Source organism: Arenimonas fontis, from assembly GCF_008386465.1.
In the GTDB taxonomy this organism is placed as follows: domain Bacteria; phylum Pseudomonadota; class Gammaproteobacteria; order Xanthomonadales; family Xanthomonadaceae; genus Arenimonas; species Arenimonas fontis.
Genome location: NZ_VUOD01000003.1, coordinates 57065 through 113168 on the forward strand (window position 1 = coordinate 57065; position 56104 = coordinate 113168).

Here is a 56104-nt window from a genome sequence, read left to right on the forward strand (position 1 = left end):
CGGCCGCGGCCGGCAGGGCGGCCTGCACCGCGGCGCGGAAACCGGCGGCGTCGGCGATCACGTGGTCCGAGGGCAGCACCAGCAGCAGCGGATCCCCGCCTCCGGCCCGCGCCTGCAGGGCGGCGGCGGCGATGGCCGGGGCGGTGTTGCGACCGACCGGCTCCAGCAGCAGGGCCGAGGGCGTCACGCCAACCTGGCGCAACTGTTCGGCCACCATGAAACGATGCTCCTCGTTGGCGACCACGATCGGCGCGCTCAGGCCAGGCAGCCCCTCCAGGCGCTGCCAGGTGGCCTGCAGCAGGCTGCGTTCGCCTACCAGGGGCTGGAACTGCTTGGGATGGGTCTCGCGCGACAGCGGCCAGAGCCGCGTGCCCGAGCCTCCGGAAAGTATGACGGGGGTAAGGGTGTCCATGGCCGGCATTCTAGCCATTGCGCCTTGCCCTGCCCTCTCCCCCGCGCGGGGGAGAACCGGCGGCGCGCGGGCAGCGTCCGGGCGATACCCCTGCCCCTCCGCGCGCGGGTGGGTTCAAGGGAGGGCAAGCCGGGCATACTTGCGCGATGAACCTCCCCACCCGCGAAACCCTGCGCCTGGCCTGGGTCAGGGAAAAACTGCAGGACCCCGAGGCAGCCCTGGAGCGGGCCTCTTCCGATGCCAGCTTCCGCAGCTACTGGCGCGCCCGCAGCGGCGGCCGCAGCTGGGTGCTGATGGACGCGCCACCGGACCGCGAGGACATCCGGCCCTGGCTGGACATCGCCGACCGCCTGATCCGGGCCGGCCTGCACGCCCCGGACATCCAGGCCGCCGACGCCGAGCGCGGCTTCGTGCTGATGGAGGACCTCGGCGATCGCGTCCTGCTGCAGGAGCTCAGACAGACCACGGTGGACCGCCTGTACGGCCAGGCGATGGACGCGCTGCTGCGCATGCAGCTGCGCGCCGACGCCGACGGCCTGCCCGACTACGACGAAGCGCGCCTGGTGGCCGAGATGGAACTCATGCCGGAATGGCTGCTCGGGCGCCATCTCGGCTTCACGCCCGAATGCGGGCAGTGGGACGTGATCGAATCGGCCTTCCGCGCCCTGGTGGAAAATACCCGGCGCCAACGGCAGGTGTTCGTGCACCGCGACTACCACTCGCGCAACCTGCTGGTGACCGAGGTGGACAGTCCCGGCATCGTCGATTTCCAGGACGCGGTACGCGGGCCGATCACCTACGACCTGGTCTCGCTGCTGCGCGACTGCTACATCGTCTGGCCGGAAGACCGCGTGTACGGCTGGGCCGAGGACTACCGCCTGCGCCTGCAGGGGGCCGGCATCGCGGTGCCGGAGGCAGACGGCTTCCGGCGCGCCTTCGACCTGATGGGCCTGCAGCGGCACGTCAAGGTGCTGGGCATTTTCTGCCGGCTCTGGTACCGCGACGGCAAGGCCGGCTACCTGCAGGACCTGCCGCGGGTATGGAAGTACACCCGCGAGGTCGGCCTGCGCTATCCGGAAACCGAGGGCCTGGTGCGGCTGATCGAATCCGCCATCGGCGACCGCGACCTCAGCCTGCCAATCTGACCCTTTGTTCTGACCCTTTGTTCTGACCCCGGTGGGAGAGTTGTCGTGAAGGCCTTGATCTTTGCCGCCGGCAAGGGCGAGAGGATGCGGCCGCTGACGGAGCGGACGCCCAAGCCCCTGCTCGAGGTCGGCGGCAAGCCGCTGATCGTCTGGCACCTGGAGAGGCTGGCGGCCATTGGCGTGCGCGAGGCGGTGGTCAACACCGCCTGGCTGGCCGATCGCTTCGAACCGGCCCTGGGCGACGGCGCGCGCTGGGGCCTGCGCCTGCGCTACAGCCACGAGGGCGCCGAACCGCTGGAGACCGGCGGTGGCATGCTGCACGCCCTGCCCCTGCTCGGCGACGCGCCCTTCATCGCCGTCAACGGCGACATCTGGTGCGATTTCGATTTCGCCGCCCTGCCGCGCGAGCCGCGCGGCCTGGCGCATCTGGTGCTGGTGGACAACCCGCAGCACCATCCCGTGGGCGACTTCGCCCTGGACCACGAGGGCCGCGTACACCCGGCCGGCGAACGACGTCTCACCTTCGCCGGCATCGGCGTGTACCGGCCGGCCCTGCTGGACCATTGGCAACAGGTGATAGGTCCGGCACCCGGCACCGAACGGCAGCCGCCCAGCTTCAGGCTGGCGCCCCTGCTGCGCGCGGCCATGCGCGCGGACGAGGTGGATGGCCAGCACCACCGCGGCGCCTGGACCGACGTCGGTACGCCGGAGCGGCTGGCGGAGCTGCGGGCCTTCCTGGGCCAGGATGCAGTCGGCGCATAGAGAGCGCACAATCGGCCGGATGACCGCCGGTGCCAGAATCCCGACGACCCTGTGGCGCCTGCTCGAAGGCGCCGTGGCCGACTTGCCGCCGCACGAGCGGCGCGACCTCTATCGCCGACAGATCCTGGCCCTGCACGGCCCCCTGTCGAACCTGCTGCTGGTGCTGGCCGTGGTGCAGTTCCTGCACGGCCTGATCTGGCTGCTGTGGGCCGACGAGGCCATGTACAGCGTGGCCTGGCGGCTGGCCGCCGGCCTCTTGCTGGTGGCGCTCGCGCTGCGGTTCCGGGCTCTGGAATCGGTGCGGCGCCGGCGCCAGGTCGGGCTGCTGTTCCTTGCCGTGGTGCTGGCCTGCCTGGTCACCCCGGGCAGCGGCTGGCAGCAGTTGCCGCTGGCCTACCTTGCCGGCGTGCTGCTGCTACCCCTGGCCGGCCTGCCCCTGCTGGTGCGGCCGGGCGTGGCCTGGTCGGGGCTGGGCCTGTGCACCCTGGCCGTGGCCGCGATCCTGTGGCAGGTGCAGGCGACGCCCGGCGAGCGGCTGGCCTTCGCCTTCTATTTCGCCATGAGCGCCTGCGCCGGCCTGGTGCTGCGCCGGGCCCGGGCCAACCTGGCGGTGCGGCTGGACCGCGAGGTGGAATCGCTGTGGCAGCGCGCCACCCGCGACTTGCTGACCGGCCTGCTGAACCGGCACGGCTGGCTGGGCCTGGCCAATGCCAGCCTGTCGGACGCGGTGGCCGCCGGGCGCCAAGCGGCGGTGCTGTTCCTGGACGTGGATCACTTCAAGCGCACCAACGACACTCACGGCCACCTGGTGGGCGACGAGTTGCTGCGCCGGCTGGGCCAGCTGGTGCAGTCGCGCCTGGGCCCGCGGGACCTGGCCGCTCGTCTGGGCGGCGAGGAATTCGCCTGCCTGCTGCCTGACGGCGACCGCGCCCGCGCCGGCGCACTGGCGCAGCGGCTTGCCCGGGATTACAGGGAACTGGCCAGTGAATATGGCTCCACCCTGAGCATCGGCATCGCTCTGTACCAGCAGGGCGACCTGCTCAACGACCTGCTGGCCCGGGCCGACGCGGCGCTCTACCAGGCCAAGCGCGAGGGTCGCGACCGGGTGGTGTTCGCCGACGACTAACCGCCGCGCAGCTGCTCGCGCAGGAAGGGGATGGTGAGGCGGCGCTGGGCGGCCAGGCTGGCACGGTCGAGCCGGTCCAGCAGCGCCGTCAGGCTGGCCAGGTCGCGATCCACCCGGCGCAGCAGGTAGTCCAGGGCGGCTTCGTCCAGTTCCAGGCCGCGGCGGGCGGCGCGGGCGCGCAGCACGGCGCGCCGGCCGGCCTCGTCCAGCAGCGCGAGCGGCAGACGCGTGCACTGGCCCAGCCGGGTCGCCAGGTCCGGAAGGCCAAGGCCCAGGGCCGCCGGCGCCGATCGCGCCGCGTAGAGGGCGATGCCACCGGCGGCGCGCAGGCGGTTGTGGAAATGGAACAGCGCCTCTTCGTCCTCACGCCGGCCGGCGACCGCCTCCAGGCCGTCCAGACAGGCCAGGGCCGCCGATTCCTGCCCTGCCAGGGCGCCGGCAAGCTGTCCGGCCATGGCCGGCAAGGGCAGGTACAGGGCCCGCCGGCCCGTGTGGGCGGCGTCCGCGCATGCCGCCAGCAGCAGATGGGTCTTGCCGGCGCCGGCCGGCCCCTGCAGGTACAGCCAGTCCGGCCGCTCCCCCCGCGCCGCCGCCTGCACGGCCGCCACCACCGCCGGCGCATCGTGGAAGGCGTCCAGGCGCTGGTCGGAAGCGGCGCGCAGGTCGAGCGGAAGCTGCGATCCGGTCATTCGTGCCTGTCGGAACGGTCGGCCTCGCGGCCGGTCGCGGCATCTGCCCGGCCGTCATGGCCGGCAGCCATCGCCACCGGACCGGCGGCGGCCGCGCCCGCGGCTCCGCCGCCCGGCGAAGCGTCTTCCCCGGCGCCGTAAAGGCGGCTCTGCGTATAGCGCTGGTGGGCGTAGCGCAGCACCACCATCACCACCGCCGCCACCGGCAGCGCCAGCAGCAGGCCGAGGAAGCCGAACAGCTGGCCACCGGCCATCAGGGCGAAGATCACCGCCACCGGGTGCATGCCGATCCGGTCGCCGACCAGCCAGGGGGTCAGCACGAAACTCTCCAGTGTCTGGCCGACGCCGAACACCAGCAGCACCAGGGCCAGGTGCCACCAGTCCACGCCGAACTGCACCAGGCAGGCGACCAGGGCCGCGGCGATACCGACGGCGGCGCCGAGATAGGGCACGAAGCTGACCAGGCCGGCGACCAGGCCGATCAGGATGCCCAGGTCCAGGCCGACCAGCCACAGGCCGGTGCCGTAGATGATGCCCAGGGCGATCATCACGCTGAGCTGGCCGCGCAGGAAACCGCCCAGCACCGAATCCGACTCGGCCGCCAGCCGGCTGACCAGGGGCTCGACCGGCCTCGGCAGCAGTTCGCGCACGCGCTCGAGCATGCCGCGCCAGTCGCGCATGAAATAAAACGTCACCACCGGCACCAGGGCCAGGTTCGCCACCCAGCCCAGGATCGCCAGGCCCGACTTGGACACGCCGCCGAACACCGTGGCGGCGATGCCGCCGGCTTCCTGCCAGTGCTGCTTGAGCAGGCCGATGACCTGGCTCGGATCCACATAGGGCGCCAGTTCGAGGTCCAGCTTCTGCTCGATCCACGGTACCGCGGTGCCGGTCAGCCAGGCGCCGAACCGCGGCAGCCATTCGATGAATTTGCTCACCTGGTTCTCGATCAGCGGGATCAGCAGCAGCACCGCCAGCACCAGCACCAGACTCATCAGGCTGAACACCAGGATGACCGCGGTGGTGCGGCTGCGGCCGCTGCGCTCGATGCGCGCCACCAGCGGGTCGCCCAGCCAGGCCAGCAGGGCCGACAGCACGAAGGGGGTGAGGATCGGCGCCAGCAGCCACAGCAATAGGCCGAGTCCGGCGGCCAGGGCCAGCCACTGCCAGCGGCGCCGGTCGCTGAAGGGATCCGGGACGGCGGTGTTCATGCGGCGGGTTTCCTCGAATGTCGCCAGGCCATCACACCATAGCGGATGACGTAGTCCAGGCCGCTGGCGAACGTCAGCATGGCCACCACCAGCACGGCCTGGCCGGCATACGGCGCCCAGGGCAACCAGCCGACCAGTCCCAACAGGCAAGCCAGCACCAGCAGCACCTGGGCGAAGGTGGTCAGCTTGCCCAGCCAGGTCGGACGGCCGTCGTAGGGCCCGGCCAGGCGCCACCAGGCGACGGCTCCGGCCACGATCACCAGGTCGCGCAGGGCCACCAGCAACAGCAACCAGCCCGGCAGCGCCGCCACCAGCCACAGGCCCAGCATGGCTAGGCCCAGCATCAGCTTGTCGGCGATGGGGTCGAGCAGGCTGCCCAGCCGGCTGCCCCAGCCGAAGCGTTTGGCCAGCCAGCCGTCCAGCGCGTCGCTGAGGCCGGCCAGGGCCGCCACTGCCAGGGCCGCGCCCGCCCGCCCCGACACCAGCAGCCAGGGCAGCAGCGGCGCCAGCAGCAGACGCAGCCCGGTCAGCAGGTTGGGCAGGTGCCGCGCCTGGATGAGCCCGCGCCTGGGCCCGCTCATGGCTGCAGCAGGAAGCGCGGCACGTCCTCGCTGGCGAAAGGATCGGCGGCCAGCGTGCCGCCGGTGGCGACGAAGCGGCGGAAGGATTCCGCGCCGACCGCCAGGTCCAGGCGCAGGCGCAATGCCTCCGGCCGGGCTTCCAGCACCTCCAGGCCACGCACCACCGGCAGGGTCTGCAGGTAGCCCAGGGCCCGGCCCAGGTCGCCGCTGCCGCGCAGCCCGGCCAGCTCGATCTCCAGGCTCTCCGGCTCGCCGGTGTCCAGGGCGACCGCATCGCGGCGGGCGATGGCGTCGGCGGCGCCGTCGGCGCCCGAGGCAATGGCCAGCATGGCGCTGGCGTCGCTGAAGCTCCAGCGCGACAGCTCGCGTTCGCCGCCGGCCAGCAGCCAGTCGGCGGTCCAGCCGTTGCCGCCACGGTAGAGCCTGCCCAGCAGCAGGGTGCGGTTGCCGTAGCGCGCCGCCAGCGGTTGCAGGCGCTCGGCCGACAGCGACCAGACCGCGTCCACCGCCGCCAGCTCGACCGCACTGCCGGCCGGCAGGGCGAAACGAAGGCCGCGCTCCAGGCCGCGATTGGCCAGCGGCTTGACCACGTTGATCTGTTGCGCGCTCACCAGGCGCGGCCCGCGGCCGTCGTCGATGGCCAGCCACAGCAAGGGCTGCGGCCGGTCGGGGCCCCAGTACGGCAGGCCGGCGCCGGCCAGCAGCGCCTCCACGCGGCCCGGGTCGAAGTCGAAACTCATCCTGGCGCGGTACACGGGGACGCCGCCGATCGCGGTATTGCCCTGCGAGTCGCTGCTCTCGGCCTCACCCGCACCGATCACGAAAGATTCCGCCTGGGCCAGGGCCCTGCGCACCACCGGATGGGCCGGCGCCTGCGGATCGCCGCTGAGCTTCACCACCACCTGGGCCAGGGCCCGGGCGGCCGCAGCGCGGCGCTCGCCGGCGCCCTGCGACAGCAGCTCGACCTCGCCACGGTACAGGGCCGGGTCGCGCACCTGGCCCAAGAGGCCGGCGCCCTCGTCGGGCAGGGCCGGCTCGGCCGGCGGGCCGGGCTCGGCCGGTTCGATGCGGACGGCCGGTTCCTCCAGCCCCGGCCAGGCACCGGCCGGCGGGACCAGAACCAGCAGCAGCAGGGTGCCGGACAGGGCGGAACGGAGCGGGAGGCTTCGCGATCGCATGGCGGACGGGCGGGCGGAACAGCGCGCATGGTGCCGCAGCCGCGCCCTCCCCGTCCAACCCGCGGCCGGGAAGGAGCGGGCGGACACGGACGCCATGCCGCCGCCCCGGGGAAGGCCGGACCCCACCGACTGCTAGAATGCGCGCCCTTCCCGCGTGCCGGACCCCGCCGTGACCCAGCCCACTCCCCTCACCTACCGCGATGCCGGCGTAGACATCGACGCCGGCAACGAAGTCGTCGAGCGCATCAAGCCGCTGGTCAAGCGCACCTTCCGCCCGGAAGTGATGGGCGGCCTGGGTGGCTTCGGCGCCCTGTTCGACCTGGCCGGCAGGTACCGCGAGCCGGTGCTGGTGAGCGGCACCGACGGCGTCGGCACCAAGCTCAAGCTGGCCCAGCAGCTCGATCGCCACGACAGCATCGGCATCGACCTGGTGGCCATGTGCGTGAACGACGTGCTGGTGCAGGGCGCCGAGCCGCTGTTTTTCCTCGACTACTTCGCCACCGGCAAGCTGGACGTGGACACCACGGTGGCCGTGGTCGGCGGCATCGCCAGGGGCTGCGAGCTGGCCGGCTGCGCCCTGATCGGCGGCGAAACCGCCGAAATGCCCGACATGTACCCGCCGGGCGAATACGACCTGGCCGGCTTCACCGTCGGTGCGGTGGAGAAATCGAAGCTGCTGGACGGCAGCGCGGTCAGGGCCGGCGACGTGCTGCTGGGCATCGCCTCCAGCGGCCCGCATTCCAATGGCTATTCGCTGATCCGGCGCATCTGGGACCGGGCCGGCCGCCCCGCCGACCTGGACCTGGGCGGAGTACGCCTGGTGGAAGCGCTGATGCAGCCGACCCGCATCTACGTCAAACCGGTGCTGGCGCTGATGGCCGCGCACGAGATCCACGCCATGGCCCACATCACCGGCGGCGGCCTGAGCGAAAACATCATCCGGGTGATCCCGGAAGGCCTGGGCCTGGACATCCGTGCCTCCGCCTGGCCGCTGCCGCCGGTGTTCGACTGGCTGCAGCGCGAGGGCGCGGTGCCGCGCGAGGAAATGTGGCGCACCTTCAACTGCGGCATCGGTTTCGTGCTGGTGGTTCCGCCGACCGCCCTCGCCGCCGTCGAGTCCGCCCTCGACGGCCATGCGCTGCCGAACTGGCGCATCGGCGAGGTCATCCCGGTGACCGATGGCCCGCGCGTGAGGATCGGGTGACCTTCCGGCCGCGGATTTGCGCGGCTACAACTTCTCCTTCAGGAACAGGTCGAGGTAGGCATAGGCGCGGCGGGAGGCGGTCTCGTCGTAGAGGCAGTTGGGCGGGCGGTTGGCGCTGGGTTCGGCGAAGCAGTGCACGGCCTTGCCGAAGTTGACGAAGACCCAATCGGCCCCCGCGGCGCGCATCTCGTCCTGGAACCCGGCGACCTGTTCGGCCGGCACGTTGGCGTCCTCGGCGCCGTTGAGCACCAGCAGGCTGGCCTCGATGTCGCCGGCCTGCGCCGGCTTCGGCGTGGCCAGGCCGCCGTGGAAGCTCACCGCCGCGGCGATGTCGGCGCCGGCGCGGGCCAGCTCCAGCACCACGCCGCCGCCGAAGCAGAAACCGAAAGCGGCCAGGCGCTGCGGATCCACCGGCGCCCGGTCGGCGGCGGCGCGCAAGGCCTCCAGCGCGGCACCGGCGCGGCCGCGCAGGGTGTCGATGTCGGCGTACACGGCGCCCACCGCCGCCCGCGCCTCGCTGGTGTTCGCCGGGCGCACGTCCTTGCCGTACATGTCGGCCACCAGCACCACATAATCCTTGCCGGCCACCCTGCGGGCGCGTTCCAGCGCCTCCTCGCCGACGCCCATCCAGTTGGGGACCATCAGCAGGCCCGGCCGCCTGGCTTCGCCTTCATCGTCGTAGACCAGGTAGCCGGCGAACTCGGTGCCGCCGTGATTCCAGGTCACCGGCTCGGTCACGGGCCGGGCGAAAGCCGGCAGGGTGATGGCCGCCAGGGCCAGGGCAAGAAGCGTGCGCATGGGCCTTCCTCCCTCGTTGGAATGCCCGGATTCTACGCCCGCGCCGGCATGCGCCGCGTCGCCGGCGCACGACGCCGCGTGCCGCGCGGCCATCACCGGGACGGTCGGAGAGCGGAGCCGCCGCCGATGCGCGGCCGGCCTCAGGCCACGCCCAGGCCGGGGATGGCGCTGATCTGCTCGGGGTCGTAGCCGGCGGCGCGGGCGAAGTGGCGGCCGCGTTCCACGTAGTCGCGGTAACGCGGAAAGCTGGGCGCGCCGGGCGACAGCAGCAACACGCCTTCGCTGCCGAGCGCGCGCAGGCCCAGGCGCACGGCCTCTTCCATCTCGGTGGCCTCGGCCAGCACGAAGCCTTCCGCGGCGGCCACCGGCTTGAGCTTCTCGTGCACGCGCGGGCCGTTCTGGCCCATGGTGATCACGGCCGTCACCGGTTCGGCGGCGATGCGTTCGACGAATACGCCCCAGTCCAGGCCGCGATCGTAGCCGCCGACCAGGATGGCCACCGGCCGGCCGCGGAAACAGTCCAGCGCGGCGATCGCGGCTTGCGGGGTGGTGCTGATCGAATCGTTGACCGCCTCGATGCCGTTGCGCAGGCCCAGGCTCTGCAACCGGTGCGGCAGGGGCCGGAAAGCGGCCGCGGCCGGGGCCAGCGCCACCGCGTCCAGACCCGCCGCTTCGACCGCCGCCAGGGCAGCGCAGAGATTCAGGCGGTTGTGCCGGCCGGGCAGCGGCAACCCGCGGGTGTCCAGGACCGCCCGTTCGCCGCGGTGGATCACCGACTCGCGCAGGTGCCAGCCGTCGCCGTGATTGAACCAGTGCACGCGGGTGGTATCGGGCACCGTGGCATCGGCCACGCGGGCGTCTCCGGCGTTGAGCACGGCGTGGCGGGGCCGGCCGTTGCCGAGCAGGGCCAGCTTGTCGCGCAGGTAGCGCGCTTCGGTGCCATGCCAGTCCAGGTGCTCGGGGTGCAGGTTCAGCACCACCGCCACGTCCACGTCGGCCGCCTCGCCGGTCTGGTAGCTGGACAGCTCGATGGCCCAGTAGTCCGGCGGCGGCTGCACGTCCAGCAGTTCCAGCAGTGGCAGGCCGATGTTGCCGGCCAGGGCGGTGCGGTGGCCGGCGCTGCGCAACAGGTGGGCGATCAGCGCGGTGGTGGTGCTCTTGCCCTTGGTGCCGGTGACGCATATGCGTTGGCCGCTGCGCGGTTCGGCGAACCACAAGCCGGTGCCGCCGACGTAGCGCACGCCCTCGAGGGCGGCATCCACCGCCGGCGAGGTGTAGGGGCTGATGCCGGGCGATTTGATCACCACCTCGTGTTCGGCCAGGGCCGCGGCGCTGACCTCGGTCCGCACGTCCAGGGCCGGGTCCTGCATCTCGCCCAGGGCCCGGGCTTCCTCGGCCGAGCAGAACACCGTGACCGGCTGCCCCGGCAGTCGCCAGCGCAGGGCCGCCAGCGCCGCCCGGCCTTCGCGGCCGTAGCCCCAGATCGCGACCCGCTTGCCCTCAAGCTCCGAAATGCGCACGCAGCCGCTCCCACAGCCCGTCCGGAATGCCGTGATCATCCGAAGCTTCCAGCAGGGGCGCCAGTGCCCGCTCGTCCTCGGCCAGTTGCGGGCGGATCTCCCGCGCATAGCGCCGCACCAGCGCGTCCTCGCGCCATGCCGGGCTGTCGGCCAGCAGGTCCATGGCGGCGCGCGACTCCCGGCCCTCGCCCACGCATTCGAAGGGCTTGTGGTCGCGGTACTCCATCAGCGCGTCGAAACCCGGGGCCAGCTCCGGCTCGTCCAGCAGGTTGCGGCCGAAGATGGCCACCAGCCGCGGCTTGGGCATGAACGGCGCCAGCGCCAGGAACACGAACTGGCATTTCGGACAGGCGCCGCACCAGCGTTGTGCCGGCCGTTCGCCGAGGATGTGGAAGTTGCGGTTGCAGCTGGAGAAATGCTGGTCGTAGCCGTCGAGCCGGGCGAAGCGCCGGGCCACGGCCAGTTCCGAGAACGGCCGCAGCAGCGAGTAATAACGCAGGTCGGCGGCCACGTGGCTGCGCAGGTGCGCGGCGAAGGCGCGCTCGAATGCCCAGCTCTTGGACCACTGGTGGTTGACCTCGCCGGTGCCCGGAATCAGGCTGCCGTAGCTGGCGGAGCGCTCGTTGGAGAACACCACCTGGCCGGCGCCGCGCAGCAAGGCGGCCACGGCCAGGATGGCGGAGTTGACGGCGGTCACCGGGATGTGGCCGTTGAGCGCGCCGGCCTTGTTGAGCTCGAACAGCCGCGGCGACAGCGCGCGCTGCACGTTCAGCGGCGGCAGGCCGGTGCGCTGCGCGCAGGCGGCGATCAGCGGCGAGGCGCCGACCCAGGCCACGGTCTGCGGCACGCCCAGCTCGCGCAGCGATTCGATGCTGACCAGGGAATCCTTGCCGCCGCCGATGGCGACGATGGCCTGGCCGGACAAGCCCAGGGCGGGTGCCACCGGCGCCGCCGCCTCGCCGCGCGGGAACCGGATCTTCCCGCGCAGGCTCAGACCGTTGCGATAGGCGAACTCGCCCAGGCCGTTTTCATAGACATCGGTCAGCAGGTCCGCGGTGCCGGCATCCAGGGGCTCGCCCTCGACCACGATCTCCGGCGGCACGGCAGCCTTGTAGTAGCTGACGCCGGCGATCAGGTGCAACAGGCGCAGGGCCCGCCGCACGGCCGCGGCGCGCTCGCCTTCCAGGGCGAAGGGCGCGCCGGGGAAGCGCAGCGTTTCGGTCATCACCGGGCCGCCGTCGAAGGCGTAGTCCAGGCACGCCTCGCCGGTAGCGGCGTCGAAGCGGCAATCCAGGAAGCGGAAGGCGCGGATGGCGCCGCGGTCGAACTCAGTCATCCAGCACCTCCTCCCGCGGCAGCTCACGCAGGTTGTAGCGATTGGCCATGACCGCGCCGTAGGCCCCGGCATGGTCCACCAGCAACACGTCGCCCTCGGCGGTGCCGGCCGGCAGACGGCGGCCGCGCGCCAGCACGTCGCCTGTCTCGCAGATCGGCCCGACCACGTCGGCCGGCGGCCCTTCGGCCTCGTCCATCCGGCCAAGGTTCACCACCTCGTGCCAGGCGTCGTACAGCGCCGGCCGCAGCAGGGCGTTCATGCCGGCGTCGGCACCGACCCGGCGCAGGCCCTGCTTGGCGACCACCTGGGTGACCGACAGCAACAGCACGCCGGCCTCGGCCACCAGGTAGCGACCGGGTTCGATCCACAGCGCGTACTGCGGCCAGGCCGCCCTGGCCTCGGCCAGCACCCGGCCGTAAGCCTCCAGATCGAAAGGGTCGGCCTCGGGATCGTAGGCCACGCCCAGGCCGCCGCCGACGTCGATGAATGCCACCGTGCCGATGCCGTCGGCCAGGCCTGCCAGCCGGGCATGCACGGCGCGCCAATGGCCCGGATCATGGATGCCGCTGCCGATGTGCGCATGCAGGCCGACCACCCGCGCCCCGGCCGCGCGTGCCGCCTGCAGGAACTCGCCGAGCTCATCGGCGGCCAGGCCGAACTTGGCCGCCCTGCCACCGGTGCGGACCTTCTCGTGGTGGCCCTGGCCGAAACCCGGGTCCACCCGCAGCACCAGGTCGCGGCCGCGGAACAGGTGCGGCCAGTGCCGCAGCGGATAGGCGCTGTCCACGGTGACATGCACGCCGCGGGCCAGCGCCGCCTCGTATTCGCCGCGCGGGGCGAAACTGGGCGTGAACAGCACCCGGTCGGGTGCCAGCCCCGGCAGGACGGCGAACAGGTGCGCCAGCTCGCCGGCGGAAACGCATTCGAAGCCGAACCCCTCGGCCTCCAGTGTCCGCAACACGGCCGGATGCGGATTGGCCTTGAGCGCGTAGAAGCGCCGGTCCACCGCCGGCAGGGCCATCAGCTCGCGGGCGCGCTCGCGCACCGTCGGCAGGTGGTACAGGTAAAGCGGCGTACCGCGCGCGGCCGCCTCCAGCACCTCCCGGCGTCGGCGCCGCCACCAGGACGGCGGGCGCGGCTGCGCCGGCAGGCCGAGCCGGCGCCAGCTGGGGCCGAACACGCCCGGTTCGTGCACCGGCATGGCGCCGGAGCGGGCAAGCAGCGCATGCAGGCGCGGCAGCATGTCCTCGGCTAGGTCCTCGTCGACGACGAAGGTGAGGTTGAGGTCGTTGGAAGACTGCGAGATCAGGTGCACGCGCTCGCGGCCGAACTCGGCCCACACATCGGACAGCTTGTGCAGCAACGAACGCATGCCGCGGCCAACCAGAGTGATGGCGGCGCAGGGAGCGATCACCTTGACCCGACAGACCTCGGACAGGTCGGCGCACAGCGCGTCCAGCACGTTGGTGCTGACCAGGTTGTCGCTGGGGTCGAGCGAAACGGTGACGTTGGATTCGGACGAGCCGATCAGGTCCACCGAAAGACCGTGCGCCTTGAAGCGCTGGAACACGTCGGAAAGGAAACCGACCTGCTGCCACATGCCGATGGTTTCCATGGACACCAGGACGATGCCGCGGCGCGAACTGATCGCCTTGACCCCTGGCACGGTGGCGGCGGAAGCGTCGATGATGGTGCCTGGCATGTCCGGCCGGCCGGTGTCGCGGATCCACAGCGGCACCCGCGCCTCGCGGCAGGGATGGATGCAGCGCGGGTGCAGCACCTTGGCGCCGGTGGTGGCGATTTCCTGCGCCTCGGCGTAGTCCAGGCGCGCCAGCAGGCGCGCGTCCGGCACCTGGCGCGGGTTGGCGCTGAACATGCCGGGCACGTCGGTCCAGATCTCGACGCGGCGGGCGCCGAGCAGCGCGCCGAAGTAGGCGGCGGAGGTGTCGGAGCCACCGCGGCCGAGGATGGCGGTGCCGCCGTCCGGCGCGCGGGCGATGAAGCCCTGGGCGATGCGCAGCGCCGGACCGGCGGCGGCGAAGCGGGCACGCAGGGCGGCATCGCCCTCGAAGGCGCAGGAGGCGGACAGGCGCTTGCTCCAGTCGTTCTGGTTGGGCAGCGGCTGCGCCTGCAGCCAGTCGCGCGAATCCAGCCAGCCGACGGCGAAGCCGCGACTGCCCAGGTAGGCGGCGCCGAGGGTGGAGGACAACAGCTCGCCCTGGGCCAGCACCTCCGCCTGCCAGGCCAGATCGCCGGCGGCGCGGCGCGGGTCGTCGGCCAGGGCCAGCAGTTCGGCCAGGCGCTGGCCGAGCACGGCCTCTGGATCGAGGCCGAGTTCATCGCTGCAGAAGCGGCGGTGCAGCTCGGCCAGCTCTTCCAGGCGGGTACGGGTCCCTTCGCGGTCCGCATGGCCGTCGGCGACCGCCTGCAGGGCGTTGGTGACGCCGGTGACCGCCGAGACCACCACCAGGACGCGGGCGCCTTCTTCCCCGGCACGGCGTTTCATCAGGCCGCCGATCGTGTCCCAGCGTTCGCGTCGGGACACGCTGGTGCCTCCGAACTTCAGGACGATCCAGTCCGGCGTCTCGGCGCCGGCGGCGGGGGCGGCTTGGCTCATGGTCTCGGGGGGTGGCGGACGGCACCACGCGGCGCGCGGTCGGGGCAGTTTACGGCAAGCGCGGCGCGGCGGACTGGTATCCTTGGCTGCCCCCGTTCCCCCCGTGCGCCGGGCAGGAAGCCCAGATGTCCCGTCCCTTCGTGCAGCTCGACGTGTTCGCCGCCCGCCCGGGCGACGGCAATCCCCTGGCCGTGGTCCTCGACGGCCGCGGCCTCGATGACGCCACCATGCAGGCCATCGCCCGCTGGACGCGCCTGCCGGAAACCACCTTCGTGCTGCCGCCGACGGTGCCGGAGGCCAGTTATCGCCTGCGCATCTTCAGCCCGCGCCGGGAGGTGCCCTTCGCCGGGCATCCGAGCATCGGTTCGGCGCATGCGGTGCTGGAGGCGGGACTGGCCAGGCCGCGCGAGGGCTTCCTGGTGCAGGAATGCGCGGTGGGCCTGCTGCCGATCGAGGTGCGCGGCGACGGCCGCGAGCGCCGGCTGGCGGTGCGGGCGCCGCGCGGGCAGGTGGTCGACGTGGCCGACGCCGGCGATGCGCGCCTGGCGACAGTGCTGGCCGGCCTGCCGCTGGGCGCGCTGCCGCCGGTGCTGATGGATGGCGGCCGCCGCTGGTGGATCGCCGAGATCGCCGACGAGGCGACGCTGCGCGGGATGACACCGCCGTGGGCGGACATCGCGCGATTGGCTTCGGATACCGGGGCGATGGGCCTGTGCGCCTTTGCCCGCTGCAATGGCCGCGACTACGACCTGGCGGTGCGCGCCTTCGTCGGCCAGCCGGCGCAGGTGGAAGACGCCGCCTCCGGCGCCGCCAACGCGACGCTGGCCGCCTGGCTGGCCGAACGCGGCGCCCTGCCCCGCGCCGACGGCCGCTACGTCGTCAGCCAGGGCCGCGAGGTCGGCCACGACGCCCGCCTGGAACTGCGCGTCGACGCCGAGGGCGAGGTCTGGTCGGGCGGCCAGGTCCAGACCGTCATCACCGGCCACCTCCACTGGCCCTGATCCGACCCTTTGTTCTGACCCTTTGTTCTGACCCCGGGGTCAGACCCCGGACTCTGACCCTTTACTCTGACCCCGGTTGGGTGAAGGTGGGTTTGCCGTCGAGCCAGGTGGAGAGGATGGGCAGACGCGGCAGGTCGGTGGGGTCGATGGCGAAGGGATCGGCGGCGAGGACGACGAAGTCGGCGCGATAGCCGGGGTGCAGCTGGCCCAGTTCCAGCTCGTCATGGGCGGCGTAGGCGGCGCCCCAGGTGAAGCCCTTCAGCGCCTCGGCCAGATCCAGCCTTTCCTGCGGACGCCAGCCGCCCGGCGGTTGCCCGTGGGTATCCTGGCGCGTCACCGCGGCGTAGAGGCCCAGGCGCGGATCCACCGATTCGACCGGGAAATCCGAGCCCAAGGCCAGCACCACGCCCATGCCCCAGAGCGAGCGCCAGGCATAGGCACCCTGCAGGCGCGCCTCGCCGACACGGTCGCCGGCCCAGGGCATGTCCGAGGTGGCGTGGGTGGGCTGCATCGAGGCGATCAGCTGCAGCTCGCCGAAGCGCGGCATGTCCTCCCTGGCGATCACCTGCGCGTGCTCGACCCGCCAGCGGTGGTTGCCGCGCATGGCGTCGTCGCCGAGCACGCGCGCATAGGTATCCAGCACGACGCGAACGCCGCGGTCGCCGATGGCGTGGCTGGCCGGCTGCAGGCCACAGTCGCGGGCGCGCTGCACGGCGGCTTGGAATGCCTCGGGCGGGGTGATCAGCAGGCCGCGGTGGCCGGGTTCGTCGCTGTAGTCGGCCAGCAGGGCGGCCCCTCGGCTGCCCAGTGCGCCGTCCACATAGAACTTCACCCCACGCATGCTCAGGCGTCCACCCGGATGCTCGTAGGGGCCCATCGCGCACAACGCCTCCATGGCGGCCCCGGCGCCGTCGGCATAGGCACGCACGCGGACTTTGAGCAGGCCCTGGTCGGCGAAGCGGCGCATCAGCTCCAGGTCGGCCAGGGACACGCCCATGTCGTGCACACCGGTCAGTCCGTGCGAGGCGGCGGCGGCCAGGGCCCGGCGCAAGGCTTCCTCGCGCATGGACCGGTCTGGCGGCGGCACCACCGCGTCCACCAGGGCCATGGCCGTGTCCACCAGGACCCCGGTCGGCTTGCCGGTCGCACCGCGCAGGATGCGACCGCCTTCCGGCTGCCAGTCGCCGCTCAGGTCGCGGCCGACGGCGCGCAAGGCCGCCGAATTGGCCCAGCCAGCGTGACCATCCACGCGCTCCAGCCAGACCGGGCGATCGGGGAATGCCGCATCGAGATCGGCGGCGGTCGGGAACGCCGCCTCCGGCCAATCGTTCTGGTCCCAGCCGCGTCCCAGCAGCCAGGTGCCGTCCGGGAGGTTGCGCGCGAAGGCGCGCAGGCGGGCGATGACCTCGGCCTTGTCGGCGGTGCCGGCGAGGTCGGCGCGCAGCAGGGCGATGCCGAGGTTCATCAGGTGGGCGTGGCCGTCGATCAGGCCGGGAATCACCGTGGCGTCCGGCAGCTCGATGCGCCTGGCGCTCGGATGGCTGCGCAGCAAGCGCGCACGATCGCCGATGGCCAGTATGCGACCCTCGCGGTCCCAGGCCATGGCCTCCACGGCGGGCCGACCCGGAACCCCGGTATGAATGCGCGCCGCACTCAGCACCGTCACGTCGGCAGCGGCTGCCATCCCGGCCATGAGCCATCCCGCCAACACCATCCCCTGCCTGCCCATCACGCGCCTCCCCGAATGTCGTCCCGGACCAGAGTAATGGCTCGGCCGCATCAGGTCGCGAATCGACCGCTCCACCCTCTTAGGCCCTACCGACGGGTCGGACGGGATCCCGGACCAGAGTCCAGGATTCGACCCCATGGCGTGGGAGTCCGGGGTCCGACCCCCAAGGAATTCATGGACTGCAGCGTATCGGAAAAGGAAAAGGCCCCGACAGGGGCCCTTTCCAAAGCGGTGACCGGGGGAGAGAGAGGTGCCCGGCCATCGATGGTTAACGCTGCCGGCATGGGGAAACGGCCGTCCGCGAAACGCGGTCATATCATCGGCCGGATGGCCGCAACCTCCCCTTAATCCGCCCTTCTCCCGATGGCGTCATCGCCAAGGTGTTCATCCACTCGACAGCTTGAGCGGCGATGCCTGCCGCCCCTCGACCCAGGAGCGGCCCCACATGGCTGCCGGGCACTCGCAACACGCTGGCGCCCAAGCGCCCGGCCAACGCCACCGAAACGGCCGTCGGAACATCCGGGTCCTGCGCCGACGCGATCACCAGCACCGGACACACCGGCACCTCGCAATCCCGCCCTGCCCGCGCTTCCGCCAGCACTCGCGCCGATTCGTCCCGCCATCGCCGCCAGGCCCAGGCGCAGGTCGCGGCATCGGCATCCGGCAAGGCGCGACGGGTGCCGGCCGGCGAGGCGGTGCGGCCCCAGGGAACCCGGCCGGAACGCTCACCGGCCACCGCCCCCGGCAAGCCCTCCGGCGGTATCGGGTTCACCAGCACCAGGGCATCGGCCAGGGCGGCCCGCATCAGCGCCAGCAGCCCGCCCAGGCTGGCGCCCGCCAGCAAGCGGGGCCGGGGCGCGGCCCGCAGCCACCGGTCCACCTGGGCGGCGTAGTCGTCCAACGCGGTCGCCACCAGGCCATCCGCCCGCGGCTGCAGGTCCGGGGCGAGCACCTCCATCCCCGCCGCGGCCAGCACCCGCCCCCAGACCGTCCATTCCCAGCCCCCGCCGCCGGCGCCGTGGACCAGCACCGCGGACCGAAAGCGGAGCTCAGGCCAGGGCCGCATCCAGGGTGATCGGCAGGGACAGCGCCTTGGAGATCACGCAGTTCTCCTTGGCGGTGCCGGCGATGCGGGCGAACTCCGCGGCGTCCAGCCCAGGCACCTTCGCCCGCACGTGCAAATGCACGCCCACCACGTGCGGCCCCGGCGAAGTCTCCATGGCCACCTCGGCCCGGGTTTCGATGCGCTCGGCGACGTGGCCGGCCTGTTCGAGCAGGAAGCCCAGGGCCATCGAATAACAGCCGGCGTGCGCGGCGGCGAGCAGCTCTTCCGGATTGCTGCCCTTCTCCTCGCCGAAGCGGGTGCCGAAGGAATAGCGGGTCTGGTCGAACAGGCCGCTCTGCGGCGTGCTCATCCTGCCCTGGCCCTGCTTCAAGGTGCCTTCCCACCAGGCGGTGGCGTGACGCTTGAATCCCATGGCGGTTCTCCCGATGGCGGACCGAACGCGGCCCGCCGCCAGTCTAGCGCCGCCGCCCGGCCGCGGTTGACCCGGCCCGGCCGGGATGGAAGGCTAGTCGGCCCCGGCCCCCGGCCGGGCCACCGCCATGACCGACGCGCGGTCGCGCCGCGACCGACGAAGGCTGCGCCGCCGCGCCGCCGACCATGACGGCCTGCCACCCGAGCCATGGGAGGAACGGCCTCATGTCCCACAGCACAGCGCAGATCCGCAACGTGGCCCTGGCAGGCCACTCCGGCGCCGGCAAAACCACCCTGTTCGAAGCCCTGTTGCATGCCGGCGGCGCGATACCAGCGGCAGGCAGCGTCGAACGCGGCAACACCGTCTCCGACTTCGACCCGATGGAGAAGGCCCGCGGCCACTCCCTCAATACCGCCATCGCCAGCACCGACCACGGCGGCATCCACGTCAACCTGATCGACACGCCCGGCTATCCCGATTTCCGTGGCCCCACCCTCTCGGCCTTCTCGGCGGTGGAAACGGTGGCGGTGGTGCTGAGCGCCGCCGCCGGCATCGAATACGGCACCCGCCGCATGATGGACTACGCCCGCCAGCGCAACCTGTGCCGGGTGCTGGTGGTCAACAAGATGGATGCCGATCCGGCCAGGCTGCCCGCCCTGCTGGAGGAGATCCGCGATGCCTTCGGCCCCGAGTGCCTGCCCATCAACCTGCCGGCCGACGGCGGCACGCGGGTGGTGGACTGCTTCTTCAACCCGCAGGGCGAGTCCGATCTGGGCCCGGTGGCCGAGGCGCACCAGCGCATCATCGACCAGGTGGTAGAGATCAACGAACAGGTGATGGAACGCTACCTGGAGGTCGGCGAGGAAGGCCTGAGCGGCCAGGCCCTGCACGACGCCTTCGAACAATGCCTGCGGGAAGGCCACCTGGTGCCGGTCTGTTTCGTCTCGGCGCGCACCGGCACCGGCGTGAAGGAGCTGCTGGAGCTGGCGGAGAAACTCTTCCCCAGCCCGCTGGAAGGCAATCCGCCGCCGTTCGAGAAGGCCGGACGACCGATCGTCGCCAGGCCGGACCCGAAAGCGCACGTGATCGCCGATGTTTTCAAGATAGTCAACGATCCGTTCGTGGGAAAACTCAGCGTGTTCCGCGTGTTCCAGGGCACGGTGCGCAAGGACAGCCAACTGTTCGTGGACGATGGCCGCAAGCCCTTCAAGGCCGGGCACCTGTTCAGGCTTCAGGGCAAGGACCACGTCGAGATCGACCAGGCCATCCCCGGCGACATCGCCGCCGTCGCCAAGGTCGAGGAGATCCATTTCGACGCCGTCCTGCACGATAGCCACGACGAGGACGACATCCGGCTCAAGCCGCTGCAGTTCCCAACGCCGATGTTCGGCCTGGCCATCGAGGCCGCCACCCGCGGCCAGGAACAGAAGTTGGCCACGGCCCTGCACAAGCTGGCCGAGGAGGACCCGGGTTTCCAGGTCGAGCACGACGCCGAACTGAACCAGACCGTGATCCGCGGCCTGGGCGAGCTGCACCTGCGGGTGATGCTGGAACGCATCCGCGAACGCTACGGCGTGGACGTGAACACCCGGCCACCGCGCATTGCCTACCGCGAGACCATTTCGGCGCCCGCCGAAGGCCACCACCGGCACAAGAAGCAGACCGGCGGCGCCGGCCAGTTCGGCGAAGTGTTCCTGAGGGTGGAGCCACTGGAACGCGGAGCCGGTTTCGAATTCGTGGACGCCGTCAAGGGCGGCACCATCCCCGGCCAGTTCATCCCGGCAGTGGAGAAAGGCGTGCGCCAGGCCCTGCAGGGCGGCGCCATCGCCGGTTACGTCATGCAGGATCTGCGGGTGACCGTCTACGACGGCAAGCACCACAGCGTGGATTCCAAGGAAGTGGCCTTCGTCGCGGCCGGCAAGCGCGCCTTCCTCGATGCCGTGCGCAAGGCGAAGCCGCAGGTGCTGGAACCGATCGTGGACCTGGTGGTGGCAGCGCCGGAAGCCAACGTCGGCGACGTCACCGGCCAGCTGGCCGCCAAACGGGCGCGAATCCACGGCACCGACGCGGGCCGCGACGGGGAGATCGTCATCCGCGCCCAGGTGCCGCTGGCCGAACTGAACGACTATGCCGCCGAGCTCAAGGGCGCCACCGGCGGTCGCGGCCGCTACGAACTGGAGTTCAGCCACTACGAGCCGGTGCCGGCGCAGGTGCAGAAGCAGCTGACCGAGGCGTTCAGGCCCCACCACGACGAGGACTGAAGGGCGACGCACGGCGGGTCCGCGCGCCTACTCGTAGCTCAGGCCGCCGCTGCGCCCCCAGAACACCCGGTACACGTACACCGTGTAGGCCAGGATCATCGGCAGGGTGATCGCGGCGCCGACCAGCATGATCAGCAGCGACTCCGGCGCGGCCGCCGCCTGCCACAGGGTCATGCGGTCGCTTACCAGGTAGGGGAACAGGCTGTAGGCCAGGCCGGCGAAGGCGAGCACGAACAGGCTCACGGCGCCGGCGAAGGGAATCCAGTCGCGGCTGGTCTCGCCCTTGCGCAGCCTGCGGATGCCACCTTCGGTGGCGGCGAACACCAGCGCCGTCAGTACCGGCACCGGCAGCAGGAACAGCAACTGCGGCAGTGCGAACCACTTCTCGAAGATGCGCGGGCTGACCCAGGGCGTGGCCACCGACACGGCAGCGATGCCCAGGCCGGTCAGCCACAGGTTGGCGTAGGCCCAGCGCAGCGCCCGCCGGCGCAGCTCGCCTTCGGTCTTGAGTACCAGCCAGCCGGCGCCGAGCAGGGCGTAACCGGCGCACAGGCACAGGCCGATCAGGGCGGCGAAGGCCAGGCCGATGCCGTCGTCGCGGAAGCCGATCACGTAACTGCCCAGCATCCAGCCCTGGGCGAAGGCGGCCAGAAGCGAGCCGGCCCAGAAGGCCAGGTTCCAGGCCTGCTTGTGCTCCGCCCGCGCCTTGACCCGGAAGTCGAAGGCGACCCCGCGCAGGATCAGGCCCACCAGCATCGCCGCCACCGGCAGGTACAGCGCGCCGAGGATGAGGCCGTGCGCCAGCGGGAAGGCCACCAGCAGCAGGCCGATGCCCAGCACCAGCCAGGTTTCGTTGGCGTCCCAGAACGGACCGATCGAAGCGATCATGCGGTCCTGGTCGGCATCGGCCTGGCCGCGCACCAGAATGCCCACGCCCAGGTCGTAACCGTCCAGCAGCACGTACAACAGCATCGCCAGCGCCATCAGCGCGGTGAACACCAGCGGCAGCCAGGTCTCCATGCTCATGCCTCCATCAGCCCGGGCGCGGCCGGCGCAGGGTCGGGCCTGCCGGCGCGCCGGGCCAGATGGAACAGCACCGACACGTAGGCCGCCAGCAGGACCGCGTAAAGCAACAGATAGGCGGCCAGGCTGATGCCGACCATCGGCGCCGGCGTGGCCGACACGGCGTCGGCGGTGCGCAGCACGCCGGTGACCAGCCAGGGCTGGCGGCCGATCTCGGTGACGTACCAGCCGGCCAGGGTCGCCACCCAGCCGGAGAAGCTCATGGCCAGCAGGGCCCGGGCCTGGCCGCGGGTCGGCTCCGCCCGGCGGCGCAAGCGCCAGGCGGTCCACCAGGACACCAGCAGCATCAGCAGGCCGACACCGACCATCAGCCGGAAGCCCCAGAACACCGGTGCCACCGGCGGGTGTTCGCCACGGAAGGAATCCAGGCCGCGGATCTCGCCGTCCGGATCGTGAGTCAGGATCAGGCTGGCCAGTCTCGGGATGCCGATGGCGTAGTCGTTGCGCCGGGCCTCTTCGTCGGGCAGGGCGAACAGCAGCAGGGGCGCGCCCCGTTCGTCCCGCCAGACCCCTTCCATGGCGGCGACCTTGGCCGGCTGGTGTTCGAAGGTGTTCAAACCATGCAGGTCGCCAACGAAGATCTGCACCGGAATCAGCAAGGCCGCCGACATCACGCCGGTGCGCAGCGCCGCCAGCACGTCGGCGCCGCGGTCGCCGCGCAGCCAGCGGTAGGCCGACAGACCGGCCACCAGGAAACTGGCGGTCAGGCCCGAGGCCAGCAGCATGTGCGCGAAGCGGTAGGGAAAGGACGGGTTGAAGACGATCGCCCACCAGTCCGTGGCGTGGGCCCGGCCGTCCACCATCTCGAAGCCGGCCGGGGTCTGCATCCAGGAGTTCAGCGCCAGGATCCAGAAGGCCGAGAAGGTGGTGCCCAGGGCCACCAGCACGGTCGCCAGGGTGTGGATGCGTTCGCCCACCCGCTTGCGGCCGAACAGCATGATGCCCAGGAAGCTGGCCTCGAGGAAAAACGCCGTCAGCACCTCGTAGGCCAGCAAGGGCCCGGCGATGTTGCCGACCGTTTCCATGAAACCCGGCCAGTTGGTGCCGAACTGGAAGCTCATGGTGACGCCGCTGACCACGCCCAGGGCGAAACTCAGCGCGAACACCTTGACGAAGAAGTAGTAGGCATCCAGCCAATGCGGTTGCCCGCTGTGCAGGAAGCGCAGCTTGAAGTACAGCACCAGCCAGCCCAGGGCGATGGTGATGCTGGGGAACAGGATGTGGAAGCTGATGTTGGCGGCGAACTGGATCCGCGCCAGCAGCAGCGGGTCGAGTTCGCTCATGAGGCCTGCTCCTGCGGCGGCTCGTCCGCGCCGCGGCCGAGGCTGCGCACCTTGTCGGCGAACTGCAGCAGGGTCGTGGCCTTGGCGCCCAGGGACATCAGCTTCTCCAGGGTCTCGGGCGAGAGCTTGCGCACTTCGGCGAACCAGTCGGTCAGCTGCTCAATCAGGTCGTGCATCTGTCGCATCCGTTCCTGGGCGTGGCGATCCTCGGCCGAGCCCGGGGTCTCGAGCATGGCGTCACGCAGCATGGACAGGGTGGGCTCGACCTCGCGCCGCTGCCGCTCCTCGGCCAGGGTCTTGAAGATGGTCCAGACGTCTTCGGGCGCCGAGTAGTAATCGCGGCGGTCGCCGGGCTGGTGGCTCAGGCGCACCAGGCGCCAGGCGCCCAGCTCCTTGAGGCCCATGCTGACGTTGGAGCGGCTGACACCCAGCTTTTCGGTGATCTCGTCGGCAGTCAGCGGCCGAGCCGAGATGAACAGCAGGGCATAGATCTGCCCGACCGTGCGGTTGATGCCCCAGCGACTGCCCATCTCGCCGAAATGCAGGACGAAGGACTGGCTGAGCGGAGGAAGGTCCATGCTTCACCTCGCGCCGTAATTTCAGAAAATTCTGAAATATTAGATGGCACGGACCGGAGAAGCGCAAGTGCCGGGTCACGCCGGCACGCCCGGACTCCCCGGACAGGGCCGGGCGCCTCTGACGCCCTCCTTCAGTTGGCGAAGCGGTAGCTCAGCTTGACGAGGACCTGTTCGGCGTCGCGCAGGGACGTGGCCTCGCCCAGCAGCTCCGCCAGCGGCCGGCTACCCTCCTCCACCGCCAGGCCGCCCCGGCCGTAGACGAGGTACAGGTCCGACAGCGGCGCCAGCTCGTAGCGCCAGCGCACCTGGAAGCCGAGGTTGCGCAGGTTGAAGTCGGGGATGGGGTCGGCGGTGGGCAGCGGCTCGCCGCTGGCCGCCACCCGCCAGGCCTGGCGCAGGCGGGCATCCAGAGCGATGGTCTCCAGCTTCACCCGCAACTCCTGGCGACGGCCCATCTGCCACTGCAGGCTGGCGCCGACCCGGGCGGTGTCGGCGCGGAAGCTGCCGAGCCGGTCGCCGCCGCGCCAGAGCAGCCAGTCCGGCTGATGCTGCAAGCCCAGGCCGAACTCGATGGCCAGGTCTTCGCCCAGGTGCAGGGTCGGCTCGAAATACAGCTCCGGGCCGAGCCCGGCGGCGCCCTCCAGCCCCTCGCCGGCCAGCCGTACCGAGCCGTACAGCGACCAGGCGCCACGCTGCGGCCGGAAACGCTCCCAGAACAGGTACAGCTTCTCCGGCACCCGCACCACGCCGTTGCCGCGGGTGAGGCGGTCATCGTGGCCGGCGCTCCACATTGCCGCTTCCCAGAACTCGTTGCCGCCGTCGCGCAGCTCGCCGGCGCGCTGGATGGCCGCGGCCTCGGCAATGCGCAGGCCGCTGGTGTTGCGCCGGGTCGAGGCGGCCCAGCGGGTCTCCCACGACGCGAACCGCGAGCCCTCCGGCGGCGTGTCCTCGCGCCGGGCCAGCTCGTAGCGCAGGTAGTTGAAGTCGTTGCGGTCGAGGTAGCCGATGTCGTTGAGCTCGAGCCGCTCGCCCAGGTGCAGCAGGTACAGCTGCTGGCGCCAGCCCTTGCCCATCAGCCAGTCCAGCCGCGACTGGAAACCGAGGTCCTCGCTACGCCGGCCGGCCTGCAGCACCGAGGACGCCACCAGCTGGCTGCGCACCGTCCAGGCATCATCCGGGGTCCACAGGTGGTCGGTCGACAGCACCGTGGCGCTGCGGTCCAGGAAGGGGCGTTCGACGTGACTGGCCATGGCGCCGAAGTCATGCGCGCCGAAGTCGCGGGTGGCCCGCAGCGCGTAGAAATCCCGCCCTGCCTCGCCCTTCTCGCTGGCCACCAGCAATCCATAGCGCACCTGGCCCAGGCTGCCGTTGAGCTTGATCGCCGCCGCCACGTCGCCGGCGCCGCTGCCGTCGTCGGCCGGGCCGCCGATGCGGCGGGTGTAGAGCAGGCGGCTGTTGCCGCTGCCGAAGGGCACGTCGAACAGGCCCTGGTTCTCGGTGAAGAAGGGACGCTTGTCGCCGAAGAAGCTCTCCACGGCGCTGAAGTTCACCACCAGGTCGTCGCTTTCGACCTGGCCGAAGTCGGGATTGAGCGTGGCCGCCAACTGGAACTGGCCATTGGGCTTCCAGAACAGGTCGGCGCCGGCGTCGAACTCGCTGTGCCCGGCAATGCGGTCGTGCACGGCCACCACGTAGGGCGTCACCGCCAACAGCGGCTGTTCGTAATCCGGCACCTCGATCCGGGCGAAATCCGACAGGAAACGCGGCCGCTGGAAGCTGGCCGCCGGCCAGGCCACACGTTCGCCGGTATGCGCCACCACCCGGTCCAGGTAGACGCCGAGCGTGCGTTTGCCGCCTACGCCGCGCGCCATCGGCGCCACGTGCCAGGGCACCAGGATCTCGGCGTACCAGGCCTGGGCGTCCTGGGAGGTGGCGTGGTGCCAGTGGCCGTCCCAGTCACTGTTGAAGTTGCGTTCGCTGGTGATCACCTCGTCGGCGATGCCGCCGGCCAGGCTGAGGGTGAAGTCGTAGCCGGTGCGGCCGTCGCCGTCGAAATCCACCATCAGGTTGACCCGGTCCAGCTGGCCCATCCGGTCGCGCCGGGTCCGCTGCAGCGTGCGCGGCACCTCCGGCGGCTGTTGGTTGCGGAAGGCCACCGCCAGGCCCTGGGGCGTGGCCTTCAGCCAGGCCTCGGTGCGCAGGCTGCCGGGGGCGCCGGTCATGGGCTGCACCTGGACGAAGGTGGTGATGTGGCGGGCGCCTTCCCACTCGCCCGGCGCCAGCACGCCGTCTATCCGGATGCCTTCGGCGCCGGGCCCGGCACCGGCAGCGGCATCGACGGCCAGGGCCGGCAGGCCGGCCAGGATCAGCAGGGCAGCGTGGAGCGACGGGGCCATGGCGGGTCCGGGGCTGGGGACGCGGCATTCTCGGCAGGCACGCCGGAACCGCCGAGACCCATTGGTCATGGCGGCCCTGGGGCCACCGGCGCCTCAGGCCCGGGCTCGGGACCGACGCTTGGGTTGCAGCATGGTCCCCGTGCAGCGCGGTGAACCGCAATGGCAGGCCCAGAGCTTCTTCGCCCGGGCGGTATGCGGTTCGTCCAGGACGATGCCGTAGTTGTAGGTCAGCTCCTCGCCCGGGGCGATGTCGCGCAGGGCTTCGATGTAGATGCGGTCGTGCCGCTTCTTGCCGGTGTCGCTTTCCTCGTACACGGCCTCGCAGTTCGGCTCGCAGCTGTGGTTGATCCAGCGGGCGACGTTGCCGTCCACGTTGGCGTCTATCACGTACTTGTCGTTGAGCGTGAACAGGAAGGTATGGCCGGTTTCGGGCACCTCGCCGTAGATCCGGTCGGCCTCGTCATGGGTGCGCAGCTTGCCCCTGTAGCGGACGATGCGCTCGCCTTTGGCGATGGCTGCGGTGGCGAAGACGCCGTTGCCGTGGATGGCGGAACGGCGGGCTTCGATCTTGCGGGGCATCAGCGCTTCCTGCAGCAGGCGGGGGCGACATTGTGGCCGATTTGCCCGATCCGGTCAGCCGCGCCGCCTCCGGGACGAGGCGTTGCGACGCCGTTCACGCCGCACCGTTGAGCGGGCCCCGGCAAAAACGTACAATTTCGGTCCGGATTCCAGCCAGGCCGGCGCCATGCTCCGCGTCACCAAGCTCACCGATTACGCCACGCTCGTGCTGGCCGCCCTGGCGGCCACCCCGGACCGGCGTTGCTCGGCCTCCGAGCTGGCCGAGCAGGCCCGGCTGGAGGCGACCACGGTGGCCAAGGTGCTCAAGCCGCTGGCCCACGCCGGCCTGGTCGAAGGCCTGCGCGGCCCCGGCGGCGGCTATCGGCTGGCGCAGCCGGCGACGGAGATCACGCTGTTTGCCATCGTCGAGGCGATCGAAGGGCCGCTGGGCATGACCGAGTGCTCGGGTGAACACTCCAACTGCGAGCTGGAACCGCATTGCGGCGTGCAGAGCCACTGGCGCCGCGTCAACGACGTCATCGCCGATGCCCTGAACGGCATCACCCTGGCCGAGATGCTGCCCGGCGCCCCACGCCCGCGCCGCACCATCCCGGCCCGTCTGGCCACCGTCTGAGGCAATCCCATGGCCACCATCGAAAACGCCGAAATCCACCAGCGGCTGTCGCGCCGCTACGAAGCCGGCTTCGTCACCGACATCGAATCCGACTCGCTGCCGCCGGGCCTGGACGAGGACACCATCCGTGCGCTATCCGCCCGCAAGGAGGAACCGGAGTGGATGACCGAGTGGCGGCTGAAGGCCTACCGGCACTGGCTGACCATGCCGATGCCGCAATGGGCCAGGTTGCGCATCGCCCCGATCGACTTCCAGGCGATCAGCTACTACAGCGCGCCCAAGGGTCCGAAGTACAAGTCGCTGGACGAGGTGCCGAAGGAGCTGCTCGACACCTACGACAAGCTGGGCGTGCCGCTGCACGAACGGGCCAGGCTGGCAGGGGTGGCGGTGGACGCGGTATTCGACTCCGTGTCGGTGGGCACCACCTTCCGCAAGGAGCTGGCCGAGAAGGGCATCATCTTCTGCTCGATGTCCGAGGCCATCCGCGAGCATCCCGAGCTGGTGCGCAAGTACCTGGGCAGCGTGGTGCCGCAGGGCGACAACTTCTTCGCCGCGCTCAACTCGGCGGTGTTCTCCGACGGCAGCTTCGTCTACATCCCGAAGGGGGTGCGCTGCCCGATGGAGCTCAGCACCTACTTCCGCATCAACGCCGGCCATACCGGCCAGTTCGAGCGCACGCTGATCGTCGCCGAGGAAGGCAGCTACGTGTCCTACCTCGAGGGTTGCACGGCGCCACAGCGCGACGAGAACCAGCTGCACGCGGCGGTGGTCGAGCTGGTCGCCCTGGACGACGCCGAGATCAAGTACAGCACGGTGCAGAACTGGTACCCGGGCGACGAGGAAGGCCGCGGCGGCATCTACAACTTCGTGACCAAGCGCGGCGAATGCCGCGGCGCCCGCAGCAAGATCAGCTGGACCCAGGTCGAAACCGGCTCGGCCATCACCTGGAAGTACCCAAGCTGCGTATTGCGCGGCGACGACTCGGTGGGCGAGTTCCATTCGGTGGCGCTGACCCACCACTGCCAGCAGGCCGACACCGGCACCAAGATGATCCACCTGGGCGCCCGCACCAAGAGCAAGATCATCAGCAAGGGCATCAGCGCCGGCCGCGGCCAGAACACCTATCGCGGCCTGGTGAAGATCGAACGCGGCGCCGCCGGCGCCCGCAACTACACCCAATGCGACAGCCTGCTGATCGGCAAGCGCTGCGGCGCCCACACCTTCCCCTACGTCGAGGTGAAGAACCCCGACGCCACCGTCGAGCACGAGGCCACCACCTCCAAGATCAGCGACGACCAGCTGTTCTATTGCCGTAGCCGCGGCATAGGCGAGGAGGACGCGGTTTCGATGATCGTGGACGGCTTCTGCAAGCAGGTGTTCAAGGAGCTGCCGATGGAATTCGCGGTGGAAGCCAAGAAGCTGCTGGAAGTGTCGCTGGAAGGCGCGGTGGGCTGAGCCGCGACCGCGCCCCACCCTGCCGCCCGGCGGGGAAGGAATACCCAAGGAAACGAAGATGCTGAAGATCGACAACCTGCATGCCCGCGTCGCCGGCAAGGACATCCTCAAGGGCCTCAGCCTCGAGCTCGGGCCGGGCCAGGTGCACGCCATCATGGGGCCCAACGGCGCCGGCAAGTCCACCCTGGGCAACATCCTGGCCGGGCGCGAGGGCTACGAGGTCACCGCGGGCACGGTCAGCTTCGAGGGCCGCGACCTGCTGGCGCTGGCGCCGGAGGAGCGCGCCGCCGCCGGCCTGTTCCTGGCCTTCCAGTACCCGGTCGAGATTCCGGGCGTGAACAACACCTATTTCCTGCGCGCCGCCCTCAACGCCCAGCGCAAGGCGCGCGGTGAACCCGAGCTGGACTCGATGCAGTTCCTCAAGCGCGTGCGCGAAAAGCTGTCGGTACTGCACCTCAAGGACGAGCTGCTGCACCGGGGAGTCAACGAGGGTTTCAGCGGCGGCGAGAAGAAGCGCAACGAGATCTTCCAGTTGGCCCTGCTGGAACCGAAGCTGGCCATTCTGGACGAGACCGATTCGGGCCTGGACATCGACGCGCTCAAGGCGGTGGCCGACGGCGTCAACCTGATGCGCTCGCCGGATCGGGCCTTCCTGGTGATCACCCACTATCAGCGCCTGCTCGACTACATCGAACCTGACCGGGTGCACGTGCTTGCCGATGGCCGCATCGTCGAGAGTGGCGGTCCGGAGCTGGCCCTGGAGCTGGAGAAGCACGGCTACGCCTGGATCCGCGACCGGGTCGTGCCGGAGGCCGGAGCCCCGGCATGAGCGCACTGCTGGAGTCGCTCAAGGCCGGGTTCGAGGCCCTGCCGGCCGACCGGGTCGAAGCCCTCGGCCTGGGGCCGGCGCGGCGCGCGGCCCTGGCCGACGCCCTGGCCGCTGGCCTGCCCGGCGCCCGCGTCGAAACCTGGAAGTACACCTCGCTGCGGGCGCTGGCCAACCGCTCCTTCGCGCTGGCGCGCGGCGGCAAGCTGGCCGCGGACAGGCTGGCCGGCATTCCCGCGCCGCGGCTGGTCTTCGTCAACGGCGCATTCGACGCCGGGGCATCGGACCTTTCCTCCCTGCCCCGCGAGGTCGAACTGCGGCCGTTCTCCCAGGTTCTCGCCGAAGGCCATCCGCGCGACGCCGCCGTGCTGGGCCGGCGTTTCGAACGCACCGACGAACCCTTCGCCCGTTTCAACGCCGCCCTCGCCCTGGACGGCGCGCGGCTGGCGGTACCGGCCGGCATCGCCGTGGACGCTCCGGTGCATCTGGTCTTCGTCGGCGCACCCGCCGGAGAGGATCAGGCCTGGCACCTGCGCCATCTGATCGAACTGGGCAAGGGCGCCAGTGCCACCGTGCTCGAGCATCATCTGGCCACCGGCGCACATCGCCATCTCGGCAATCACGTGATGCACGTGCATCTGGCTGCCGGTGCCAGGTTGCGCCACGCCCGTCGCCAGCAGGAGGACACCGGCGCCACCCTGCTGGCCCGCACCGATGCCGTGCTCGGCTCGGACAGCGAGTACCGGCGCGTGGACCTGGAACTGGGCGCCGGCCTGGGCCGGCACGAACTGAACGTGCAGCTGATCGGCGAAGGCGCCGCCCTGCACGCCGGCGGCGTGCTACTGGCCGATGGCCGCCGACACCTGGACACCCGCCTGGGCGTCGAACATCGCGCCCGCGACACCCGCTGCGAGCTGCCCTGGCGCGGCCTGGCCGATGGCCGCGGTCGCGCCGTCTTCCATGGCGGCATCACCATCCAGGCCGGCGCCGACGGCAGCGCCGCCGAGCTGTCCAGCAAGAACCTGCTGCTGTCGGACCAGGCCGAAGTGGACACGCAGCCGGTGCTGGTCATCCATGCCGACGAAGTGAAGGCGGCGCATGGCGCCACCGTCGGCCGCCTGGACGAGACGGCGCTGTTCTACCTGCGCAGCCGCGGACTGCCCGGGGCCGAGGCCCGCCGCCTGCTGGTGCAAGCCTTCCTGCGCGAACCGTTGGCCGTGCTGGACGACAGTGACGGCCGCGAAGCCCTGTCGGCGGCGATCGAACGGCGATTGCTGCAGGAGACGCCGGCATGAGCGAGACCGCCCGCCCCGACTGGCTGCGCATCCGCGCCGATTTTCCGGTGCTGACCCGCCAGGTGCACGGCAAGCCGCTGATCTACCTGGATTCGGCCAATACCTCGCAAAAACCGCAGCAGGTGATCAAGGCGGTGGATGCCTTCTATCGCGAGCACAACGCCAACGTCTCGCGCGCCGTGCATGCGCTCGGCAGCGAGGCCACCGAGGCCTACGAAGGCGCCCGGCGCAAGCTGGCGGCGCGCCTGAACGTACCAGCGGACGAGCTGGTGCTGACCAGCGGCACCACGCTCGCCATCAACCTGGTGGCCTACAGCTGGGCCCTGCCGCGCCTGAAGCAAGGCGATGCGATCCTGCTGACGCGAATGGAACACCACGCCAACATCGTGCCCTGGCAGCTGGTCGCGGAACGCACCGGTGCCCGCATCAAGGTGGTCGAGATCACCCCCGAGGGCGCACTCGACCTGGACGACCTGCGCGCCAAGCTGACGGCGGACGTGAAACTGTTGGGGGTCACTCACGTATCCAATGTGCTGGGCACCGTCAACCCAGTGGAGGACATCTGCCGGGAGGCGCGCCGGCGTGGCGTCGCCACCCTGATCGACGGCTCCCAGGCGCTGCCGCATCGGGCGGTTGACATCAGGGCGATCGGTTGCGACTTCTACGCCTTCACCGGCCACAAGATGCTGGGTCCGACCGGCACCGGCGGCCTGTGGGCGAAGCGCGAGCACCTGCAGGCCATGCCGCCTTTTCTCGGCGGCGGCGAGATGATCAGGGAGGTGCGTTTCGAGGGCACCGTGTTCAATGATCCGCCGCACAAGTTCGAGGCCGGCACGCCCAATATCGCCGGCGTGGTCGGCCTGGGCGCGGCCGCCGACTATCTGGACGGCATCGGCATGGCCGAGATCGAGGCGCGCGAGCAAGCCCTGCTGGCGCTGGCCACGGAGCGCCTGCAGGCCATTCCCGGCCTGCGTATCCACGGCACGGCGCCGGGCAAGGCGGCGGTGATCAGCTTCCAGGTGGAAGGCGCGCATGCGCACGACCTGGCGACCTTGCTGGACCTGGAGGGCATCGCGGTCCGCTCCGGTCATCACTGCGCCCATCCATTGATGGCCTGGCTGGGCGTGCCGGCCACCTGCCGTGCCTCGCTGGCCTTCTACAATACCCATGCCGAGATCGAGCAGCTGGCGGCCGGCATCGAGAAGGTGCGCAGACTGCTGGCCTGACCCCATGAACGACCGTGCCTTGAATTTCCGCGCCGCCACCGCCGCCGACGTGGACGCGATCGTCGCCCTGGTCGAATCGGCCTACCGCGGCGAGGCCAGCCGCGCCGGCTGGACCACCGAAGCCGACCTGCTGGACGGCCGGCGCACCGGCGCCGACGACGTTTCCGCACAGATCGGCCGCCCGCAGAGCCGCATCCTGCTGGCCGAGCGCCAGGGCCGGCTGGTCGCCTGCGCCCACGTCGCGGTAGAGGACGGCGCCGGCTACTTCGGCATGTTTGCGGTGGCGCCCTGCCTGCAGGGTGGCGGCATCGGCCGGCAGGTGCTGGCCGAGGCCGAACGCATCGTCCGCGAGGACTACGGCCAGGCGCTGATGCGCATGACGGTAATCGACCTGCGCGAGGATCTGATCGCCTGGTACCAGCGCCGCGGCTACCGGCGTACCGGCGTCCACAAGCCCTTCCCCTACGGAGACGAGCGCTTCGGCCTGCCGCGCCGCGGCGACCTGCGGTTCGAAGTCCTGGAGAAGGCCCTGTGAGCGACTGGGTTCGCGTCTGCGCCACTGCCGAGCTGTTGCCGGGTGAGTCCACGGTGGTCTGGGACGGTGACACGCCTATCCTGGTAGTGAACCTGGAGGGCGAGTTCCATGCCCTGGAGGACCGCTGCAGCCACGAGGACTTCGAGCTCAGCGCCGGCATCGTCGATGGCGACCAGATCGAGTGCACCCTGCACGGCGCCCGCTTCGACCTGCGCAGCGGCGAGGCCTTGTGCGCGCCGGCCTACACGCCGGTACGCAAGTTCCCGGTCAAGGTGGAAGACGACGTCGTCTACACCCGCGACGACCGCTGATTACTCAGGCGGGCGCGTCTCCGACCTGCGCCAGCCGCGCCAGCAGCAGCTCGCCGGCGCCGCTGAGGATCAGCCGCGATGGCCCCTCGGCATCGGCCTGCAACAGCACGCTGTCGCCGGCGGCCAGGTGCAAGGGGCGTGGCAGGTCGCGGAACGCGGCCTGACCGGACAGCAGGTATGCCAGCCAGCTCACACCGGGCTCCTCGAAGAAGACCATCGGCCCGACCAGCGGCCGGTGCAGCATCGTCGCGGTCACCCGGTCGCGGCGCCAGATCAGGTTGAAGTCGTGGGTGGAACCGGACACCAGCTCGGCATGCAGTTCGCGCTCGCCGGCGAAACGGTGACGCTGGTGCGGAGGTCGCAAGGGCACACGCTCACCGTCGGCAAACACCAGGTCCATGCCCTCGCCGGCCACCAGCACCAGTTCCCGGTCGCAGTCGGGGAAACGGGAGAAGGGCGCATCCTGGTCCACCTCGGCGATCGAGGCCCGCCAGGTCCAGTCGGCGCTGCCTTCAGGATCCCGGTGGATCTCCCGGGTCCAGCCGCGCTGGTTGCGCCAGCGCTCGCGACGGTATTCGTTGGCAGGTAGCGACAGCAGGCGCATTGGCCGACCGGCAGGCAGCGGAACAGGCCCGCAGTCTACCCCGGCGCCGGCAGCCACTGGCTGTTCCACCACGGCCAATCGCCCGGGCGGGCGACCAGCCGCTGCGCGCAAGGCAGGTGAAGCAGGCGCTCCGCCTCGTCCTCCAGCCGCGCCGTGGCCGGCAGCATCCGGTCCCTGAAACCGCGACCCCAGAGCCAGCCGTTGATCCGGTGGTGACCCTCGACGGCGCGGGAACTCAGGGCCTTGAAGCGGCCTACCAGGGTGCGCAACGAATCGCGTTCGCCCAGCACCAGCAGCGCCTGCCAGCCGGCCGGCAGCAAGACCCAGGCCAGCAGCCGCGAGTCGCGCCATAGCCAGCCGGTGCCGACGACCCGGCAGACGGCCCGGGCCGCCTCGGCATCATCGAACACCGATCGGCGGTAGAGGGTGTCCAGCTCCAGCAGGTAGGGCCGGCCAGGCCGGGAGCGCTGCTCCAGCCTCTGCCGGCGCAGATCCGCCAGCGACGCATGCAACCTGAGCGGTCGGTTCATGGCGATCCCCGCGGCCGGCCGGTCCGGGACGGGCGGACCGGCCGGCGGACCTCACTGTCCGGGCGGCTGCGCCGGCGGCGCCTTGGCGGCGGCAGCGGTAGCGCCTACCGTGATGCGATCGCGGTTCTGCTCGATCAGGGCCAGGCCGATGCCCTTGACCTCGGCCAGTTCCTCGGCGCTGCGGAAGGGGCCGTGCTTGTCGCGGTGGGCGACGATGGCGGCGGCCTTGGCCGGGCCGACGCCGTCGAGCACCCGATCCAGGGTAGCGGCATCGGCCTTGTTGATGTCCACCTTCTCCTGGGCGTGGGCGCCGGCGGCCAGGAAGACCGACAGCAGCAGGGTGGACAGGACGGTCGCAAACGGTTTCATGACGGGTTCCTCCTGGGAATGGCGCCGCGGACCTCGCGGCCCGGCCAGTCTCCCGTCACGCCCCCGAGCGCTCGTATCGCCGGACCACCCGCGCCGGGCTCGGAAGCCGGCGTCCACACGGGTCGGCGGCTTCCTACCCGGCACCGCCCGGCCCGGCGGCGGCCCTGCCGATCGGAGTAGAATCGAAGGCCGTTTTCCGCAGGATTCGCCATGGACGCCGCCAAGACCGACCGTTTCATCGCCGAGGCCTGGGACGAAGACATCGTCCCGCAACTGGTCGAGTACATCCGCATCCCGAACAAGTCGCCGCTGTTCGACCCGCAGTGGAAACGGAACGGCTACATGGACGCGGCGACCCGGCAGTTGGCGGACTGGGCCCGAGCCCAGCCGATCGCAGGCATGAGCGTCGAGGTGGTCGAACTGGAAGGCCGCACTCCCCTGATCTACATCGAGGTGCCGGCCAGCGGCGCTTCGGCCGGCGACGGCACCGCCGAGGACACCGTGCTGCTGTACGGCCACCTGGACAAGCAGCCTGAGATGACCGGCTGGGCCGACGGCCTCGGCCCGTGGACGCCGGTGATCAGGGGCGACAAGCTCTACGGCCGCGGCGGCGCCGACGACGGCTATGCCCTGTTCGGCTCGCTGACCGCGATCCGCTCGCTGCGCGAGCAGGGCCTGCCGCATTGCCGCTGCGTGATCCTGATCGAGGCCTGCGAGGAGTCCGGCAGCTACGACTTGCCGTACTACGTGGACCATCTGGCCGATCGGATCGGCAAGCCCTCGCTGGTGGTGTGCCTGGACTCCGGCTGCGCCAACTACGATCAGCTCTGGTGCACCACCTCGCTGCGCGGCCTGGCCGGTGGCAACCTGAAAGTCAGCGTGCTGGAGGAAGGCGTGCACAGCGGCGATGCCTCCGGCATCGTCGCCTCCAGCTTCCGTATCCTGCGCCAGCTGCTTTCGCGCCTGGAGGACGAGCTCACCGGCCGGATCGTGGTCGAGGACCTGCACGTGGAGATTCCGGCGGAACGCCGCCGGCAGGCGCAGCGCGCCGCCGAGGTGCTGGGCACGGCGGTGTGGGACAAGTTCCCCTTCCTGCCGGGCATGCGGCCGATGGCCGACGACCTGGCCGAGCTGGTGCTCAACCGCACCTGGCGCCCGGCGCTGTCGGTGACCGGCGCGGACGGGCTGCCGCCGCTGAGCAGCGCCGGCAACGTCCTGCGGCCCTTCACCGCGGTCAAGCTGAGCCTGCGCCTGCCGCCGACCCTGGACCCGAAGAAGGCCAGCGAGGTGCTGCGGCGCGTGTTGCTGGACAAGCCGCCCTATGGCGCCCGGGTGGAGCTGGAACTGGAGAAGGCCAGCACCGGCTGGAACGCGCCGGCCCTGGCCCCCTGGCTGGAACAGGCCATCGACCGCGCCAGCCGCGAGACCTTCGGCGCCCCGGCCATGTACATGGGCGAAGGCGGCTCGATCCCGTTCATGGGCATGCTCGGCGACAAGTTCCCGGGGGCGCAGTTCATGATCACCGGCGTACTGGGACCGCATTCCAACGCGCACGGCCCGAACGAGTTCCTGCACATCCCGACCGGCAAGCGGGTCACCGGCGCGGTGGCACGGGTGATCGCCGCCCACTTCCACGCCAGCGGCAAGGGCCTGACCCGGGGCGTCGCCGCCCAGGCCGGGCAGGCGCAGTTCGGCGATCACGGTTGTTGCTGAACGCCGTCACACCCTAGCGGCGAATCCGGATCGCCCAACCGGCGATCCGGTTGCCGTCGAAACGGAGAACCTGCAGTTCGGGTTCGGTACTGCCGACGCAGGCGCACAGACCGCGCAGGGCCGCTTCGTCCAGCGCAGCGTCCACTAGTTCGCGCTGCCGCAGCCGCGTCCGGCTCAGCTCTTCCCGCAGGTTCGCCATGGCCGCGCGGCCAGCGGCCAAACCGCCCGCCCGCGCCGTCTGCAGAACGACAAAACTCGCCTGCCCGACTTCGTGCAGGACATCCGGATGGGAGGCGCTGGCGGCACGTCGCCGAAGCGCTTCCTGGCAGGCGTTGAATGCGCGCCGCGAGGCGTTGGCCGCTGCATCCGCGCGCAATGCCGGCGCGGCAGCGGGATCTGCCGACCGCGCTACCGGCTCGATCATGGCCTCCGTCATGGGCAACAGGCCATCGGGGCGCTCGAGCCAATCCAGGTGCTCGAGCTCCTCGTGGGCGATCTGCACCGGCAAAGCGTCGACATGGTGCAGTACCGCCGCCAGTTCGCCCCCCGATCTGAGTACTCGCGCCGCCTCGCGCCATGCCTGGAGGCCGGCGTATTCGATGCCGAACTGGCTCATGCACAGGTCAAGGCAGGCATCCGGAAAAGGAAGCGCGGCCGCATCCGTTCCGGGATGAACCCGCACCATTTCGCGCTGTCCTGGCGGCAGGGCCCGAACCCAGGCAGGCGCGACCTCGGCGGCATCCACCGCCTCCAGATGGACCAGACCGCGCAGATCGCCGCGTTCCTCCAGCAACATCTTCGACAGCGGCGCGTTGCCGCAGCACAGGTCCAACACCTTCGCACCGGCGGCGAGCCCGGCGAACACCTCTCGCCAGAATTCCCGGTAGGGCGCCCCGTAGTTGCCGGCAAAGCTGCCGGCGCAGGAATGCAGGACGCCGCTGGCCCAGTAACTGGTCCAAGCCTGGGCCCGTTGCCTGCCGGGCGGGGCGGGCTTCGGCTCCGGGAAAGATTTCGACATGGCCAGACAGATCCGCGTTCATGCCGGCTCGATCCGGCCCCCCGCAGTATACTGCCGGTCATGACCCGAACCGATGCGCCCTCCCGGCCCGTGCAGGCCATTGACGAACTGGAAGCGTCCAAGCTCCGCCGCCTGATGCGCCGGGCGGAATCCTACCGTTCGGCAGGTCAGGACGAGGCCGCTGCGGACGCCCTGCAAAGGGCGCTGGGCGTGCGCCCGGACCACGTCCCGGCATTACTGATGCTCGCGCGCCTGCACCTGGACCACGAGCGCCATGGCCCGGCGCGAGCGGCGATCATGCGGGCGCTCGGCGGTCATCTGGAAAGTCCGCGTGTCGCACTGGACCTCATCCACATGCTCAATCAGCTCAGCGAGTCGGGGCTGATGGCCGAGGTGGCGAAGCAACTTCCGCCACCGCTATGGGATTCGGCGACCTCGCTCACCGAGCTGGCGCAGGAGCTGGCCCTTGCCGGCGTACTCGCGCCGGCCCGGGTTTTCGCCAGGGCCGCGCTGGAGCGGGACCCAAATCATCCACCGGCCTTGGCCATGAACGCCACCCTGGATGTCTTTCACGGTGATCTGGCCGCCGCCGCCGAACACGGCGAACGCTGCTTGCGATTCGTTCCGGATGACCCTGGCACGCACTGGCTGCTGTCACGGTTGCGCCTGCCCGAACCGCAGCGGCGTATCCCCCGCATCGAGAAGGCACTAGCCCGAAACCCGAGACCGGAAGACCAGGCTTACCTGGGTTATGCCCTGCACAATGAACTGCACGAGCTGGGCGATTACGACCGAGCCTGGCATGCACTGGAATCGGCTTGCCGGGCCAAGCTGGCGACCTTGCATTACCGCCGGAACGACGCCGACGCACTGTTCGATGCCCTGCTTGGCTGGCAGCCTGAAGAACTGATCAGGGAAGACGGCTGCGACGACCCGGGGCTGATCCCGGTGTTCGTGATCGGCCTGCACCGCTCCGGCACTACCCTGGCGGAGCGGATTCTGACTGGACATTCGCGGGTCGCCGCCGGTGGTGAGACCTACGACATCCGTGCCGCGCTTCGTCGGGCCAGCGGCCTGCATTTCTCCAGCGAGCTGGACCTGCGCGTGGTCCAGGCCCGTCATGCCCTGGACTACCGGGCAATCGGCGAGAGCTACCTTCGTGGCATGGCCTGGCGCACCGGCGGCAAGCCGATCGTGTCGGACAAGCTGCCCTCCAACTACTACAACGTTGGTTTCATCGCCAGGGCAATGCCCCGGGCGCGCTTCATCCACCTCAATCGCGATCCCCTCGACGTCGGCCTCTCCAGTCTGCGGACGCTGTTTTCCCATGCCTGCCCCTATTCGTACGACCAGCTCGACTACGTCGCACATTGGCGCAACTACCGGCGGTTGATGGAACACTGGCGACGCCTGCTACCGGACCGGATACTCGATGTGGACTACGATGCATTGGTGAATGACCCCAGCGGCCAGGCCGCGCGCATGGCGGCATTCTGTGGCCTGGAGTTCGAACCGGCCATGGTGGACATCGACCGCCGCGATGACGCCGTTTCCACCGCCAGTAGCGTGATGATGCGCGAGGGAATCCGGCGCGACCGCGGCCACCTCTGGGAAAGGTATCGGCAGCACCTGCAGCCGATGATTTCCGCATTGGCCGGCGGCGGTCAGGCAGGCATCTGAACGGCCGCCGGGGCGCCGGACCGGCCTCAACCGACCGGCACCTGGGCCGGCGCGACCCCCTCCAGCTTGAATCGCGCATTGAAGGCCACGGTGATCCGGACACCATCGCCCTCGTACGGCAGCACTTCGTGCAACAGCCAAGACGGGAAGATCAGCAGATCACCTGGCGAAAGTCGAATCATGCGGTTGGCCATGCTATAGGGCGCCTTCATCCGGAAGTTCGCCATGTCCACGTACATGGTGGACATGGCGTGCGGATTGATGAGAGCCAGCTTGCCACTATCGCTCTCCGGGTCGTCGCCCTCCTGGCAAACGCAGTAGACCCCGGACCATGAATGCATCGGATGGTTGTGTGGGCCGAAATATCCACCCCTGTGGGTCACGTGGAACCAGGCTTCGGTGGCAATATGCAGGCGCCTCAGCGTTTCGGTGTCGTAGCCGCTGAGCTCGCGGATCGTCCTGTAGACGTTGGCGAGGCAGAAGTCGCGCAGCCTGGTGACGCAAGGCTGCGGCCAATCGAACAAACGGAAGTTGCTTTCGAAAAGCGCTGCGTTCCGGTGCGTGAACGGTTCCGGGTTGCGGTATTTGTCGCCCTCGGCCGCCTTGACCAGGAACAACTCACGGAGCTCGCGGTTGAGCTCGGCGCAATCGGGCATCTTCGCGAGCGCCGCAGGCACCGCGAACATCGGACTCAGGGTGTACATCGGCATTCCTTCCCCTTGGAATCGCCGCTGGACTGAACAACCCCGATTTCAGCAAGATCGCCTTCCCAGGTCAACATGGCTGCGATCCATCGCGGGCCAGCGCCTTCGACCGCGCCCGCACTCACCGCACCACGCTCCCGACCTGATCTTCCCCGATCGGGCAGGTCGGAGCCGGCAGAAAAGGAAAGGGCCCCGAAGGGCCCTTTCCAATCCGTCACCTCTGTTCCCGACGGGATCAGAAGGTCTGGGTGTAGCGGATGTACGGCACGCGACCATAACCATCGTACAGGTTGAAGTCGAAGCCGCGACCGGTCGGATCGAACGGATCCAGCACCGGGTCCTTGTCCAGGACGTTCTGCACACCGACGGTGATGCGGCCGTTCCACGGAGCATTCCACGTCGCCTGCAGGTCGTGGGTCGTCCACGACGGCAGGGTGTGGGAGTAACCGTAGTCGTTGCCGCCACCCCGCGCCACGACACCAGCCGTCGACAGCGTGCTGTCGATGTGGTTGATGTTCCAGGCGAAGGTGAAGTCGCCGATCGTCCAGACGTTCTGCAGCGAAGCGCGGAACTCCGGCAGGCTCGGATCGCCGATCAGGTTGGCACCGCCGTCGAAGCTGAAGTCGCGGACATGGCTGACCGCCAGCCAGTTGTTCAGCGTGCCCCACGAACCGAAGTCGAAGTTCGTACGGACGTTGAGGTCGAAACCGGAGGTCTCCAGGGTACCGCGGTTGATGAAGCCACGCTGGGCGTACAGGATCGCCCCGGTGACCGGGTCACGCGCAATACCCAGACCCAGGCTCGGATCCGGCGGGCTGACGTTGGCCGGCAGCGAGCTCACGCCCGGCGGGCAGGCCGTGCCGCCGCTCAAGCAGGTGATCATCAGGCCGACGCTGATGGGCGCGATACGATCCTCGATCTTGATGTCGTAGTAATCGAGCGTGAAGTTCACCCAGTCGGCGGCGTCCCAGGCCAGGCCCACGCTCCACTGGTCGGACTGCTCCGAGCTCAGGTTCGGGTTGGCGATGACATAGGCGGTGATCTGGGTCGAGCAGGTCGGCGGCTGACCGAAGGCGGCGCAGGTCTGCGGGTCGGTGACCGTGTCGGCCGAGAAGGCCGGCTGGGCGGTCACGATGTCCAGGGTCGGAGCGCGGAAGCCCTGACCGTAGGAACCACGCAGGGTCAGCGTGTCGAGCGGCTGCCAGCGGAAGGCGATCTTCGGCGAGAAGTCACTGCCGTAGTCGCTGTAGTCGTCGTAACGGCCGGCCAGGGTCACGTCGAAGTTGCTCATGAACGGCATGAACAGCTCGAAGTACATGGCCTTGACGTCGCGGCCGCCACCCGCCGAGTTGCCGGCGGAACCGACGATCTGGCCGGACTCCTGCAGGGAGTCGTAGATGTCGGCGAAGTCCTCGCTGCGGGCCTCGGCGCCGATGGCCAGGCCGGCCGCGCCACCGCCCATCTCCCACAGATCGAAGTTGGCATTGCCGTAGATCTCCTCGATCTTGGCGATGGAATCGCGGTTGATCGTGGCGATCATCGCGCTCATCACATCCGGATCGTTGTTGAACGGATCGTAGATGTCGTAGGTGCCGTCCGAGATGTACTGCTGGGCGATGTTGCCCACCACGTAGTTGCGGCCCAGCTCAATGTACTTCGACTCGGACGAACGGTAGCCGAAGTCAACGTAGACATCGCCGATACGGCCTTCGGCGCCGACCAGCAGGTTGTACACGTTGTTTTCGGTGAAGTTGTCGCGCGGACCCAGCGCCGCGAAACGATGGCGCAGGAAGAACGGCTGGTTCGGGTCGTAGCCGGTGCCCGGGAAGCGCACGCCCGGGTGGTTCGGCGAGTTGGCGGGAATGAAGATACCGCCGCCCGGCCACGGCGAGGACGGCACCGGGGCATAACGGCCGAACGACTTGACGCGGTTGACCGAGGCGCTCATGTACAACGACCAGTCGTCGTTGATCGAGTAGGTGCCACGGCTGAACAGCGACTCGTTGCGGATCTCGGCTTCGTCGGCCGCGACGAAGGTGAAGTCGTAGAAGCAGCGGCGGGTGGCGCCGGAGCCGCCGGAGAAGAAGCCGTTGGAATCGCAATCGAAGCCCGGCAGGGCCGAACCATTGGTCGGATGGTTGAAGAAGGCGCCCGGAACGAAGCCGTACAGGGTGCCCGGCGCCGGATTGGCGAAGAACAGGTTGTTCGAGAACGTGGACACGCCGCCGGCCGACCACGGACGCTCGCGCTGGAAGATGATGCCGCGGTTGGCGTAAGAGGCGCCGGCCATCATCGAGCCACGGTCACCCGAGGCACCGAAGATGACGGACCCTTCCTCGGTCTCGCCGCCGCCGGAGCGGGTCGGCTCACCCATGCCCAGGCTGATCTCGACGCCGTTGAAGTCCTTGCGGGTGATGATGTTCACCACGCCACCGATGGCGTCGGAACCGTAGATGGCCGAAGCGCCGTCGGACAGGATCTCGATGCGCTCGACCGCAGCCAGCGGAATGGTGTTCAGGTCCTGGACCGAGCCGGTCATCGGCGACACCGGGGCGCGGCGACCGTCGATCAGGACCAGCGTGCGGGAGCCGCCCAGACCGCGCAGGCTGACTTCGGCCAGCGCCTGGGCCGAGGAGCCGGACTGCGGGCGGAAGGAGCCGAAGCTGTTGAAGGTGGCGTTACGCAGGAAATCGGCGACCGAGATATCGCCCGACAGCTCGATGTCCTGGCGGTCGATCACGGTGACCGGCAGAGCGCCTTCGATGTCGGCGCGCTTGATGCGGGAACCGGTGACCTCGATTCGCTCCAGGGTGGTGGTGTCGTCTTCCGACTCCTGCGCGAAAGCCGGGGCAGCCAGCATGGAGGCGGCACCGGCAAACAGCGCGAAGCGGATCGCATTCGACAGCTGATTAAAGTTAGACATTTACTCTCTCTCCAACGTCAGAGTGTGGTGACTCTAGAGTTCGGGACAAAGCCGAAAGGCGGCCACGGGACAGAGACCGCCTTGGCCGGCCGAGCATAACGCAATCTTTACGGTCCGCAAACAGGGTTAAGGGCGGGTAAAGGCAGATCCGGCTGACCGAAGCGGCGCCGCCCCGGAGGGCCTGCCCCCCCGAGGCGGCAAATTTATTTATGAATCAATGTTTTATCTGATGACGATCCGGACATTGCCGGAGAAGGACTCCGCCCGGATCTCGCCTTCGCCTGCCCCCAGCCTGGTCTCCAGGCGGCTGCCGGGCCCGTACTTCTCGGTCTTGACCTCTCCGACCGGGCTGCTGATGCGGCCCGAAAAGCTCTCGACCTGGAGCCTGGCCGAGGTGGCTGCCGGCAGGACCAGGTCCAGCCGGCCGCTCAGGGTCTCGGCCTGGACGCTGCCGCCCCTGGCCAGCGCGAGGGCCAGACGGGCGTCGCCGGACACCGAACTGAAGACCAGGCGCTCCAGCATGCCGGCCTCGACGTCTACGTCCCCGGACACCGACTCGATCTGGACCCGGCCCTCGACCCGGCCGCGCAGGCCGATGTCGCCGCTGACCGTCTCCGCGCGCAGGTCCCGCGTGTCCAGCGCCGCCTCCAGGTCGCCGCTGACGCTGGCCAGCCTGGCTTCGCCGGGACGGGCATCGCGCACCATCACGTTGCCACTCACGCTGTCCACCTCCAGCCGCCGGCCACCGACGCCGCCGACCTCCACCGTCGCACTGACGGCATCCACGTTCACCGAGGCCCCCGCCGGCACCCGGACGCGCAGCTCGGACGGCTCGCCGCCATCGCCGCCGCCCCAGCCAAACCAACCGCCGCCGCGACGCGGGTAGCGGACCCGGATGCTCAGCGCGTCCTCGTCGCCCTCCAGCTCCAGCCCTTCCACGCCCTCGCCGAGACTGCCGGTGATGCTGACCTCCGGCCGGTCCCAGGCCTCGACCTGGATGCGGCCCTTGACGTTGTCGATGCTCACCTGGCCGTCGGCGGCAAGCGGGCGGGTTTCGTCTATCGGGGTGGCAGCCAGGGCCGGCGCGGCAGCCAGGCACAGCAGCGGGGCGATCAGGCGGGGCGACATGGCAATACTCCGTGACGTTTGCATGTTTACGTATGCGTGGAACCGGTTCAGCCGAGGGCGGCCCGTTGGGTCAGGGACAGGCGGCGCGCGTAAGTGCGGCGCAACTGGTCCAGCAGCCTGACCTCGCCCGGGTCCTGGGCCAGGGCACGACGGATCTCCAGGGCGCTGGCGTCCAGGGTGTCCAGGGCCGGCGCCAGCTCGGGCGGGACCGGCACCGCTTCCAGTTCGCGCAAGGCCGCCTCGTATTCGGCCACCAGCGCCTCGGCCTGGCGCTGGACGAGGTCCGCCCGCAAGTCCGCGATCGGGTCGCCCCGGGCCGGGCGCAGTTGCCAGACCAGGCCCGCGACCAGCGCCAGGCTGGCCGCCAGGGCCAGGCCCGTCCAGCGGAACTGGCGGCGCCGGGGCCGGACCGTCAGGCGCCTGGCGATGCCGGGCCAGAGATCCCGTGGAGGCTCCATTTCCCTGGGCAGCTGCCGCAGCTGCCAGCGCAGTTCATTCTCGCCCATGGCCTTCTCCCAACCGGGCCCGCAACAGATGGCGGGCGCGGTGCAGTTGCGCTTTCGAACTTCCGACCGCCATGCCGAGTTCGGCGGCGATTTCCTCGTGCTTCCAGCCTTCGACGTCGTGCAGCACCAGCACGGCCCGCGCCCGCGGCGGCAGGGTCGCGATGGCCCGTTCCAGCTCAAGGCCGGAGGCGGCGCGCTCGACATCGTCACCAGCCGGGTGATGCAGCAGGGCCTCGTCGCCGGTTTCCAGGTCTTCGTTACCGCGCCGGGAGCGCAGCTCCATCAGCGCGGTGTTCACCGCCAGTCGGTGCAGCCAGGTCGAGAAGGCGCTTTCGAAACGGAAACCCGGCAGGGCCTGCCAGGCGCGCACGAAGGCGTCCTGGACGAGGTCCTCGGCCCGGGCCTCATGGCCGCAGATGCGCCACAGCAGGGCATACACCCGGCGCACGTGGCGGCGGTATAGCGCCTCGAAGGCATGCCGGTCGCCGGCTCCGGCGGCGCGGACCAAGGCATGGTCCTCCTCGCGCGCCGAGGCGTCGGCGGCGGAAGCGGGCGGCAGCGTATCGGTGGCCACGGCGAGGTTCAGCATATCCGCTCCGATGCCGGGCGGACGCGGAGGGTTTAGCCGGCGCCGACCGGCTGCCGCGCGAAACGCGCCGCAACGGCCACGGTGGCAGCATGGATATCCACGATGTCCTCGATCTCGGGCGCATAGCCACCGGCCATGCACACGGCCACCGGCAGGCCGCGCTCGCGGCAGGCGGCCAGCACCCGCCGATCACGCTCGGCCAGGCCGTGGGCCTGGGCATGACGGGCGGCGATGACGGCATCGTTGAATACGCAGTAACCGCCGCCGCGGGCCCGGCCGGCATGGTGGGTGCCGCCGGCCAGGTTCACCGCCACCCCGTCGCCGGCCAGGGCCGCGCGCAGGGCCTGCAGCGTGCCTCCGGCGGAACGGCGTGAGCGTTCGACCATCGCCGCCGACCAGGGAAAGCCGATCCGGCGCATCTGCTCCGGGCCGATGCTTCCGTCCAGCATCGCCCGAACGTATTCCCGGTCGTGCACCCGCAGCAGGTCCCGTTCGCCGACCGCCGGCGGTTCAAGCAGCTCGATGCCCCACAGGTCCGCCATCGCCGCCACCCGCCGGTACAGGCGGGCGTACTTGGCCATCGGGAAACGATGGCCGTCCGGCAAGGGCAGGACGAACCGGTGGCAATAGAAGGCCTTCATCGCCGGCGAGCATAACGGCCGACCCGGCAGGGCCGCGACGCGGCCGGTCGTCGCCGGGCGCGAAAGAAAGGCCCGCGCGGGACGGGCCTTTCGGGAGAGCGCCGATCCGGACGAGCGCGGGCCCGGGCGTGCCCGGTTCAGCCGAGTCCTGCGGCGATGCGGTCGCGCTCGGCCTTCAGTGCCGCCGGGGTACGGTCGCCGAACTCGTTCAGGTACTCGGCGATCGCCTCCATCTCCGCTTTCCAGCCCTCGCGATCCACCGCCAGCAGCTCGGCCAGTGCCGCGGGGGCGATGTCCAGGCCCTCGGTGTTGATGTCCTCCGGACGCGGCAGGTTGCCGACCGGGGTCTCCACCGCGCCTGCCTGGCCGGTGACGCGCTTGAGCATCCATTCCAGCACCCGCAGGTTGTCGCCGAAACCCGGCCACATGAATCGGCCGTCGGTGTCCTTGCGGAACCAGTTGACCTGGAAGATCTTCGGCAGCTTCATGCCCGGCCTGTCGAAGCTCAGCCAGTGCGCGAAGTAGTCGCCGAAGTTGTAGCCGGCGAATGGCTTCATCGCCATCGAGTCGCGCCGCACCACGCCAACCGCGCCGGTGGCGGCGGCGGTGGTCTCGGACGCCATCGAGGCGCCGACCAGCACGCCATGGGTCCAGTCGCGGGCTTCCAGCACCAGCGGCACCAGCGAAGCGCGCCGGCCGCCGAACACGATCGCGCTGATCGGCACGCCCTGCGGATCCTCGGCCTTGTCGGTGTAGCTCGGGCACTGCCTGGCGCTGACCGTGAAGCGGGCATTCGGGTGCGCGGCCGGACCCCTGGCGCTGTCGTAATCGCGGCCCTGCCAGTCCTTGGCCGGCGCGCCGGAACTCATGCCCTCCCACCATGGCTGGCCGTCGGCGGTGACGCCGACGTTGGTGAAGATCGCATCCCGGTTCAGCATCGCCATCGCGTTCGGGTTGGTTTTCTCGCTGGTGCCGGGCGCCACCCCGAAGAAGCCGGCCTCGGGGTTGATCGCGTAAAGGCGCCCGTCGGCGCCCGGGCGCATCCAGCAGATGTCGTCGCCCACGGTCCAGACTTTCCAGCCGGCGCGGCGGTAACCCTCCGGCGGGATAAGCATGGCCAGGTTGGTCTTGCCGCAGGCGCTGGGGAAGGCGGCGGCGACGTAGTGGATTTCGCCCCGCGGATTCTCGATGCCGACGATCAGCATGTGCTCGGCCAGCCAGCCCTCCTGGCGGGCCTGCCAGCTGGCGATGCGTAGCGCGTGGCACTTCTTGCCCAGCAGGGCGTTGCCGCCGTAACCGGAGCCGTAGCTCTGGATGCTCAGCTCCTCGGGGAAATGCATGATGAAGCGGCGGTTCGGGTCAAGCTCGCCGATCGAATGCAGGCCCTTGACGAACGAGCCCTCGCGCTCGATCCGGGCCAGGGCCTGCGCGCCCATGCGGGTCATGATGCGCATGTTGGCGACCACGTAAGGGCTGTCGGTGATCTCGACGCCGCAGCGCGACAGCGGCGAATCGATCGGGCCCATGCAATAGGGCACCACGTACATGGTGCGGCCGCGCATGCAGCCGGCGTAGAGCGCGTCCATCTGGGCATGCGCCTCGGCCGGATCCATCCAGTTGTTGTTCGGGCCGGCGTCGGCCGGGTCGCGGGTGCAGACGAAGGTCAGGTGCTCGACCCGGGCAACGTCCTGGGGATTGGAGCGGTGCAGGTAGCAGTTCGGGTGGGTCTGCCCGTTGAGCTTGATCAGGTCCCCGTTGGCCAGCATCAGCTCGACCAGGCGGGCGTTCTCGGCATCGGAGCCGTCGCACCAGTGGATGGCGTCGGGCTGGGTGAGTTTGGCGACCGAGGCGACCCAGTCGTTGAGGGCGGGAAGATGGCTGGACATCGAACGGGCTCCTGTCGGGGCCGGGGCTGGGGAATGCGGGAAGGCGACGCCGGACATCGGCGTCAGGCGGGGATCAGTGTGGCCATGACGTGGCCGACGTAGGCTTCGAACTCGTCATGGTGCAGGCGCGGCTGGCCCAGTTGCAGCGAAAGCTGCAGGAAGCCGACGTAGGCCGCGTAGGTGAGCCGGGCCCGGTTCTGGGCGTCCTGCCGGTTCAGGCCGGCCTGGCGGAAGCTGGCGGTCAGGTAATCCAGCCGCCGCTGCGAAACCCGATGCAGCACCGGCTGCACCACCGGATGGTCGAGGGCCTTGAGCAGTTCGCTGTAGATGATGTGCGGCTTGAGCTCGTGCGCGACCAGCTGGAACAGGGCGCGCAACCGGGCGCGCGGCTCGGGGATGGCCTCGAGCTGGCCGAACACCGTTTCCTGCTCCATCGCCTCCCAGCGCTCCAGCGCCGCCACCAGCAGGGCCTCGCGCGACGGGAAATGCCAGTAGAAACTGCCCTTGGTGACGCCAAGGCGCCTTGCCAGCGGTTCGACCGCCACCGCTGCCAGGCCCTGTTCGGCGATGACGTCCAGGGCGGCGACGGCCCAGTCCTCGGCCCTGAGGCGGGCCGGGCGATCGGTTTTGGGGGCGGCAGCAACCATACGGTGGCGAAGTGTAAAGGATGGAGGGAGGGCATGAAACCGCCCGTGGAACCGAATCTTGCACCATACGGACCGGTATTGACAGCTTGACCGGCGCCTGACGATACTCAGCCGTATGGATAACCGCGCCCAGCCGCTACCGGCGACGCCCGCGCCGCTTTCGCTCAGGGCCGGCGACGGCCTGCCCCTGGCCGCCCAGGCCCTGCCCGGCGGCGGCCCCGGCGTGCTGCTCTCGCATGGCTTCGGCCAGACCCGCCAGGCCTGGTCGGCCACACAGGCCCGCCTGGCCGGCCAGGGCCTGGCCAGTCTGGCCTGGGATGCCCGCGGCCATGGCCAGTCGGCGCGGAATCCGCCGGATCGCCCCTACCGCGGCCAGCAGTTCGTGGACGACGTGCGGGTGGCCGCCGCCGCCGCCGGCCGGGCGCCGGTGCTGATCGGCGCCTCCATGGGCGGCCTGACCGGACTGCTGGCCCAGGCAGCGGCGCGCCCCTTCTCCGCCCTGGTATTGGTGGACATCACGCCGCGCTGGGAAGCCTCCGGCGTGGAGCGCATCCTCGCCTTCATGCGCGCGCATCCGGACGGCTTCGCCTCCTACCACGAAGCCGCCGAACGGATCGCCGACTACCTGCCGCACCGGCGCGGCCGCAAGTCGCCCTCGCAACTGGCGCACCTGCTGGTGCCGCGCGGGGACGGCCGGCTGGTCTGGCACTGGGACCCGCGCCTGCTCGACGAGTTCATCCCGGACACCGCCGGCCTGCACAGTCGCCTCGAAGACGCCTGTCGCGCCCTGGATGTGCCGGTGCTGCTGGTCAGCGGCGGGCGCAGCGACCTGGTCAGCGATGAGACCGTGGCACATTTCCTGGACCTGGCGCCGCACGCCCGCCACGTCCGCCTGCCCGAAGCCACCCACATGGTGGCCGGTGACGACAACGACGCCTTTACCGATACCCTGCTGGAATTCCTGCATGACCTGGCCGTCCCGCCGGCGGCCGCTTCCGGAGACTCCCGATGAGCATCCTTGCCCTCCTCGCGCCCTTCCTCGCCCTGCTGCTGGCAGCCTTGCTGGCGGCCTACCAGCGCTGGCGCCTGGCCGTGTTCGCCGCGCTCGCCGGCAGCCTGCTGGTGCTGGCCGGCCTGGCCGGCGCCGACCTCACCGCTACCTGGGTGGCCGCTGGCCTGCTGGCGATCACCACCCTGCCACTGCTGATCACCCCGCTGCGGCAGGCGCTGATCACCCGCCACGCACTGCGCTTCTACACGAGGATCCTGCCGCCGCTGTCGGATACCGAGAAGACGGCGCTGGAAGCGGGCACCGTCGGCTTCGAGGGCGAGCTGTTCTCGGGCATGCCGAGGTGGGAGCAACTGCTGTCGCAGCCGAAGCCGGAACTGAGCACCGAGGAACAGGCGTTCCTGGACGGCCCGGTCGAACAGCTCTGCCGCATGGTCAACGACTGGGAGGTGACGCACGTGCGCGCCGACCTGCCGCCGGAGATCTGGGACTTCCTCAAGAAGAACCGGTTCTTCGGCATGATCATTCCGAAGGAATACGGCGGCCTTGGCTTCTCCGCGCTGGCCCACCACAAGGTGATCCAGAAGCTGGCCTCGGTATCGGCCACGCTCAGCTCCACCGTCGGCGTGCCCAACTCTCTGGGTCCGGCCGAACTGCTGCTGCACTACGGCACGAAGGAGCAGAAGGAGCACTACCTGCCACGCCTGGCCGACGGCCGCGAGGTGCCCTGCTTCGCCCTTACCGGTCCCTTCGCCGGCTCCGACGCCACCTCCATCCCCGACTACGGCATCGTCTGCGAGGGCGAGTGGAACGGAGCCCGGGTGCTCGGCGTCAGGCTCACCTTCGACAAGCGTTACATCACCCTGGCGCCGGTGGCGACGGTGATCGGCCTGGCCTTCCGCCTGTACGACCCGGACCAGCTGCTGGGCGACCGGAGCGACCGCGGCATCACCCTGGCCCTGGTGCCACGCGACACGCCGGGCCTGGAAGTCGGCCGCCGCCACTTCCCGCTCAACTGCGCCTTCCAGAACGGCCCGGTGCGCGGCGACGGCATCTTCGTGCCGCTCAGCCAGCTGATCGGAGGCGAGGATTACATCGGCCACGGCTGGCGCATGCTGGTCGAATGCCTGAGCGTGGGCCGCGCCATCACCCTGCCCTCCACCTCTTCCGGCGCTTCCAAGATCGCCGCCGTGGTCAGCGGCGCCTACGCCCGCATCCGCAAGCAGTTCGGCCTGTCCATCGGCCGTTTCGAGGGCGTCGAGGAAGCCTTGGCCCGCCTGGCCGGCAATGCCTACGCCTGCAGCGCCCTGGCCCAGGCCACGGCGGCGGCTGTGGACCGCGGCGAGAAGCCGGCCGTGCCCTCGGCCATCGCCAAGTACCACACCACGGAAATGGCCCGGCAGGTGGCCTGCGACGCCATGGACATCCACGGCGGCAAGGGCGTGATCCTGGGGCCGATGAATTACCTGGGCCGCGGCTGGCAGGCGGCGCCGATCTCGATCACGGTCGAGGGCGCCAACATCATGACCCGCTCACTGATGATCTTCGGCCAGGGCGCGATCCGCTGCCATCCCTGGGTGCTGAAGGAAATGCAGGCGGCCACCCACCCCGACCCGAAGGTGCGCCTGCGCGAGTTCGACGCCAACCTGTTCGGGCATATCGGCTTCGCCATCTCCAACGCGGTGCGCAGCTGGGTGCTGGGTCTGGCCGCGGCGCGCATCGGCAGGGTGCCGGGCGATGCCTACACCCGCCGCTACTACCGCAAGCTCAACCGCTACTCGGCCAACCTGGCCCTGGTGGCCGACACCTCGATGCTGATGCTGGGCGGCAAGCTGAAGTTCAAGGAAAAGCTGTCCGGCCGCCTGGGCGACGTGCTCAGTCATCTGTACATCGCCAGCGCCATGCTCAAGCGTTACCAGGACCAGGGCTGCCCGGCCTCGGAGCGGCCGCTGCTCGCCTGGGCCTTCCACGATTCGGCCTACAAGATCGAGAAGGCGCTGTCGGGCGCGCTGCGCAATTTCCCGATCCGTCCGGTCGGCTGGCTGCTGTGGATGCTGGTCTTCCCCTGGGGCCGCCGGGCCCAGGAGCCCAGCGACCGCCTGGGGCACCGCGCCGCCGCCCTGCTGATGTCGCCTTCCGATGCCCGCGACCGCCTGGCCGAGGGCGTGTTCCTGACCCCCTGCGCCAACAATCCGGCCGGCCGGGTCGACAGCTACCTGCCCAAGGTGATCCTGGCCGAGCCGGTCGAGCGCAAGTTCCTCAAGGCGCTGAAGAACAGCGACATCGAGGCCCTGGATTTCTCCGCGCAGCTGGACGAGGGCGTGGCCGAGGGCTGGATCACCGCCGAAGAACGCGCCCAGCTCGAAGAGCTGCGCGCCATGACCCTGGACGCGATCACGGTGGACGACTTCGACCCGGCCGACCTGGAATCGGCAGCGCTGTACCGCCGGCGCCAGGAAGGCAGGCAGCGGGTTGCCTGAGCCGTCGCCGCCGGGAACCACGTCCGTGGATGACACCCGTTGGGTGGTTCTCGGCGGCCCGCACAGCCTGGCCCGCGGGCTGCGCCACCCGGCCGTGCACCTGCTCACCGTGGCTTTCCTGGCCGGCGCGGCGGTGTTCGCGCTTCCCCTGTTCAACTGAGGCCACCATGTCCGACGCCCCGCTGCTGCGCCTGTACCGCAAGTTCCTGCGCTGGCCGGGCGGCCGCTGGCTGTTCAGCCGCGCGGTCTGCTTCAAGGCGCCCTACTTCGCCAGCATCCGTCCCAGCTTCCGCCTGCTGGAGCGCGGCCGTTGCGAGGTGACCATTCCCGACCGCCGCGCCGTGCACAACCACCTGGGCACGGTGCACGCCATCGCCCTGTGCAATCTGGCCGAGCTCGGCGCCGGCGTGATGACCGACGCCTCCCTGCCGGCAGGCATGCGCTGGATTCCCAAGGGCATGACGGTGTCCTACCTGAAGAAGGCCAGCGGCACGATGCGCGGCGTCGCCACGCCGATGCGCGAGATCGTCGCTGCCGAGACCGGCTACGAGCTGCCGGTGAACGTGGACGTGTTCGATCCGGCCGGCGACAAGGTCTTCAACGCCCTCATCACCATGTGGGTCAGCCCGAAGAAGTGAGCGCTCAGAGGTAGTGCACGGCGACCGCGGCGAGCAATCCCGGCAGGGCCTGCACGTACAGGATGGTGCGCTTGACCGTGGCGGCGCCGAACAGGCCGGCCACCACCACGCAGCCCAGGAAGAACAGGCAGATGCCGCGGGCGTCCAGCCACAGCCCCCAGAGCAGGCCCGCGGCCAGGAAGCCGTTGTAGAGCCCCTGGTTCATCGCCAGCCGGGCCGAGGCCCGTGCGAAGCCCGGATCCAGACGGAACACCCGCCGGCCCAGCGGACGCGTCCAGAGGAACATCTCCAGCACCATGAAGCCCAGGTGCAGCAGCGCCACCAGCAGCACCAGCGATTGCGCGATCGTGGACATGACAGGCTCCTCCCTCCAGGCCGACAGGCTAGCGCCGATCGGGGTCGGCCGGCAGTCTGGCCTGCTCGCGGACAAGCCTGAACGCGCCCAGACCCAATCCCGCCGCCACCAGCGCGCCGACGCCGAACACCAGGCTCGAGCCGAAGACGGCCAGGGCCTTGTGGCTCCAGACGAAGAACAGGTCGCCGAAGCGGTAGACCGCGGTATCGACGACGGCCTTGCCCTTGTAGCGTATCTCCCGGCCCACCCGGGTGTAGATGGTCTCGCGCGCCGGCTTGGCCAGCGAAAACTCGCCCGCCCGGGTCAGCACCTGCACCACCGCCACCAGCATTGGCAGCGGCGAAGCACTCAGCAGGGCGAAGCCGCCGAGGATGGCAAAGGCGGGAATCAGCAGCGCCGGTTTCACGCCGAACCGGACCAGCAGCGGCCTGGTGACGAAGAGCTGCACGAGGATCGTGACCAGGTTGATGGCCAGATCGATGCTGGCGTAGTAGGCGGTACGGTCGCCGTCCTCCGGGAAGAAGGCGCGGGCGATCGCCGCCTGTTCGTTGTACAGCAGGGTTCCAACGCCCACGCCGAAAAACATCACAACCGCCATGGCCCGCAGCAGCGGCTCGTCCCGGAGCAGGCGCAGGCCGGCCAGGACGCTGCCGCCCATGGCCTGCTCGGCGCCACGCCAGCCGCGCTCGGTCTCGCGCAGGCGTGCCCAGCGGCCCAGGCGCAGGATGCAGACGACACACAGGCCCAGCAGTACCGCCGATACCAGCAGCAGGTTGGCCACGCCGACCTGCCCCACCAGCAGGGAGGTCAGGGACGGACCGGTGAAGCCGCCGACGGTACCGCCGGCGGCGATGAAGCCGTACAGGCGGCGTGCTTCCGGGTCGCTATAGATGTCCGCCATGAACGACCAGAACACGGAGACGGCGAACAGGTTGAACACCGCCACCCAGATGAAGAAAGCCGCGCCCCGGCCCGGCGCTTCGCGCTCGAACAGCAGATGGAAGCCGATCAGGCAGACGATGAAAAGCAGATACAGCACCGGCAGGAACACCCGCCGCGGGAAGCGGCTGACCAGGGCCCCGTAGACCGGCTGCAGCAGCAGCATGGCGACGAAGGTGCCGGTGAACAGCAGCTGCAGCGTCAGCCCGCCCAGATCCCAGCCGCGCTCGCTCGCCCATCGCACCAGGGCAGCCGGGAACACTGCCTGCACGTCGGCCGAGGCCCCCATCGCATCCCGCACCGGCCGCAGCACGTAGTAGCCGGTCAGCAGGAAAAAGAAGTACAGGAAGGACCAGATCAGCGGCGGAAACTCGCGCAGCGTCAGGCGCAGGTGGTCCAAGCGTCCGGCCTTGGCGGGCATGTCGGGGCTCATGCGGGCGGGCGTCCTGCGGGCTGCGCGCACGATAGCCAACCCGGCCGGGCATCGCCAGCGGCGCCGGCGACGATCCCGCATCGCCGACATGCCCGAGGCTGCTCCCGAGTGTTTGCTCTAGACAGGGGGCCTACCGTCGGCCGGTCATATAGGAATGAGCCGCTCGTGTACGACTACATCATCGTGGGAGCGGGTTCGGCCGGCTGCGTGCTGGCCAGTCGCCTGAGCGAGGACCCGGACTGCCGTGTGCTGCTGCTGGAGGCGGGCCCACGCGACTGGCACCCCTTCATCCACATGCCGGCCGGTCTGGCCAAGCTGGTCAACCGCAAGGGCGTGAACTGGGATTACAGCACCGCTCCCGAGCCGGCGCTCGACGGCCGCCGGCTGTGGTGGCCGCGCGGCAAGGTCCTGGGCGGGTCCAGCTCGATCAACGCCATGTGTTACATCCGCGGCCATGCCCGGGACTATGACGAGTGGGCGGCCATGGGCGCCGAGGGCTGGCACTGGGACAACGTGTTGCGCTATTTCCGCCGGAGCGAAGGCAACAGCCGCGGCGAGGACGCCCTGCATGGCGGCCACGGTCCGCTGTCGGTCACCGACCTTCGCCACCGCAACCCGCTGTCCGAAGCCTTCCTGGAGGCGGCGGCGCAGGCCGGTCATCCGGCCAGCGACGATTTCAACGGGCCGCGCCAGGACGGCTTCGGCTGGTACCAGGCCACCATCCGTGACGGCGTCCGTTGCTCGGCGGCCACCGCCTACCTGCGACCGGCCCGCAGCCGCCCCAATCTCAGCGTGGTGACCGGCGCGATGGCGCGCCGGGTGACCATCGAGCGCGGGCGCGCCACCGGCGTCGTGTATACGGCCGGCGGTCGGGCCTTTCACGCGGCCGCGGGCCGCGAAGTGCTGCTCAGCGGTGGCGCCATCAACTCGCCGCAATTGCTGATGCTGTCGGGCATCGGCCCGGCGGACGAGTTGCGGCGACACGGTATCGGGGTGCTGGCCGACCTGCCGGGCGTCGGTGGCAATCTCCAGGACCACCTGGACATCTGCACCCTGCAACGCTGCACCCGCGGCCTGAGCTACGACAGCGCCAGCGACCTGGCGGTGGCCTTCCGCTACTACCTGATGGGCCGGACCGGCCCCGGCGCCAGCAACATCGCCGAAGCCGGCGGTTTCCTGCGCAGCCATCTGGCCGAGGACGAGCGGCCGGATCTGCAGTTCCATTTCGTGCCGGCCCAGCTCGACGACCATGGCCGCAACCGCCTTCCCGGCAACGGCTATACGCTGCACGCCTGCGGCCTGCGGCCGCGCAGCCGGGGTCGCCTGAGCCTGGTCAGCGCCGATGCCGCCGACAAGCCGCGCATCGAGGCGCGTTACCTCAGCGATCCCGAAGGCTTCGACCTGAAGGTACTGCTGGAAGCGGTACGGCGCTCGCGCGAGATCCTGGCGCAGCCGGCCTTCGCGCCGTTCCGTGGCGAGGAAGTGCTGCCCGGCGCCCAGGTATGCGACGAAGCCGGACTGGTCGCCTTCATCCGCCGCAAGGCCGAAACCATCTACCACCCCGTCGGCACTTGCCGAATGGGCCGGACGGACGACCCGGACACGGTGGTGGACCCGCAGCTGCGGGTGAAGGGCATCCAGGGGCTGCGCGTGGTGGACGCCTCGGTGATGCCGAGACTGATCGGCGGCAACACCAACGCACCCACCATGATGATCGCCGAGCGTGCCGCCGACCTGATCCTGGGCCAGGCCGCCTGAGCCGGGCGTCGCCGCTCAGGGCTCCTGCAGGAGCCGCTCCAGCAGCGGCGGCAACGGACAGTGCAAGGCAGCGCAGACCACGCGCAGCAATTCGGCCTCCGCGACACTCATGCGGCCGTCATGACCGGCGGCGGCGACCAGCGCCTCCAGCAGCAGCTCCTTGCCCGTCGGCTCCAGCCGATCCAGTACCGGCCAGGCCTCGTCCAGCGCCCGCTGCCAGTCGGTCGGTGGCCGATACGGCGCGTCCAGGCGCGGAAAGGCCCGGTGCACGCCGGCCAGGTAGGCCCGGCGCGCCTCCGCTTCCTGATCGTGGCCGGCCTGGGCGA

The 56104-nt window shown here is 70.2% G+C and carries 52 protein-coding genes (2 of these 52 cut by a window edge); 20 read left to right on the plus strand and 32 right to left on the minus strand.

Annotated elements, in window-relative coordinates:
* Positions 1 to 412, minus strand: the start of a protein-coding gene (locus F0415_RS04580; RefSeq protein WP_149860023.1) for a mannose-1-phosphate guanylyltransferase/mannose-6-phosphate isomerase. 995 nt of this gene lie to the left of the window's left edge; the window shows 412 of its 1407 coding nt (coding positions 1–412); the start codon lies at positions 410 to 412; the stop codon falls past the left edge of the window.
* 146 nt (positions 413 to 558) lie between these two features.
* Here F0415_RS04580 and F0415_RS04585 point away from each other — a divergent pair, with 146 nt between their 5' ends.
* Genes F0415_RS04585 through F0415_RS12760 form a run of 3 tightly spaced genes read left to right on the plus strand, consistent with a single transcriptional unit; the run spans position 559 to position 3445 of the window.
* Entirely contained in the window at positions 559 to 1557 is a 999-nt protein-coding gene (locus tag F0415_RS04585; RefSeq protein ID WP_149860024.1) for an aminoglycoside phosphotransferase family protein, read from the plus strand.
* Positions 1558 to 1602: 45 nt separating this feature from the next.
* Entirely contained in the window at positions 1603 to 2319 is a 717-nt protein-coding gene (murU, locus tag F0415_RS04590; RefSeq protein WP_149860025.1) for an N-acetylmuramate alpha-1-phosphate uridylyltransferase MurU, read from the plus strand.
* A 19-nt stretch (positions 2320 to 2338) separates the two neighbouring features.
* On the plus strand, positions 2339 to 3445 hold the full coding sequence (locus tag F0415_RS12760; RefSeq protein ID WP_188310286.1) for a diguanylate cyclase: 1107 nt from the start codon (positions 2339 to 2341) through the stop codon (positions 3443 to 3445).
* Here the strand turns inward: F0415_RS12760 and hda are convergent.
* From hda to F0415_RS04615, 4 genes are read right to left on the minus strand one after another with little or no spacing between them, the layout of a single operon-like run.
* Positions 3442 to 4134: a DnaA regulatory inactivator Hda gene (gene hda / locus F0415_RS04600; protein ID WP_149860027.1), complete on the minus strand. Its 693-nt coding sequence runs from the start codon at positions 4132 to 4134 to the stop codon at positions 3442 to 3444. The two genes, F0415_RS12760 and hda, sit on opposite strands and share 4 nt — an antisense overlap.
* Positions 4131 to 5345 carry an AI-2E family transporter gene (locus F0415_RS04605; protein ID WP_149860028.1) on the minus strand — a complete coding sequence of 405 codons (1215 nt, stop codon included), beginning with the start codon at positions 5343 to 5345 and terminating at the stop codon, positions 4131 to 4133. Before F0415_RS04605 ends, hda begins: the two co-directional genes overlap by 4 nt.
* A complete protein-coding gene (locus F0415_RS04610; protein ID WP_149860029.1) occupies positions 5342 to 5926 on the minus strand; it encodes a CDP-alcohol phosphatidyltransferase family protein in 585 nt (194 codons plus the stop codon). The genes F0415_RS04605 and F0415_RS04610 overlap by 4 nt, the downstream gene beginning before the upstream one ends.
* Positions 5923 to 7104, minus strand: coding sequence for a DUF2066 domain-containing protein (locus F0415_RS04615; protein ID WP_188310287.1), 1182 nt, complete (start codon positions 7102 to 7104; stop codon positions 5923 to 5925). The genes F0415_RS04610 and F0415_RS04615 overlap by 4 nt, the downstream gene beginning before the upstream one ends.
* Positions 7105 to 7258: 154 nt before the next feature.
* Between F0415_RS04615 and purM the strand changes: the two genes are divergently transcribed.
* Positions 7259 to 8308, plus strand: coding sequence for a phosphoribosylformylglycinamidine cyclo-ligase (gene purM, locus F0415_RS04620; RefSeq protein WP_149860031.1), 1050 nt, complete (start codon positions 7259 to 7261; stop codon positions 8306 to 8308).
* 24 nt (positions 8309 to 8332) lie between these two features.
* Here purM and F0415_RS04625 read toward each other — a convergent pair whose 3' ends face one another.
* The 4 genes from F0415_RS04625 to F0415_RS04640 all read right to left on the minus strand — a co-directional run bounded on the left by F0415_RS04625 (position 8333) and on the right by F0415_RS04640 (position 14579).
* The gene (locus tag F0415_RS04625; protein ID WP_149860032.1) at positions 8333 to 9106 is read right to left on the minus strand and encodes a dienelactone hydrolase family protein; all 774 of its coding nucleotides are present in this window, start codon (positions 9104 to 9106) and stop codon (positions 8333 to 8335) included.
* Positions 9107 to 9246: 140 nt separating this feature from the next.
* Complete coding sequence (gene murD, locus F0415_RS04630) at positions 9247 to 10626, minus strand: UDP-N-acetylmuramoyl-L-alanine--D-glutamate ligase (RefSeq protein WP_149860033.1); 1380 nt, start codon at positions 10624 to 10626, stop codon at positions 9247 to 9249.
* Positions 10607 to 11962 (minus strand): UDP-N-acetyl-alpha-D-muramoyl-L-alanyl-L-glutamate epimerase, encoded by a 1356-nt coding sequence (gene murL / locus F0415_RS04635; protein WP_149860034.1) that lies wholly within the window; start codon positions 11960 to 11962, stop codon positions 10607 to 10609. Before murL ends, murD begins: the two co-directional genes overlap by 20 nt.
* The gene (locus tag F0415_RS04640; protein ID WP_149860035.1) at positions 11955 to 14579 is read right to left on the minus strand and encodes a bifunctional aspartate kinase/diaminopimelate decarboxylase; all 2625 of its coding nucleotides are present in this window, start codon (positions 14577 to 14579) and stop codon (positions 11955 to 11957) included. The genes murL and F0415_RS04640 overlap by 8 nt, the downstream gene beginning before the upstream one ends.
* A 125-nt stretch (positions 14580 to 14704) precedes the next feature.
* On the opposite strand from F0415_RS04640, the gene F0415_RS04645 reads away from it, so the two are divergent.
* Positions 14705 to 15580, plus strand: a complete 876-nt coding sequence (locus tag F0415_RS04645) for a PhzF family phenazine biosynthesis protein (RefSeq protein ID WP_149860036.1) — start codon at positions 14705 to 14707, stop codon at positions 15578 to 15580.
* Positions 15581 to 15641: 61 nt separating this feature from the next.
* Here F0415_RS04645 and F0415_RS04650 read toward each other — a convergent pair whose 3' ends face one another.
* From F0415_RS04650 to F0415_RS04660, 3 genes are all read right to left on the minus strand, one after another.
* Entirely contained in the window at positions 15642 to 17273 is a 1632-nt protein-coding gene (locus tag F0415_RS04650) for an amidohydrolase (protein ID WP_246149879.1), read from the minus strand.
* 352 nt (positions 17274 to 17625) lie between these two features.
* Positions 17626 to 18339 (minus strand): alpha/beta fold hydrolase, encoded by a 714-nt coding sequence (locus F0415_RS04655; RefSeq protein ID WP_188310288.1) that lies wholly within the window; start codon positions 18337 to 18339, stop codon positions 17626 to 17628.
* A gap of 19 nt (positions 18340 to 18358) precedes the next feature.
* The gene (locus F0415_RS04660; RefSeq protein ID WP_149860039.1) at positions 18359 to 18787 is read right to left on the minus strand and encodes an OsmC family protein; all 429 of its coding nucleotides are present in this window, start codon (positions 18785 to 18787) and stop codon (positions 18359 to 18361) included.
* A gap of 224 nt (positions 18788 to 19011) precedes the next feature.
* Here F0415_RS04660 and fusA point away from each other — a divergent pair, with 224 nt between their 5' ends.
* Positions 19012 to 21048, plus strand: a complete 2037-nt coding sequence (fusA, locus tag F0415_RS04665; RefSeq protein WP_149860040.1) for an elongation factor G — start codon at positions 19012 to 19014, stop codon at positions 21046 to 21048.
* 27 nt (positions 21049 to 21075) lie between these two features.
* Here the strand turns inward: fusA and F0415_RS04670 are convergent, their stop codons facing one another.
* The 5 genes from F0415_RS04670 to F0415_RS04690 form a co-directional block, all read right to left on the minus strand.
* A complete protein-coding gene (locus F0415_RS04670; protein ID WP_149860041.1) occupies positions 21076 to 22074 on the minus strand; it encodes a cytochrome d ubiquinol oxidase subunit II in 999 nt (332 codons plus the stop codon).
* Positions 22071 to 23414, minus strand: a complete 1344-nt coding sequence (locus F0415_RS04675) for a cytochrome ubiquinol oxidase subunit I (protein WP_149860042.1) — start codon at positions 23412 to 23414, stop codon at positions 22071 to 22073. The genes F0415_RS04670 and F0415_RS04675 overlap by 4 nt, the downstream gene beginning before the upstream one ends.
* Positions 23411 to 23992 carry a GbsR/MarR family transcriptional regulator gene (locus F0415_RS04680; protein WP_149860043.1) on the minus strand — a complete coding sequence of 194 codons (582 nt, stop codon included), beginning with the start codon at positions 23990 to 23992 and terminating at the stop codon, positions 23411 to 23413. Before F0415_RS04680 ends, F0415_RS04675 begins: the two co-directional genes overlap by 4 nt.
* 131 nt (positions 23993 to 24123) lie before the next feature.
* Positions 24124 to 26388: a DUF5916 domain-containing protein gene (locus tag F0415_RS04685; RefSeq protein ID WP_246149880.1), complete on the minus strand. Its 2265-nt coding sequence runs from the start codon at positions 26386 to 26388 to the stop codon at positions 24124 to 24126.
* A gap of 93 nt (positions 26389 to 26481) precedes the next feature.
* The gene (locus F0415_RS04690; protein WP_149860044.1) at positions 26482 to 26967 is read right to left on the minus strand and encodes an SET domain-containing protein; all 486 of its coding nucleotides are present in this window, start codon (positions 26965 to 26967) and stop codon (positions 26482 to 26484) included.
* A 166-nt stretch (positions 26968 to 27133) separates the two neighbouring features.
* Between F0415_RS04690 and F0415_RS04695 the strand changes: the two genes are divergently transcribed.
* From F0415_RS04695 to F0415_RS04725, 7 genes are read left to right on the plus strand one after another with little or no spacing between them, the layout of a single operon-like run.
* Complete coding sequence (locus tag F0415_RS04695; protein ID WP_149860045.1) at positions 27134 to 27580, plus strand: SUF system Fe-S cluster assembly regulator; 447 nt, start codon at positions 27134 to 27136, stop codon at positions 27578 to 27580.
* Positions 27581 to 27589: 9 nt separating this feature from the next.
* A complete protein-coding gene (sufB, locus tag F0415_RS04700; RefSeq protein ID WP_149860046.1) occupies positions 27590 to 29035 on the plus strand; it encodes a Fe-S cluster assembly protein SufB in 1446 nt (481 codons plus the stop codon).
* 58 nt (positions 29036 to 29093) lie between these two features.
* The gene (sufC, locus tag F0415_RS04705) at positions 29094 to 29864 is read left to right on the plus strand and encodes a Fe-S cluster assembly ATPase SufC (RefSeq protein ID WP_149860047.1); all 771 of its coding nucleotides are present in this window, start codon (positions 29094 to 29096) and stop codon (positions 29862 to 29864) included.
* Positions 29861 to 31156, plus strand: a complete 1296-nt coding sequence (sufD, locus tag F0415_RS04710) for a Fe-S cluster assembly protein SufD (RefSeq protein ID WP_149860048.1) — start codon at positions 29861 to 29863, stop codon at positions 31154 to 31156. Before sufC ends, sufD begins: the two co-directional genes overlap by 4 nt.
* Complete coding sequence (locus F0415_RS04715) at positions 31153 to 32382, plus strand: cysteine desulfurase (RefSeq protein ID WP_149860049.1); 1230 nt, start codon at positions 31153 to 31155, stop codon at positions 32380 to 32382. Before sufD ends, F0415_RS04715 begins: the two co-directional genes overlap by 4 nt.
* Positions 32383 to 32386: 4 nt before the next feature.
* A complete protein-coding gene (locus tag F0415_RS04720) occupies positions 32387 to 32917 on the plus strand; it encodes a GNAT family N-acetyltransferase (protein WP_149860050.1) in 531 nt (176 codons plus the stop codon).
* Complete coding sequence (locus F0415_RS04725; RefSeq protein WP_149860051.1) at positions 32914 to 33228, plus strand: non-heme iron oxygenase ferredoxin subunit; 315 nt, start codon at positions 32914 to 32916, stop codon at positions 33226 to 33228. The genes F0415_RS04720 and F0415_RS04725 overlap by 4 nt, the downstream gene beginning before the upstream one ends.
* A 4-nt stretch (positions 33229 to 33232) precedes the next feature.
* Here the strand turns inward: F0415_RS04725 and F0415_RS04730 are convergent, their stop codons facing one another.
* The 3 genes from F0415_RS04730 to F0415_RS04740 are packed head-to-tail and all read right to left on the minus strand — an operon-like array spanning position 33233 to position 34731.
* On the minus strand, positions 33233 to 33832 hold the full coding sequence (locus tag F0415_RS04730) for a HutD/Ves family protein (RefSeq protein ID WP_149860052.1): 600 nt from the start codon (positions 33830 to 33832) through the stop codon (positions 33233 to 33235).
* A 35-nt stretch (positions 33833 to 33867) separates the two neighbouring features.
* Positions 33868 to 34362: a transposase gene (locus F0415_RS04735; RefSeq protein ID WP_149860053.1), complete on the minus strand. Its 495-nt coding sequence runs from the start codon at positions 34360 to 34362 to the stop codon at positions 33868 to 33870.
* A 51-nt stretch (positions 34363 to 34413) separates the two neighbouring features.
* Positions 34414 to 34731: a ComEA family DNA-binding protein gene (locus tag F0415_RS04740; RefSeq protein ID WP_149860054.1), complete on the minus strand. Its 318-nt coding sequence runs from the start codon at positions 34729 to 34731 to the stop codon at positions 34414 to 34416.
* A gap of 210 nt (positions 34732 to 34941) precedes the next feature.
* Here F0415_RS04740 and F0415_RS04745 point away from each other — a divergent pair, with 210 nt between their 5' ends.
* Positions 34942 to 36444, plus strand: coding sequence for a M20 family metallopeptidase (locus F0415_RS04745; RefSeq protein WP_149860055.1), 1503 nt, complete (start codon positions 34942 to 34944; stop codon positions 36442 to 36444).
* A 13-nt stretch (positions 36445 to 36457) separates the two neighbouring features.
* Here F0415_RS04745 and F0415_RS04750 read toward each other — a convergent pair whose 3' ends face one another.
* Entirely contained in the window at positions 36458 to 37309 is an 852-nt protein-coding gene (locus F0415_RS04750) for a class I SAM-dependent methyltransferase (protein ID WP_188310289.1), read from the minus strand.
* A 213-nt stretch (positions 37310 to 37522) separates the two neighbouring features.
* On the opposite strand from F0415_RS04750, the gene F0415_RS04755 reads away from it, so the two are divergent.
* Positions 37523 to 39142, plus strand: coding sequence for a tetratricopeptide repeat-containing sulfotransferase family protein (locus F0415_RS04755; RefSeq protein WP_188310290.1), 1620 nt, complete (start codon positions 37523 to 37525; stop codon positions 39140 to 39142).
* 26 nt (positions 39143 to 39168) lie between these two features.
* On the opposite strand, the gene F0415_RS04760 is transcribed toward F0415_RS04755, so the two are convergent.
* From F0415_RS04760 to F0415_RS04795, 8 genes are all read right to left on the minus strand, one after another.
* Complete coding sequence (locus tag F0415_RS04760; protein WP_210244157.1) at positions 39169 to 39846, minus strand: putative 2OG-Fe(II) oxygenase; 678 nt, start codon at positions 39844 to 39846, stop codon at positions 39169 to 39171.
* A 235-nt stretch (positions 39847 to 40081) separates the two neighbouring features.
* Positions 40082 to 42769 carry a TonB-dependent receptor plug domain-containing protein gene (locus F0415_RS04765; RefSeq protein WP_149860059.1) on the minus strand — a complete coding sequence of 896 codons (2688 nt, stop codon included), beginning with the start codon at positions 42767 to 42769 and terminating at the stop codon, positions 40082 to 40084.
* Between the two features lie 222 nt (positions 42770 to 42991).
* The gene (locus F0415_RS04770; protein WP_188310291.1) at positions 42992 to 43897 is read right to left on the minus strand and encodes a DUF4097 family beta strand repeat-containing protein; all 906 of its coding nucleotides are present in this window, start codon (positions 43895 to 43897) and stop codon (positions 42992 to 42994) included.
* A 47-nt stretch (positions 43898 to 43944) separates the two neighbouring features.
* Positions 43945 to 44403, minus strand: coding sequence for a hypothetical protein (locus F0415_RS04775; protein ID WP_149860061.1), 459 nt, complete (start codon positions 44401 to 44403; stop codon positions 43945 to 43947).
* Positions 44390 to 44992 (minus strand): RNA polymerase sigma factor, encoded by a 603-nt coding sequence (locus tag F0415_RS04780; RefSeq protein ID WP_149860062.1) that lies wholly within the window; start codon positions 44990 to 44992, stop codon positions 44390 to 44392. The genes F0415_RS04775 and F0415_RS04780 overlap by 14 nt, the downstream gene beginning before the upstream one ends.
* A gap of 32 nt (positions 44993 to 45024) precedes the next feature.
* Positions 45025 to 45633, minus strand: a complete 609-nt coding sequence (locus F0415_RS04785) for an arginase family protein (protein WP_149860063.1) — start codon at positions 45631 to 45633, stop codon at positions 45025 to 45027.
* A gap of 137 nt (positions 45634 to 45770) precedes the next feature.
* Complete coding sequence (locus F0415_RS04790) at positions 45771 to 47519, minus strand: phosphoenolpyruvate carboxykinase (GTP) (protein ID WP_149860064.1); 1749 nt, start codon at positions 47517 to 47519, stop codon at positions 45771 to 45773.
* 62 nt (positions 47520 to 47581) lie between these two features.
* Positions 47582 to 48166 carry a TetR/AcrR family transcriptional regulator gene (locus F0415_RS04795; RefSeq protein ID WP_149860065.1) on the minus strand — a complete coding sequence of 195 codons (585 nt, stop codon included), beginning with the start codon at positions 48164 to 48166 and terminating at the stop codon, positions 47582 to 47584.
* Positions 48167 to 48281: 115 nt separating this feature from the next.
* Here F0415_RS04795 and F0415_RS04800 point away from each other — a divergent pair, with 115 nt between their 5' ends.
* From F0415_RS04800 to F0415_RS04810, 4 genes are read left to right on the plus strand one after another with little or no spacing between them, the layout of a single operon-like run.
* On the plus strand, positions 48282 to 49178 hold the full coding sequence (locus tag F0415_RS04800) for an alpha/beta fold hydrolase (protein WP_149860066.1): 897 nt from the start codon (positions 48282 to 48284) through the stop codon (positions 49176 to 49178).
* Positions 49175 to 51655, plus strand: a complete 2481-nt coding sequence (locus tag F0415_RS04805) for an acyl-CoA dehydrogenase (protein WP_149860067.1) — start codon at positions 49175 to 49177, stop codon at positions 51653 to 51655. The genes F0415_RS04800 and F0415_RS04805 overlap by 4 nt, the downstream gene beginning before the upstream one ends.
* Positions 51656 to 51680: 25 nt before the next feature.
* Entirely contained in the window at positions 51681 to 51815 is a 135-nt protein-coding gene (locus F0415_RS12765; RefSeq protein ID WP_281286591.1) for a hypothetical protein, read from the plus strand.
* A gap of 7 nt (positions 51816 to 51822) precedes the next feature.
* Positions 51823 to 52293: a hotdog fold domain-containing protein gene (locus F0415_RS04810; RefSeq protein ID WP_149860068.1), complete on the plus strand. Its 471-nt coding sequence runs from the start codon at positions 51823 to 51825 to the stop codon at positions 52291 to 52293.
* A 4-nt stretch (positions 52294 to 52297) separates the two neighbouring features.
* Here F0415_RS04810 and F0415_RS04815 read toward each other — a convergent pair whose 3' ends face one another.
* Both F0415_RS04815 and F0415_RS04820 read right to left on the minus strand, forming a co-directional pair.
* On the minus strand, positions 52298 to 52648 hold the full coding sequence (locus tag F0415_RS04815) for a DUF1304 domain-containing protein (protein ID WP_149860069.1): 351 nt from the start codon (positions 52646 to 52648) through the stop codon (positions 52298 to 52300).
* Between the two features lie 28 nt (positions 52649 to 52676).
* Entirely contained in the window at positions 52677 to 54020 is a 1344-nt protein-coding gene (locus F0415_RS04820) for an NTP/NDP exchange transporter (RefSeq protein ID WP_149860070.1), read from the minus strand.
* Positions 54021 to 54185: 165 nt separating this feature from the next.
* Here F0415_RS04820 and F0415_RS04825 point away from each other — a divergent pair, with 165 nt between their 5' ends.
* Positions 54186 to 55778, plus strand: a complete 1593-nt coding sequence (locus F0415_RS04825) for a GMC family oxidoreductase (protein ID WP_149860071.1) — start codon at positions 54186 to 54188, stop codon at positions 55776 to 55778.
* Positions 55779 to 55793: 15 nt separating this feature from the next.
* Here the strand turns inward: F0415_RS04825 and F0415_RS04830 are convergent, their stop codons facing one another.
* Positions 55794 to 56104, minus strand: the final stretch of a protein-coding gene (locus F0415_RS04830) for a M48 family metallopeptidase (RefSeq protein ID WP_149860072.1). The gene runs 1639 nt beyond the window's last position; the window shows 311 of its 1950 coding nt (coding positions 1640–1950); its start codon lies beyond the right edge, outside the window — the gene reads right to left on this strand; its stop codon occupies positions 55794 to 55796.

Coding starts and splice junctions, on each gene's coding strand:
- F0415_RS04625 (WP_149860032.1), bottom strand. CDS start 9,106: ATGCGCACGCTTCTTGCCCTGGCCCTGGCGGCCATCACCCTGCCGGCT.
- F0415_RS04815 (WP_149860069.1), bottom strand. CDS start 52,648: ATGTCCACGATCGCGCAATCGCTGGTGCTGCTGGTGGCGCTGCTGCAC.
- F0415_RS04685 (WP_246149880.1), bottom strand. CDS start 26,388: ATGGCCCCGTCGCTCCACGCTGCCCTGCTGATCCTGGCCGGCCTGCCG.
- F0415_RS04680 (WP_149860043.1), bottom strand. CDS start 23,992: ATGGACCTTCCTCCGCTCAGCCAGTCCTTCGTCCTGCATTTCGGCGAG.
- F0415_RS04785 (WP_149860063.1), bottom strand. CDS start 45,633: ATGAAGGCCTTCTATTGCCACCGGTTCGTCCTGCCCTTGCCGGACGGC.
- F0415_RS04795 (WP_149860065.1), bottom strand. CDS start 48,166: ATGGTTGCTGCCGCCCCCAAAACCGATCGCCCGGCCCGCCTCAGGGCC.
- F0415_RS04720 (WP_149860050.1), top strand. CDS start 32,387: ATGAACGACCGTGCCTTGAATTTCCGCGCCGCCACCGCCGCCGACGTG.
- F0415_RS04805 (WP_149860067.1), top strand. CDS start 49,175: ATGAGCATCCTTGCCCTCCTCGCGCCCTTCCTCGCCCTGCTGCTGGCA.
- F0415_RS04800 (WP_149860066.1), top strand. CDS start 48,282: ATGGATAACCGCGCCCAGCCGCTACCGGCGACGCCCGCGCCGCTTTCG.
- F0415_RS04755 (WP_188310290.1), top strand. CDS start 37,523: ATGACCCGAACCGATGCGCCCTCCCGGCCCGTGCAGGCCATTGACGAA.
- F0415_RS04615 (WP_188310287.1), bottom strand. CDS start 7,104: ATGCGATCGCGAAGCCTCCCGCTCCGTTCCGCCCTGTCCGGCACCCTG.
- F0415_RS04820 (WP_149860070.1), bottom strand. CDS start 54,020: ATGAGCCCCGACATGCCCGCCAAGGCCGGACGCTTGGACCACCTGCGC.
- F0415_RS04730 (WP_149860052.1), bottom strand. CDS start 33,832: ATGCGCCTGCTGTCGCTACCTGCCAACGAATACCGTCGCGAGCGCTGG.
- F0415_RS04640 (WP_149860035.1), bottom strand. CDS start 14,579: ATGAGCCAAGCCGCCCCCGCCGCCGGCGCCGAGACGCCGGACTGGATC.
- F0415_RS04740 (WP_149860054.1), bottom strand. CDS start 34,731: ATGAAACCGTTTGCGACCGTCCTGTCCACCCTGCTGCTGTCGGTCTTC.
- F0415_RS04770 (WP_188310291.1), bottom strand. CDS start 43,897: ATGTCGCCCCGCCTGATCGCCCCGCTGCTGTGCCTGGCTGCCGCGCCG.
- sufD (WP_149860048.1), top strand. CDS start 29,861: ATGAGCGCACTGCTGGAGTCGCTCAAGGCCGGGTTCGAGGCCCTGCCG.
- F0415_RS04790 (WP_149860064.1), bottom strand. CDS start 47,519: ATGTCCAGCCATCTTCCCGCCCTCAACGACTGGGTCGCCTCGGTCGCC.
- F0415_RS04670 (WP_149860041.1), bottom strand. CDS start 22,074: ATGAGCATGGAGACCTGGCTGCCGCTGGTGTTCACCGCGCTGATGGCG.
- F0415_RS04735 (WP_149860053.1), bottom strand. CDS start 34,362: ATGAACCGACCGCTCAGGTTGCATGCGTCGCTGGCGGATCTGCGCCGG.
- F0415_RS04585 (WP_149860024.1), top strand. CDS start 559: ATGAACCTCCCCACCCGCGAAACCCTGCGCCTGGCCTGGGTCAGGGAA.
- hda (WP_149860027.1), bottom strand. CDS start 4,134: ATGACCGGATCGCAGCTTCCGCTCGACCTGCGCGCCGCTTCCGACCAG.
- F0415_RS04715 (WP_149860049.1), top strand. CDS start 31,153: ATGAGCGAGACCGCCCGCCCCGACTGGCTGCGCATCCGCGCCGATTTT.
- F0415_RS04760 (WP_210244157.1), bottom strand. CDS start 39,846: ATGTACACCCTGAGTCCGATGTTCGCGGTGCCTGCGGCGCTCGCGAAG.
- F0415_RS04675 (WP_149860042.1), bottom strand. CDS start 23,414: ATGAGCGAACTCGACCCGCTGCTGCTGGCGCGGATCCAGTTCGCCGCC.
- F0415_RS04775 (WP_149860061.1), bottom strand. CDS start 44,403: ATGGGCGAGAATGAACTGCGCTGGCAGCTGCGGCAGCTGCCCAGGGAA.
- F0415_RS04610 (WP_149860029.1), bottom strand. CDS start 5,926: ATGAGCGGGCCCAGGCGCGGGCTCATCCAGGCGCGGCACCTGCCCAAC.
- F0415_RS04650 (WP_246149879.1), bottom strand. CDS start 17,273: ATGGCCGGGATGGCAGCCGCTGCCGACGTGACGGTGCTGAGTGCGGCG.
- F0415_RS04810 (WP_149860068.1), top strand. CDS start 51,823: ATGTCCGACGCCCCGCTGCTGCGCCTGTACCGCAAGTTCCTGCGCTGG.
- murL (WP_149860034.1), bottom strand. CDS start 11,962: ATGACTGAGTTCGACCGCGGCGCCATCCGCGCCTTCCGCTTCCTGGAT.
- F0415_RS04690 (WP_149860044.1), bottom strand. CDS start 26,967: ATGCCCCGCAAGATCGAAGCCCGCCGTTCCGCCATCCACGGCAACGGC.
- fusA (WP_149860040.1), top strand. CDS start 19,012: ATGTCCCACAGCACAGCGCAGATCCGCAACGTGGCCCTGGCAGGCCAC.
- F0415_RS04645 (WP_149860036.1), top strand. CDS start 14,705: ATGTCCCGTCCCTTCGTGCAGCTCGACGTGTTCGCCGCCCGCCCGGGC.
- F0415_RS04745 (WP_149860055.1), top strand. CDS start 34,942: ATGGACGCCGCCAAGACCGACCGTTTCATCGCCGAGGCCTGGGACGAA.
- F0415_RS04605 (WP_149860028.1), bottom strand. CDS start 5,345: ATGAACACCGCCGTCCCGGATCCCTTCAGCGACCGGCGCCGCTGGCAG.
- F0415_RS04695 (WP_149860045.1), top strand. CDS start 27,134: ATGCTCCGCGTCACCAAGCTCACCGATTACGCCACGCTCGTGCTGGCC.
- F0415_RS04660 (WP_149860039.1), bottom strand. CDS start 18,787: ATGGGATTCAAGCGTCACGCCACCGCCTGGTGGGAAGGCACCTTGAAG.
- sufC (WP_149860047.1), top strand. CDS start 29,094: ATGCTGAAGATCGACAACCTGCATGCCCGCGTCGCCGGCAAGGACATC.
- F0415_RS04765 (WP_149860059.1), bottom strand. CDS start 42,769: ATGTCTAACTTTAATCAGCTGTCGAATGCGATCCGCTTCGCGCTGTTT.
- sufB (WP_149860046.1), top strand. CDS start 27,590: ATGGCCACCATCGAAAACGCCGAAATCCACCAGCGGCTGTCGCGCCGC.
- F0415_RS12760 (WP_188310286.1), top strand. CDS start 2,339: ATGACCGCCGGTGCCAGAATCCCGACGACCCTGTGGCGCCTGCTCGAA.
- F0415_RS04780 (WP_149860062.1), bottom strand. CDS start 44,992: ATGCTGAACCTCGCCGTGGCCACCGATACGCTGCCGCCCGCTTCCGCC.